Origin of the sequence: Salinivibrio sp. MA607 (assembly GCF_001996245.1) — a bacterium.
GTDB lineage: Bacteria > Pseudomonadota > Gammaproteobacteria > Enterobacterales > Vibrionaceae > Salinivibrio > Salinivibrio costicola.
In genome coordinates this window covers 1-57,671 of record NZ_MUFJ01000024.1, presented here as the reverse complement: position 1 = coordinate 57,671, position 57,671 = coordinate 1, and the positions used below count along the sequence as shown (strand labels likewise).

Here is a 57,671-nt window from a genome sequence, read left to right as displayed (position 1 = left end):
AGTTCTTTGTCTTCGTCATCCATGAACGCTTCATGAGGGCGTGTGGCAAACTTAGACATAATGCCAAGCTGATTGATATTTGCCAATGTGGTGCTGTAGTCGCCTTCAACAACGGCGTCCTGCATTAGGACTTTTTCTTCTTCGATAAGGTCCTTGGCCTCTTGTGTCACTGCGTACCAGCATTTTTCGCCCGTCTTAGGATGCGCTGGCACATATAGGATGTCGACAAAATCAGCGATTTGACACTCTTGTTCCGTGGCAGGCGCTTCTGGTGCCTTTTTAAACGATTCGCGAGAGGCCTCCGTATTGGCAGGTTCCGGCAGCTCTATCTTTAGCGTATCTCCAGCATAGATAAAGTCGGGATCTTTGATTTGCGTACTGTTCAGCTTGAGAAGCTCCTCTTCGGAGACGTCAAACTTTTCAGCAATCAGACTTAAGCAGTCACCTTTCGTTATTTTGTATTCTTTCATGTCACACCCACTGCTTAAAAACGGAATCTTGTTGTTCGCCCTCCACGGGCGTAAATGGATTTGGCTTGTATAGGCACACAGGCACATCGTCTGAGTTAAACCAAAACACCCCTTTGCTAGGCCCTAAGCACTGCGAGATATCGTCTGTATTGGCTTGTGTTAAAACGGCATCCCAAAATCGTTGGCTTTGAAAGCGCAAACATAAAACTTGACCAGCAACTTCTATCTTCAACATCGCTTGTAAGTGCGTAATAAAATCATCTGCACAGATGTTGTCATCCACTGCAAATATTACCGAGCTGGTATCAAAATAAGGCAGTGTGCGCCATGTCTCGACGTTAGCGATATCCGATCCCATATTCACTAAATAAGGGCTTTGCTCAAGCAGATAATCAAAGGGAGTGCCTGCATATAAGGGCAGTATTTGCACGACACTAAAGYGTTCTTGAATCAGTTGCGCGGCATCACTGATCCTGACTGCATCAACGAGAAGCCAATAATGCGTTGCCATACTCTTATCCCTCCTCCTGCAAACACGGACAATCTTGACGAGGGCATGAACCATCGAATTGTCGTTGACACAATTTCAGCACAGGAAGGTTTGACACCGATGCCACTTTTAAGGTCGCTGGCGAAAGCTGCAGGGGTAAAGGATCAGGACTCTCTGGCGACTCCACCCCAAACGGGAGAGCAGCGACTTTACCGGCATAGCCACTGCCTGCACCGGGGCTGCCGCCTGAGTTGAGGTTAATCGCGGGGCCCACAAGGTGGACACCACCGCCATCAATGCTGACAAAGCTGCCGCCGGCTTTGACGGTGATGCTACTCCCTGCCTCAATCACCGCTTTTTGACCGGCTTTGATATGAATTTCGTTACTGGCGTCATTCACCCACACTTGGCCGGCTTTGACATGCAGCGAGCCATCGACAATCAGGGTTTGGTCTTGTTGGGTGTACTGGCGACTCTCTCCCTCCACGGTATGATGCGCATTGCCCATCACACGATGAAATTGGTCGTTGTGTACCTGATGGTGGTTGTCATGACCTACCTCGGTCACACGGTCGTTTTCTACCTCGGTGTGCCAATCTTTTTGTGCGTGTAAATACACTTGCTCACTGCCCGATTGGTCTTCGAACGTGAGCTCGTTGTAGCCCTCGCCTTGGTGGCTTTCACTGCGCCAAACCGTCTTGGTTTTGTGTGCCGGTAAAGTATAAGGCGGCACATTGGTCGCATGATAGGTGCGCCCGGTGATAATCGGTTGGTCCGGGTCACCGTGCAAGAAAGACACAATCACTTCATGGCCAATGCGGGGAATCGCCATCATGCCGTATTGGCTGCCTGCCCAGCCTTGCGCCACCCGTATCCAGCAGCTGCTTTTGTCATCACCGTTGGAATAACGGTCCCACGGGAAGTGGACTTTCACTCGCCCGTGTTCATCACAAAAGATTTCTTCGCCATCCGGTCCCACCACGGTGCCTATCATGGGGCCATCCACTTGAGGTTTGGGTGTGGGGGTTGCACGCCACGGGATGGTGGCAGGAATAAGCATAAACTGGTTGTTGTAGGTGGTGGCGCCTTGGCCGCCCTCTTCTTCCATCGCTTGTGGTTGGCTGCCTTGGTGATGCACCCGCACCACTTGCCACGCTTGGTTGACGCCCTCATCCAGATGGTCGCTGATGGTAAAGCGATAGCCGGCCCGTAATGCCGGCTCATTGCTTTGGCCGTTGGCATGCTCGGCCTCACGGCGTAAGTACTCTAAGCGGGTTTGGTTAAACGCCTGACCAGTGGCGTCGTCTTTAAAGCGGCCCGGAAAGTCAAAGTGCTCGTAGCTGTCGGTGCGCTGGTAATCAATGCCATCGGCTTGCGCCGCTTGTTGGAAGCTGTAGCGCGGTTTTTTGAAGCTGTAGTCTTTTAATGCCGTGTGGCTAGGCTGCGCCGCAGTGTGGCGTGTCAGTCCATAGATATAAGGCGTGTCGGTGCGTCCGCCGCTTAAGGCGTTATAGGGCACAGGGCGCTCAAGCTGGGGCAAGCTGTCAGGCGCATCGGTCACCACCAGGGTATGGGTGGTGGCGTCGTGCTCATGGTGATACACCAAGCCTTCTTCTGCCGCTAAGCGGTGGAAGAACGCCAAGTCACTTTCACGGTACTGCACACAGTACTCGCGCTCGGCATAGTCGCGAGTGAGCGAGAAGCTCACCTCCGTGACGCCCATTTCTGTGAGCAGGGTTTCTAGAATAGTCGGCACGGTTTGGTGCTGGAAGGTACGACTGTTTTGGCGAAGCGACAGACGATACAGGGCGGGCACCAAGGTTAAGCGGTAGCGGGTAAAGTGATGACCAATGTCACCTTGGCTAAAGGCACTGGCGATGCCCTGTACCCGTTTGACCAACTCACCGTTGCGCCACAGCGTCAGCTGCACGGGCTTGTCGACCACTTGCTCTGGCGTGATGTCGGTATGGCGGCTCGCCAAGGCCACCTCATACTGGAACCCATACACCGGGTTGCCATTTAGGCCAGCTTGGTGAGAGAGGCACTCGTCCCCTTGGTAGTCCACCACCACGAACGGTTGCGGGTCGAGCCCCGCCACGGTTAACGCTATTTGCAATGTCGCCATCTGTGTATCCTTCGCCCTGCTTGTTTACCCTGATACGTTGAGCCAGACCCTGCCGTCTGGCTCAACGCACCACAGCCCGCCCGTAAAGGCAGGCTGTTTGCGTCTTCATGTCGCCATGAAATATTAGGCTTCGATTGGCTTGCGCCAGTCGTCCGAGCCTGAGGTGCCTGCGTTGACGTGGTCCCACGTCACTTTGCGGTAAGACATCGACACGGTCAGGTTTTGGGTGAAGTCTGACTTCGCCGGGTCTTGGCAATGGGGCATCTCGCAGTGAATGTCCACAATCGAGGCACTTTCCAGCTTGGTGGTAAAGAAGTTTTCTTGTTTCCCTTCAATCGAGGTGCGGTACCACTTCAGCTCGACCGTTGACATCTTCTCACCCGACGCCAGTGCGTTATAAAGCAATGGCACCGCTTTGTTGAGTGCGACGGTGAATTGGAAAGGCTTGTGCACACGTTGGCCGGAGGGCTGACCAGATTGTGGGTCCGTCGGCACGGTCACATTGTGGTCAAACTGCTGCACCAGCATTTCGTCTTCGTGGCCTTCGACAAAAGAATCACCGATAGAATCCGCGGTGCAGGCACCGGCAGTAATCAAACCCTGAGTTTCGCCTTCAATCGAGATATAACATGGCGTTGGCATAATCGCTCCTTTGTATGTCATGGAAGACACATCGCCACCGTGGCGGTGTGCCTGTTCGCTCTCTTATCAAGCGAAATGCATGCCAAGTTTTTTACCATTATAAATCAGCATCTTAGTGTGTGGCTGACCAATTTTTTGCACGTGCCAAGCAACTTCTTGCCAAGCCAAGCAAAAAGTTGCTCAGCCAGCAGGCTAACGAGTTGGTGTTTGTGTTGTCATTTTCAGCGCCGTTTTTTTGAACCCACTTTGCATTATTGGTGGGTCGTCGCACACTCATTACTTCGTTACGATCGCTGTTTGCGTGCCCAGTGGATGTAGTCTTGGATCACAGGCTCAGCGAGTAAAAGGTCGAGGCTGTGTAATGCGCGACCCAGGTGTTTTTCACTGAATTGGCGATGAATAAAGGCGTGGCAAGGCCGGCATACCCAAATACCGTGTTCGCGCATGTAGGGTCGGGAAAAGCGCTTGGTGAACCATTTGTTGTTATGACAAGTTTTGGGGATCAAGTGATGGAAGGTCAGCGGCCTTGAGTGCTGACACAGTGCACAGGGCGTTGAAGAAGGCGGAGAGGCAGGCATACAGATAATAATACTTAAAAAGAGGGTCGCATCGATAACTGCGACCCTCGTAACCAGTATCTGGTTCAATTACGCGAAGTTGTCACGCAAGTATTCAATAATGTCGTCCGATTCATACATCCACTGGGTTTCGCCGCCTTGGTCAATACGCAGACAAGGCACCATCCCTTTGCCGCCTTCGGTCTGTAGGCGTTGCCATTCTTCGGCGTTAGCGTTCATATCCACCAGCGGAATATCTAACTTAAGCTCTGTCATGACTGCACGCACTTTATGGCAAAATGGGCAGTGCTCTTTGTGGTACAAACTTAGTCCGTTCAAATCAGCCATTATGTTTCCTTCTTGGTCATCAGGCGGCTCTTCAAATACCACCAATTGTGTAAATTCACTCCACGTAATGATGGCATTGAACTTGGTCCCAACGCTAGTCGTTAGCCTGTTTTATTGGCACCAAATGAGCAACCGAGTGCATAATGGAGATTAACCCATCACCTCAAGGTCGCTTGCTCATCACTCAAACACTGGATAATGTGTTCCGGTAACAAAGACAGTCAATCACTTCGCCAGCCACGTGTGCCACGTTGAATTTTTTATCGCATAGGTTAAACCCATTCCGCTCTAACACCGTTTGTGATGCAATGTTGGTCGTAGACGCCATGGCGTTGAGTGTCACAAGTCCGTGCTCGCGCGCGATCTCTAACGCATACTTTACCGCTCTAGAGGCAACCCCCTTCCCGGTATGTTGCTCTGCAATGCGATACCCTAACGAACCTGATGCAGATACCGCATCAATTTGACTGATATTAACGCGCCCCAAAAGTTGCCCCTCGGCATCCGTAATCAACATAGGTACGTGTTGTCCTTTCTGATGTAAGGCAAGTAATTCGCAGATGTGATCATAAACGCCTGCTCGGCAATAAAACGCCTCACCACGCGATTCAATATAGGTTTCAAAATAAGCACGGTTTTGTTGCTCAAAATGGGACAACAAGTCCGTATCAGCCAGGATAAGAGGGCGGATCAGTAACTGCATAACACGACCGAATTAATCCGGCCCATGTTCAAACTGTTTTAATGACTTATTAGGGGTGTGTTTTAAACCACCACATAAGCAGCTAGCAGAGAGAGTGGACATGAGCATACCTCTATCTAAAGTATCAGACGCTATTGTCTGCTCTTGCCTAACAAAAAACAATTAAAATGTTTAATTTCATAGTCATAGCTATCTATTAATCTTTCCCAGAGAAATTGTCTTATCTCGTCGTCGTACTACTATTTACAGTGTAAATWTATTGACAACGCGTCGATCTAACCAGGCACCTAACGAATAAATGCTCACAATCCTGACGCACTCCTGAACATATAGTGACATTGATCACATAAATTATTGCAGTTTAATGAAGCCCACCGTACTCTCGATCCAAATGACATTTTTGGGACAAGGGTCACACATAGGGTGGTGACACCTGCTACGGACGGGCAGATCGTTTTATCGAATTGAGGATAATATGACATTACCACGATCTTCATGTGCTGCACGTACGGTGCTTAAAGGCGCCGGACAATTTTTTGCAATCGCCCTTTACTTCGCAGGTATTGCAGGCATTGTTCATTACAGTGTCGCGTCGCACAACGTTGCTTCCGAATCATCATTGATTGAGCTTTCCCAACTGGGGCTACTCGCCGCGACGGTATTTGCGTTTCGTCGTGTCGCTAAGTTCAGTCAATCCCTTCACCACGCAGCTGGGCTAATGAGTGCCTTTTTTTTGGTATTAATGATCCGAGAGCTGGATGCCACACTTGATATGGTGATGCATGGTTTTTGGAAAGTGCCGGCATTAATTGTAACGGGGCTCGCCATTTGGCCCGCATTGAAACACTGGCGTGAAACCCTCACTAGCCTTGCGCACGCAATCCATTCAAGACACAGCACGGTTTTAATGATCGCATTAGCGCTGTTACTCGTGTATTCGCGTTTGTTTGGTATGGGCGAGTTATGGGAACAAGCGATGGGTGCCAACTACGTGCGAGATGTGAAAAATATCGCTGAAGAAAGTACTGAGTTAGTCGCTTATTCACTCATTTTGCTTTCGGCTCTCGGGTATCTTGTTGAGGCAAAGAAGTTGAGTTTCGTACCAAAAACTCGGCCAAGCTCAACGACAATCGAAAGTGATATCTCAGTCTAATCACCCTCTTCCCCAAATACTTATCTTGTTTTGACGTCGCCAGTGGGCGACGTCGCTGCTTAATGCTAAGATTGAAACAAATAGCATAGGAAGCCGAAAGCATGATGAGAACATTTGCGGTTTTTATTCTCCTTATGAGTGTCTTCGCTCACGCCAATACAGAGGATAAACCAAAAGCCGAACAGCTGGTGACAGGAAAGAACGAGGCTATTTGCAAATCGACGTTTGGACAAGCAATGATCAGCCAGCAAATGACATTCAGCAACCAAACGAACACGCAAAATATCCGTCGGATTGCCGAACGCAAGATTGCCGCAGCACGCAAAACATTTGCTGACACCGGTAGCTATTGTGATGCCGCACACGTGTTGTTGACATTCGAGCCAGAGTCTCTGTCCGGTAAAGATGGCGACGCGCAATTTCGTGATAACTGATGTGCCATAAATGTGGCACTCAGCTTCTCGTTTTGATAGCCAATTAGCTCCCCCCTTATCTACTACGCCGGCGATAAACGCTGATTGATACCCCATACCTAGTATTGGCTGTGGTACACTTCGACCACAACTTAACAAGGGGTATAACGATGAGAAAAACGCTATTGATTTTGGCTTTAACGGCGACACTAGTCGGTTGTGAAAACGATGAAGTGGGCGATGTCAGCTTAGGCATGTTCACCATGAAAGACATTAAACTCAATCACCTTGTCGATCCTGTGGTCAGTGGCGTCACATGCCATATTGCGTCTGTTGAGGCTGATTTGAGCTTTTCTGATCCAAGCGACAGCGCGATTTCATGCCGACAAACTGGCGAGATTACGCCCGAGATGCTTGCCAATATCGATAAAAGTACATCCGGCGAAATAGTATTTAGAAAGTCGAAAAGTATATTTTTTAAGTCAATGAAAATTCGTCGTATTTTCGATGCTAAAAATCAAACGCTTATGTATTTGTCGTACTCGACCAAAGAAACGTCAGGCAGCTTTAAACATAGTCTTTCGACGGTTCCGCTATGGGGAACCAAAGCCTACCAATCTCAGCCACAAAAACACTAATAACCCAAGACGTAGTCGTTATCTGCTAATACGCCACTCCTATGAGCGATCTTTTATGAATACGGTACAAACACAAATGGATGCATGGCTCGATGATGTCGTGATTGGACTAAATCTCTGTCCATTCGCCGCCAAGCCCCGTCGCAACCAACAAATTCGGCTAGATATCTGTTATGCAACGGAAGATGACGCCATCCTCGAAGCGATTTATCACGAATTTGTGCATCTGACGCAGACAGACGCCACCATCACAGATACAACCGTGGTCGTCGTACCCGATGCACTAGCAGACTTTGATCACTACCTTGCACTGGTTGAAGCCACCGATGCGCTGATTGATCATTATGGTTGGCGTGGCCGGTTCCAGGTCGCGAGTTTTCATCCTGAATACTGTTTTGACGGCTGCGCCCCAGAAGATAACGAAAACCTTACCAATCGCTCTCCTTATCCATGCTTCCATTTAATTCGAGAAGCAAGCATGTCGCGTGCGCTTGAGCATTATGGTCAAGATCCCGCACTTATCCCGGAGCGCAACGTTGCCTGCGTTGAAGCGCTGACACCCTCTCAACGTCAAACACTGTTCCCTTGGATAAACGATGATCAAAATTAAATGATGACCTGCGTTTGATTGAAGTGCCTACCTTTAATTGAAGTGTCAGCGGTGATCATCCATCGCCAATATTGGGTATGGCAAAAGTCGATCCCTGACTAACTTTGATAACGAAACAGGCAAGAATGTAAGACACAGTTGGCATTTCCGATGTCATCGACTTGTTGATTGACCGTGCGCATCTAAGGATACAAGGAGAGGAACAAGGGAGTGACTATGTCTTACAACAGATTTGAGGCCCCAGTTGGCTGCGTCATATTCGATTGCGACGGCACGCTGGTTGACTCAGAGAAACTATCGCATAAAGCCTTGGTGGAAACTTTCGCGACATTTGGCGTCGTGATTAGCTTACAAGAATCTCTTGATCACTTCGAAGGTGGAAAGCTCTCAGATGTACTGCAAAGCACTTGTGAGCGAAGCGGCGCACATATCCCTATCGACCAGCTCGAGCCGCGTTTTCGTGATTTATGCCATCAGTACTTTGAAGCGGAGCTGCAACCAATTAAAGGCATAGAAACGCTAATCAAGACGCTTAATCAGCAAGGTATTGATACCTGTGTCGCCTCCAATGGCCCTGTTGAAAAAATGGAACACGCATTAGCACTCACCAAGCTGCTGCCTTATTTCCAACATCGCTTGTTCAGTGCTTTTGACACCAACAGCTGGAAGCCTGCCCCTGATCTCCTTCACTATGCCGCAATGAATATGGCCTGCCCCACAGAGCAATGCATCTTTATCGACGATACCAACAAAGGGATCCAAGCAGGGATTAACGCACACATGCGTACTGTCCATTTTAACGCTAACCCCAATGTGCGGACGACTGATCATCCTTTAGTGACGCGCGCATTCAGTATTGAAGACCTAATCGACCTGTTGTGCTGATCCGCTCTTCTGGTTGGTGGATCGTCCACACAACACGACTGCATGTTGCCGCCACCATTCTTGATCAATACGCACGGTTTGCCACGTGTCTGCTTGCGGTATCCGCCAATAGCGTGTCAACATCAATGCCGGTGTGCCTGGCGCGACCTCTAAGCCACCACTTTGCGACGAGGCGAGCGCCTCCCAAGCACTTGACCAACTGACCTCAGCCATTGCAAGCGCCCGGTTAGTGCGTATCGTATGATCTAGCCTCGCCTTGTCACCAGTCTCCCACACAGCGGGGAAGAAATCAGGGTGCAGAAACGTCCGTATCCACCCCACCGGTAATTGCTCGATACATACACGCCCCTCGCCTTCATACACTTGACCGAAAGGAGGAAGTAACATGTGATCGCTGATCGCAGCATCAGCCATCTTCTTGGTTTGAGCATGCCAAACAAACTGGCCACCATACGGTCCAAAATACTCCTGCCAATCGCTTAACTGAGTCGGATCATAAGGACACGGCGTGGGTGCGACAAACCAACCTCGACGATCTCGCCGATACAAGCGCCCCTCTGCTTCTAATACAGCAAGCGCTTCGCGCAAGGTCACGCGCGTAGTCGAAAACGTCTCCGCGAGTTGTCGCTCCCCCGGTAACTTTTTCCCCGGAGCCAGTAGCCCGCGATCGATTTGTGTTAATAATTGCTGGCGAATCGCCATAAACTGCATCATCAAAGGTCACATCTGCTTGATGTTCATATTTTTGGTGTGATCTCTCTCAACTTGCTGTTAAAACCTGACCACAATGTCCAAGAATCAATCAGTGATTAAGATAGAATCGCCAGTCTACTTGCAATCGGAGCAAAGAACAAAAGATGCATCCAAGGAACGTACAAAAACTTTTCCCCACACGACTAGCCCAACGTCTTGTATGCACTGTACTTTTTTACTGGCTTGGTTTTACACCGTTAGGCTATGCGGATGATAACCCGCTTTCTGACTATTTTATTGAAACATGGACAACGGCCAACGGATTGCCGCATAACAGCATCAATGCCATTGAGCAAACCTCTGATGGCTACTTGTGGTTTGCAACGTGGGAAGGCGTCGCACGCTACAACGGACTCGAATTTGTCCTGTTTGATCGCGGCCCGAACACGCACATGCAAGACTCCGGTACCCGTGCACTCGCCACTGGACCTGATAACCAATTATACGCAGGGGGCGCTCGCGGCAGCCTAGTGATGCGCAGCGGCTTTTCTTGGCAGAACTTACCGGTGGCACCAAGCTTAATTAACGATGCGCTGCATGACCAGTCTGGAGGATTGTGGCTTGCCATAGAGGGGATGGGCGTGCTCTATTACACGTCCAAACAGCTGAGGCAGCCAAGCCCCGACCCTCAGCATTTTATTAAGACGACCAGTAGTTACCACTTAGCACAAACCGATCAAGGCCATGTTTATGCCGCCACTGAGGACGGTGTTTACCAGCTTTCCAAACACGCCGGCGCCGCTCATCTTTCGTTTCATAACCTTTTTACCAAAGCATTTTATGTTTCCAGCAGTCAAGATGGCGCATTGTTAGTGGGATCTGAAAGCGGTGCATGGCGCTATAAAAACGAACGTTGGACGCCACTGGCAAGCGCATTGCTCAACCAAGCGATCACCATGGTCGAACAAGACAGCCGCGGGACCTATTGGTTTGGCACACTCAACCGTGGGATCGCACACCTGCGTGACAATCATCTCGACTTCCTGGATGGTCATCGAGGACTCCCGAATAATCGTATTCTTTCATGGTTTGAGGATAATGAGGGCAGTATCTGGATAGGCACTAACGGCGGAGCAATGCGGCTTCGTTACGCCCCTTTTGTCACCTTAACCAAAGACAATGGACTCGCAGGTAACTACGTGCGCACCGTACTGGGAGGTGACGGCGATACTGTTTGGGCGGGTTCCAGCGAAGGATTGAGTCAGATTAATACGATAGCGGGCAACGCACGCGTACTCGCCGATAATATTTCAGTCCTTAGTCTTGCGCATCGACAGCAAGGCGGACTATGGGTAGGGACTTATCAAAAAGGGCTCTACTACTGGCACCAAGGCTCACTCACGGCGGCCAACACCATCAATGACCAATTGCCAGATAGCGAAATACGAGCAGTTGTCGAACGTAATGGCGTCTTATGGGTGGGAACACCACGTGGCTTAGTCGAGTTTGATCAACACCAAAGCAAATCACCAACCGCAGCATCAGTGCCTTATCAAAAACAGGCTCTCTATCATAGCCAAAACAGTGCGTTACCTGGCAGCTACATTATGTCGCTGGCATTTGATGACACCGATAAGCTATGGATTGGCACCGGACGCGGTGCCAGCTATCTGTTAGAAAAGACAATCACTACGCTCGATTTTTCTGCACAAGAGCAGGCTCAATATGTTTTTGGCTTTTTCCACGAGCCGGGGTACGTTTGGATGGCCACCGATCGCGGTATTGTGCGCTATCGACAAGCTGACGGCCACCAAGCTTTAGTCGGCAGACCGCAGGGCCTACCAATTGATAAGTTCTTTCAAATTGTGAAAGGTGATGATCAAAGCTTTTGGCTATCCAGTAACCGAGGTATCTGGCGTATCAATTATGATCACGCCCATCAAGTTGCAGATAAAACACGCTCGCGTATCGACTTTGAACATTACGATCAAAGTGACGGCATGCTGAACAGCCAAGCTAACGGTGGCTCAAACCCTGCGGCAACCAAAACATCACGTGGAGACATTATTTTTGCCACTGCCAAAGGCGTTACTAGCGTTAATCCGACTCGGTTATCCCAACTACTGAGTCACCCTTTACCCATTGTCATGCAAAGCGTGCGGTTCGATAGCAAAGAGATTAACCCTGAAACGACGGGAAAGGTACCAGCGAGGACCAACCGTATCTTGTTTTCCTATGCCGCCCTCGGGTATACCATGCCGGAGCAAATCCAATATCGAACGCAGTTAGAAGGGTTCGAATCTGATTGGGCATACCGCCATGAAAACCATATTGCCGAATATACGAACCTACCACCAGGTGATTACACCTTTAAAGTAAGTGCTCGCTATCCTTATAGCGACTGGAGTGATGATGTGCTCAGTTATCACTTCAGCGTTATGCCATCACTGTGGCAACGCGCTGATGTGCGAGCGCTAGGCTTTTTGCTGACTGTGCTTGCGGCCTACGCCGCGTTTATGTGGCGTATTCGACACATGAAGAAAAAAGCTATCCAACTCGAAGCGTTAGTCGAAGAGAAAACCCAGGCCTTACAAGCCCAAGCCGATGACTTCGAACGAATGTCTAAAGAAGACGCCCTCACTGGACTGGCCAATCGACGAGCCTTTGATGAATATTGGCATCAGGTATTCGAAGAATCGCGCCAATCCGGGACAGATTTGCAAGTCGCGATCTTAGACATTGATCATTTTAAACGCATTAATGATCACTATTCTCACCTGGTGGGGGATCAAATTATTCAGCGAGTCGGTAGCTTACTTCTTCGCGAGCAGACACATTTGCGTCATATCGCTCGTTGGGGCGGTGAAGAATTTACGCTTTTATTAGCGGGAACGCCTGCAGACGGTTATCGCTATTTTGACGGCTTAAGACGCCGAATTGCGGCGTTAGATCTAAACGATATTGCTCCCTCGCTTAGTATTACCGTCAGTATTGGCGTGGCAAGTAACCACCAGGCATCAGACTATGTCGATGGGTTAAAGAAAGCCGATCAAGCCTTATACCGGGCCAAACGCGATGGACGTAACTGTGTTCGCCAAAGCAATGATACTGCGTGATGATGATGTAAAAAGGGAGCGTTAAACGCTCCCTGATAAGTTTCACATGCAGGATAAACCAATGGGCTTATACGCTCATTGCGTTTAAGGCATAGTCTTTAAGCTCTTTTCATATGATTCATATTGTTTAGTAACAGAATCAGTTGGCCCGCCCGTCAACTTACTTACGATAATGGCACTCAAGCCCGCAAACAAGAAGCCAGGGACGATTTCATACAAATCGAAGATACCGCCAGGTATTTGTTTCCAAACCACCACGGTAATCCCGCCCACAAGAATCGCAGCCAGCGCACCATTGCGGTTCATTTCACGCCAGAACAGGCTGAGCAACAAGGCAGGACCAAATGCGGCACCAAAGCCAGCCCAAGCATAAGACACCAGACCCAGAACAGAGCTATCAGGGTCCATGGCTAAGCCAAGCGCAATCGCAGACAGCAAGATAACCGCACCACGACCGACCATGACCACTTCTTGGGTCGATGCGTCCGGACGGAAAACTTGCTTGTAAAAATCTTCCGCGAGCGCAGACGACGATACCAATAGTTGAGAATCTGCTGTACTCATAATCGCCGCTAAAATTGCCGCCAACAGGATACCTGCAATTACTGGATGGAATGCCGCATTGACCAACAACATGAAGATTTTTTCACCGTCAGCCAGGGTGCCTGACATATCATTCTGCACGTACAAAATACCCACTAAACCGATCAAGACCGCACCGACCATGGATAATGCAGACCAACCCACTGCGATACGACGCGCCGTGGTAATGTCTTTATTGGAGCGAGTCGCTTGGAAACGCGCCAAGATATGTGGCTGGCCAAAGTAACCTAAGCCCCAGGCCGCCAAAGAGACGATACTGATCCAAGTGAGTGGCTCACCATCTACATCACGCCATAACGTCATCAGCTCAGGATTGATTGCGGCAACATCACGGCCCAATTTGAAAATGCTGCCGTCCATAATAACAAATGGCACGATCAACAAGGCCGCGGCCATCAACAGTCCTTGCACCAAGTCAGTCCAAGATACCGCCAAGAAGCCACCAAACAAGGTGTATGACACAACACAAATCGTGCCAATCACCACCGCGGTTGTGTAATCAAACCCAAATACCGTGGTGAACAGTTTACCCCCTGCAACCAAGCCTGAGCTGGTGTAGAAAAGGAAGAAAAGCAAAATGAAGAAAGCAGAGATGGTTTGCAGCAATTTTGATTTATCCTCAAAACGGCGAGCAAAAAATTCCGGTAACGTCAGCGCGTTATCTGCTTCAATACTGTAAGTCCGCAGGCGTTTGGCACAAATTAACCAGTTAAGATAAGTGCCCAACAACAAACCGCCCGCAAGCCAAAGTGATTCCATTCCCGCAGCGTAGGCATAGCCAGGAAGCCCAAGCAGCAACCACCCACTCATGTCTGATGCCCCTGCTGACAACGCAGCGGGCCATGGGCCTAACGACCGGCCACCGAGGAAATAATCTTCGGAGTTAGAAGTCCGTTTGTAGGCATACACACCAATGGCAAGCATCATGATGAGATATGCCAGAAAGGTTGCACTGATGGCATAGCTATTGTCTATCATATGTGTCCCTCAATTGCATGGCCCCAATTGGGGCCATTTCTGGAAAGTTAATGTTCACCACTACCGAGTTCCAGAAGCGTGGCATTACCACCTACAGCAGTGATATTTATGGTTCGGGTGCATTCGGTCACGAAACGCAACACATAGTCAGGGCTACCAATCACTGAATACTGCTCAGTGTCGGTTTCCGCAACCAGTGTCGCAATCACACCCTGTCGTTGTGCGAGCTGACGATTGACGTCTCGCACATGTTCTTTGGTTCCAGTCGTCGCTACGCCAACGACCTGCGGATGCTTGAATAGATCACTGCACACCTCAAGATCGACACGTACAGCAACTCTATCTGGACATCCAGCTTTAACAAGATCCGCCATGACCGCGTCGGCATTGTCCGCATGCGAACCTTCCACGCTCACGACGACACAGTTACCCGCCACCAACGCAGCCGCTAACTGACCACACAAAGCAATAGACGTCAGCGACGCATCACCTGTCATGGCGATAGTCCCTCTTCCTGCCGTATACAGCTCGTTCGTTTCACCTGTCGGGCCAGGCAATTCGTGAACCTTATCGAGCAAGCGCTGAGCGTTCTCACACTGAAAACGAATCATCTTCGCTGCGTGGGCAAAGTCATCGCCGCGAGCGGCGACCGTGTCAGACCACCGTTGCAATAACGCAATGCGACCGGCGACAGTTTGATCATTCCAGTCTTCCCAAACCGCTTCACACTGCTCTAAAACGCTATTTAATTGATGCATGACGCTTCTCCTGATCCTGATATCAACCGACTTGTTGCACGTTTACTGATGCTTGCGTAAAGCGATACAGATAGTGTGGTCCACCCGCTTTAGGCCCAGTTCCCGATAAGCCGCGACCGCCAAAGGGTTGAACGCCAACGACAGCGCCGACCTGATCACGGTTGACATAACAGTTACCTACTCGAGCACGATGCTCAATATGGGCGCAGGTCGTTTCATTGCGGCTATGCACCCCCATGGTTAAGCCAAAACCTGTTTGGTTGATATCATCAATCACCTTATCGAGCGCATCCGCGCGATAGCGAACAATATGTAGAATGGGACCAAAATGCTCCTCACTCAGTTGATCAATACTGCGGATTTCAAACGCCGTTGGTGGCACAAACGTTCCTTTATCACAATCTGCAGAGAGTGGCACCTGCGTGACCAACTTACCGCTGCGCTTCATCTGTTCTATGTGAGCAAGAAGCTTGTCTTTCGCCGTTTGATCAATCACCGGCCCCACATCGGTTGATAGCCGCTCAGGGCGTCCCACAGACAGCTCCGCCATCGCCCCTTTTATTAAGCCAATCACGCGGTCAGCAATGTCTTCTTGAATATAAAGCACACGCAACGCTGAACAGCGCTGACCCGCAGAGGCGAAAGCAGAACGCAATACATCGCGCACCACCTGCTCGGGCAATGCCGTACTGTCCACCAGCATTGCATTCTGCCCCCCGGTTTCCGCGATAACTGGCACAGGATCGGCATCGCGCTCTGCCAAGGTGCGGGTAATACGCTGTGCTGTTGGTGTGGATCCGGTAAATGCGACCCCTGCAATACGCGTATCCTCGGTTAGAGGCGCTCCCACCACAGGGCCACTGCCAGGTAATAGCTGAATCACCCCAGCAGGGATCCCAGTGTCTAACAGCAACTCAATCGCGCGATAAGCAATAATAGATGTCTGTTCGGCCGGCTTGGCCACGACAGTATTACCGGCCACAAGCGCCGCGCCAACTTGGCCGAGGAAAATCGCTAATGGGAAGTTCCAAGGGCTGATACATGTAAAGACACCGCGTCCTTGATAGGTCACCGATTGTGCTTGTCCATCGAAGCCTTGATAGGCCAGTGGCTCCGTTTGCAACGCTTTAGCCTGCTCGGGGTAATAACGTAAAAAATCGACGGCCTCTCGGACTTCATCAATGCTATCGTGGATAGTTTTACCCGCCTCACGATGACAGATCGCCACCAGCTCACCCAGATTTGCTTCTAGTTTATCAGCAAGGTCAAGTAAGTACTTACCACGCTGGCTAACCTCGGTATCTCGCCATGTCGGATAAGCCTGTGCCGCAATATCGAGGGCGTTATTCACCTGTTCAGCCGTTGCCCAATCAACGTGACCTACGGACTCATTACGATCATAGGGCGCGGTTATCTCATGCGTATCGCCTTTCAGACGCTGACCGTTAACAATGGGGCCAGCCTGCCATTGGTACTCGCCCATGAAGGGAACAACACTGTCCTGGAAGGGTTGCCATTCTGATTCGATATCCGTCGCGACACCTTGCGAGTTTTTACGGGCGGGCCCAAAAATATCTTGCGGCATAGGAATGCGATCGTTGTGCAAGGTGTGATTAGCACACAAAGTATCAACCGGATCGGCAATCAAATCGTCAATCGGGCAACGTGCATCAACCAAACGATGTACAAACGAACTATTGGCACCGTTCTCTAACAAACGGCGAACCAGATAAGGCAACAAATCTTTATGGCTGCCGACTGGCGCATAAATACGCACTTCGGTGTTGAACAAGGCTTTGGCGTGATTGTAAAGCGCATCGCCCATGCCATGTAGGCGCTGGAACTCAAAGTCATTATGTGTCGCCATAGACGCAATCGCCGCAATCGTGTGGGCATTATGGCTGGCAAATTGCGGATAAATCAGACCGCGTATATGCTCGCTAAGTAGGAAGCGTGCACAGGCTAGGTAAGAAACGTCTGTCCCTTCTTTGCGGGTAAATACCGGATAACCGTGATGCCCAGTTTGCTGACACAGTTTAATTTCACTGTCCCAATAAGCGCCTTTTACTAACCGCATTGGGATCACATCACCTTGTTCTTTTGCTAAAGCCGCTAACCAAGTGATCACAGGTAGCGCGCGTTTAGAGTAGGCTTGCACCACTAAACCAAACTTACCCCAACCTTTCACCACAGGGTCGCGATATAGCTTTTCAAACAGCGCAAGCGAAAGCTCCAATCTATCCGCTTCTTCTGCATCAATGGTGATCGCAACATCTTTTTCACGCGCACGTTTCAGCAAAACCAGAACCGTCTCAAACATCTCTGTCATCATGCGATCTTGATTCGCCGCTTCATAACGTGGATGCAAGGCAGACAACTTGATTGAGACGGATGGTGACGGTCCTTGATAACTGGCTTTCGCCTCGCCGACGGACTCAATCGCCTGTAAGTAATCGTTGAGATAGGCTTTGGCATCATCTTGAGTTAATGCCGCTTCACCGAGCATGTCGAACGAGTACGTAAAGCCATTCGTGCGCGGGCCTTCGCCGTTTTTCTGCGCCTCATCAATGTCACGCCCAAGCACAAACTGATGACCCATGATTTTCATCGCTTGATGCATCGCTTGGCGAATCACAGGCTCTGACATTTTATTCACAAGGCGATTGATCACTGACGCCGGTTTGCCTTCGGTGCTCTCATCTAAGGTCACCACTTTACCTGTTAGCATTAACCCCCAGGTGGAAGCGTTGACAAACAAGGAATCAGAGTGGCGCAAATGTGCTTTCCAGTCAGCAACACTGAGTTTGTCACGAATAAGCGCATCAGCAGTATGCGCGTCGGGGACCCGCATCAGAGCTTCGGCAAGACACATCAACAGAATGCCTTCCCGTGTGTCTAAACTGTATTCCAACAACAGCGCATCAATCATTTGTACGGCTTTTTTATCAGCACGTACCCGCTCAATTAACTGAGTCGCTTGACGACGTGTTTGCTCTCGCTCATTTTCTGAAGCTTGCGCAAGCGGAATGAGTTCTTTCAGCCACTCACTTTCGTCAACACAATAAAGCGGAGAGATTTCAGACCAAATCTTCGCTAATGGGCGCTCGATAAACGAGGGCTGCATAGCATCGATGGCTTTAAACATAGCGGTATCCTCACTCACGTCCTCCCAAACTCGGGCAGGAAAATGTTACGTCATTGTTACTCTGCGATCGATTCTATGCGTGGTCTATCAGTAAGGTCTTACAAAAAACACCGGCATTATTGCAAAATCCTCCGATGATTAACAAATAAAGCCGCCGATCGCTATAGAGGCGTAACAAATGATCGGCAGCTGAGTCGATGTGGTGCAACGTAATGCTGAGTAAATTGCGATAATCTTTGGCTTAAGGTGTGCATTTAAACCTGGCGGGCGACAGACCAAAATAGCGTGAAAACGCATTAGTAAATCCACTTTGACTAGAAAAACCACAACTGTCTGCAATTTGAGCCATGGTCAGATCACTGTCTTTGATAAGCTGCTTTGCCAATGCAAAGCGTTTATCCAGTACATATTGATGCGGAGTGGTCCCGACTTGTTGTTTAAATAATTGATGAAACTGGCTTTCTGCCAAGAAAACACTGCCCGCTAATTGCGCAACTGTGATCTTACGGCTGATATGCTGATGAATATAGCGATCGATAATATCCATATTTAATCGATGGCCATCGCGACGAGGAGAGACATGATCCCGGAAGTGACGGTGCAACACACACATTAACGTATCGGCACAGGCACGACTGAGCAAAGGATCGGAGGGATTGGCAATCATCTCTGCCGATAATGCTTTGATCAGTATTTGTGCGTGAGTATCTAATTGAAAATACGGCTCACGAGCAAATAAGCGCGCAATATTTTCATGCATTAACGCTTGCTCTGACCATTCTTGCGAAGGAAGGTTAATCACTAAAATTTCGTTTCGTCCCACGCCAGTAAAAGCATGTTCTTGAGATTCCGCGACTAAACAGCCCTGTCCTGGACCAATAAGACTTCCTCGTCCACCAACATCAAACTCCGTTTGCCCCTGCAGCCCAATGACCACTTGTTTGTAGTCATGACTGTGGTGCCGTGGCTGTCTGGGTAAGGCAATGACTTCTGAAACCTTCGGTGATGCAGCCATTATGCTCCTCCCTTATTCACGATCTTTGGCTCATCGTCTGTTAACCCTTCTTTATTCTGGCACGCTTTCTTCCCATTCGCGAATGCTTCTCTGTTCTCAGCTAACCATTGTTCTCAGCTAACTATTGTTCTCAGCTAACTATTGTTCTCGGATAACTAATAGCTAAAACGACCAATCACACAGGATGTGGTTTCCATCATGGCAATTTTTCGGAACTATGATCAAGTACCGCATTTTTTACGGCGAATGTCATTTTGACCTTGAAAATGCGAAGGATCCCTCATGTTTTTACGATTGATCATCGAAAAGGCAAGACTAACAAGATGAAAAAAGACGATATAAATCTAACTAAACAATTTAATATCAAGGCGTTAGTCAAGGTTCGATGGGGACAAGCCTCTCTTGATCATCGTTTCGGTGCGATCGCGGGCGATCAACCCCTTGATCATTCTTCCGATTTAATCCGTCATCATGCAATCTTATTTGAAGCATGGGACCGCTTAAGGTAATCTTCCATAAACCTAAAACCATGAGCACAGTTGCACCGATCACGTCGCAGAATGCTGACTGCCGTCAAATAATTAACACGGTTTGCGTGGCAACACGGGTTTCCGTGATAGTCTACTTTTTGGACATAGGTATTATTATTGCGACATGCGTAAGCAAGGGAACTATGACAACGAAATATTTAAAAGCGTTATGCTTAGCGCTCCCTCCCCTACTGCTAACCGAGTTGGCGTTCGCTGAAAACGCGTCTTCCGCTGATAATCTCGATCCGGTCAGTGAGTTGGTAGAGAAACTCCGTGATAAAGAAGATTCACTGGAGTCTCGAAACGATGAACTGGCTCTGCAGCAGGCGAAGTTGGATGACCTTCTGGTTAAGCGCGCGACGTTAGAAGATGAGCTGAGCAACCTGAAGCGCAAACGCAGCAATGCAAAAGCAGAGCTCGATGCAAAATTTCAGGATTTAATTGCCGATCCGAGCACAGATATTAGCCCGTATCAGCAGGCCTACCAACAAACATGGCAGAAGGTGAATGATCAGCAGCGCGAACAGGCTGCCAACGAAACCGCGATTATTGAGCAGAAAAAACATCTGGCACAACTCGAGCGTGAGCAAGCATTGCTGGCAACGACGTTAGAAAACTTGCATGAAGCGATGCGCGAAGCCCGTGCAGAGCGTCTGCGCAAAGAGCTAACGCAGAAAGACACCATTGAGGTTGTCCATAGCCTGACTTGTTCGCCAAACATGACATTGTCTTCCTGTGCAAATCAAGGCAAGACCTTGACCATGCAGAAAGCCATTCGAGAGTTCCGTGGTCAGGTAACCAACTTTGTTACCGAATCAGACGCTGTGAAACAAAATATTGATAACGTGGCGTTCAATATTCACGTGACCAACAGCGAGATCATGGACGCGGGCTTTACCGGTGGCACGGATTACACTACTCGGATAAAAGCAGAGCTGGTGAGCCGTCCGGATAAGACAGCCTCATGCCGTTTGCTTGATTTGGAAGACAGATACTGTGTTGAGACGACACAAGCACAGAAACAAGCACAGCGTAAGCAGCAGGCAAAACGTTGGGTAAACGTGACTGTCCGCTCTAACCGTTATGATGACAACGTAACCATCAACGATGTGACTTATGGCAGTACACCAGTCGAGCTGATGTTACCGGTTGGTAATCACGATCTGACGGTGACCAAACCCGGCTTTATTCCCTATGATCGAGAAATTTATCTAGGTAAAGATCAAGTGGTATGGGCCAAGCTTAGAGAGCAGCCAAACCAGCCGCCCAGTCCAGGCAAAAAGTTTACTGATCCCGTTGCAAAAAATCTGGAAGCACCGCAAATGGTGGTCATTGGCGCCGGTGAGTACAAAGTGGGCCCTGATGCGCGCGAAAACGTGGCAATTCAGCAATCATTCGCGATAGGCGCCACACCTGTCACCGTCGAGCAGTTTGATGCCTTTGTCACTGCGTCTGGGTATGTCACTGCCGCGGAACAAGGCAATGGCTGTAATACGCTGGTAAACGGTGAAATCAGTCAAAGTTTAGAATCAGATTGGCGTCAGCCAGGCTTTGATCAAGCGGCTGATTCGCCCGTTGTGTGTGTTAACCAAGACGACGCCAACGCCTATATTGATTGGCTCAGCCAGCAAACTGGGCAACATTATGCACTTCCTAACGACGTTGAATGGGAAGTCGCGGCACGCGGCGGCACAGAAAGTGACTATTGGTGGGGCAATGACATTGGCGTGGGAAATGCGAATACCGGTTGGAGCGGCACAGTCTGGTCTAACGATCGTACCTCCCCCGTGAAAAGCTTTCCGCCTAATCCATTCGGTGTTTATGACACCGCGGGTAACGTCTGGGAGTGGGTTGGCAGTGACACGCCACTTGCACGTGGTGGCGCTTGGAACTTCTCTCCTCAGCGTTCACGTGCCTCTGAGCGTCTAGAGTTGGGTGAGAACACCAGTGCTAATTACCTTGGTTTTCGAGTTATCAGACACATTAAAACTCGCTAAATTAAGCATTCACCCACATATAAAACAAACGCCGCTAAAAAAGCGGCGTTTTTTATATCGGACGTTTCTTACTTACGCTTACTACGTTTACCCACCCAAAGTTAACTCGCCTATTACCGGCTCTGCCATCTTGCAGCATAACAATCTTGATATTAAGTTGCTTTATCCTGTGTCAATAGGTCAAAGCCCCCCTACCCAACGTCTAATCTTCTAGATATAGTAAAGTCTGTAAACGCAATTTGTCCCGATAGACGCGTTTGCAGTTCCTAACACTGTTAGGTGCAGTCAGATAAGGAGCTTATATCAACTACCCTCATGGTATGAGTGAATTATCTAGACAACCTCTTCTACACGTCGTACAGGATAACTCCCTTCGGGGAAATCTTGTCTTTGCCGGCTTTATGCCGGCTTTTTTTTATGCTCCAATAGCTTGTCGACTTTTCACTATCGACCCAGAATCGTTACTCTCAAAACAATAATAACGCGTCGGTAAGCTATATGAATCACCCGCTCTCTCCCTCCCCTGTGCCTCCAGCTTTGTCTATGCTTGAGCAGCTCCCCGGTTGTTGGGGCTGTAAAGACACGCATTCAGTGTTTGTTTATGCCAACACTGAATATTGCCGGCTCATCGGCCTCGAACAGCCACAAGACTGTATCGGTAAAACTGACTACGATATGCCTAGCCCTACCACACGGTTTGCGCGTCAATTTCAGGCACAGGATCATTACGTGATGGAAACGGGTAAGCGTCTTCGTGTACTCGACATTCATCCTTACGCGAACGGCCGCTGGTACGCGCACTTATTTACAAAAACGCCTTGGTATAATGACAAGGGTGAAGTGTGCGGTGTGATGTTTTGTGGCCAAGAGCTGAGTGATACCGCTATTTTAGAAGTGGGTCACTGGATATGTCATGCGGTGACACATCCGGAAGAAGCGCAAACGGATCATCACCACCACCAATCACATATCCATCTCACTGCGCGTGAGCAGGAAGTTCTATTCCTTCATTTACACGGCAAAAAGCCGCAGAGCATTGCAAACACCTTATCCGTTTCCGTCAAAACCATCGAAAACCACTTTGCGCACTTACGCGAGAAGTTCGAGGCTGACTCCAAAGCGGCGCTACTTGAACGCGCACTCGCACAAGGGTTTGGTTCTGCAATACCAGAAAGCCTGTTAACCCAACAGCTCTCTATCGTGCTTCGAGATTAATGACACAAAACGACAAACAAAGAGGCCAATATATCGCTATATTGGCCTCTTCCGCAGGTTTACGGTGCTAAGCGCTCAATGTCCCAGCTTTCATCTTTTTGCCGTTGATACAAGAATCGATCATGCAAACGATGCGCACCGCCTTGCCAAAACTCAATGCTCTTAGGTATCACACGATAACCGCCCCAAAAAGTGGGGACCGGCACTTCACCTTTCTCAAACTGCTTTTTCAGCTCTAAAAATTTTCCCTCTAGCGCCGATCGCGCAGACAATCGTTCACTCTGCTTACTCGCCCACGCCGCAATTTGGCTCTCCTTTGGACGAGACGTAAAATATTTAAAAACGTCTTTTTTACTCAAAGGCACGGCTTCACCCATAATGTGGACTTGCCGCTCGATAAAGTGCCAGGGAAAATGCAAACTAATTTGGCTATTTTCCTTGAGGTGTAGCGCTTTGCGACTGCCTAGATTGGTATAAAATACAAAGCCATCTTGGTTAAAATCTTTCAATAACACGATGCGTTGAAAAGGCTGCCCATGCTCATCAACAGTCGCAATCGTCATCGCGGTCGGATCGGGCACCTGAGTATCAATCGCTTGCTGCAGCCAGTGCTCAAACAGATCCATTGGCGTACTCGGCAAATCGTCGCGACGCAATCCCCCTTTTGTATATTCTCGTCGAATATCGGACAAATCCATTGCTCTCTCCCATTCATTTACTTTCCACTATTTTGCGCAGGAAAACGCTGATTAACAAGTTGATTTTCATCTATACATGGTGCCTACCAGGCGACTTTTTATGGTTTAACCAAAGTCACCCTGTTCCTAGCAATACGGTGAAAAGTGACTCGCTCATCTAAACTTGAAGGTACCCACACTGATACGAGGAAAAGGCCATCGAGGCGCAGTATTTTCGACATTATTTTGATATCAGTAAGTTGCGTTTTTAGAAAGCCATCTTGCACTGCTATGACTCATGTTTAAGGTATGGCAAACTGAGTAGACCTTGGTCAAATTAAACTATGTTTGGACATAACGACGCATCAAGCGATGTCACTAAGTCCTTAGAAGAGAGAGACAATCAGTAATGAAGCGATGGCACATCATTGTCCTGATCCTGTTTATCTCATTTGGGACGGTTGGACTGACGACAAAGGAAGCACACTGGGTCGATAAAGTCGCTAACTTTTACGGTGATCGTGCAGGTAAACGCGTTACCGCATGGCGGAATATGGTCGAAAATAGTCAAGATGTATCAGAGCTCGATAAGCTCGACCGCGTCAATGATTTTTTCAACCAACTGTATTTTGTTGATGATATCGACTTGTGGGGCCAAAAAGACTACTGGGCAACGCCGCTTGAATTTCTTGGTGCTGCTGCTGGCGATTGTGAAGATTTTAGTATCGCTAAGTATTTTTCGCTACGAGAATTAGGAATCGATGATAAAAAGTTGCGGCTTGTTTACGTCAAAGCCATCCGCCTTGACCAATTCCATATGGTCGTCGCTTATTACCCAACCCCTTCTTCCGAGCCGGTGCTATTAGACAACTTAGACCCAGAGATTAAACGCGCGTCATTACGCCGCGATCTGTTACCTATCTATAGTTTTAATGGTAGCCGATTATGGTTAATGAAAGAGCGTGGACAAGGTGAACTAGCGGGCAACGCCTCAAGGCTTGGCCTTTGGAATGATTTGCGCACTCGTGTCGAGTCGCTAGAAATGCAAAAACCGATTAGACAATACGATAGGTAAACACCGATGACGTTATTCAATCAAATATTTACGTGGATGCTGGTGATTTTCTTCTGCATAGTGCTGGGCGTCTTCGGTATAGAACTCAACACCACGCGGAATTTTTTACTCAGTCAACAAACCTCTGATGTCAACAATACCGTGAACTCAATGGGGCTAGCGCTCGCACCCTACCTTGAATCGGATGATAAGGTGGCAGCCGAATCAGTGATAAACGCTTTTTTTGATGGAGGATTCTATCGTGAAGTTAATCTTACCTTGTTGTCTGATAACAGTGAGATTACGCGAGAATATTCTGTCCAAATCCAAGGTGTGCCGCAGTGGTTTATCAATCTAGATATTTTCCCCGTCATCACTGAAAAGCAAACCATCACCAGCGGCTGGATGCAACTTGCTGAAGTAGAAGTCGTTGCCCATCCTGGCTACGCCTACAAACAACTATGGAAGTCCTTTGTTCAACTCGGCACAATCATGGCAATCATCTTTGTTATTGCTTCATTAATAATCGGCTGGCAACTGCAACGTTCCCTAAGACCTCTTGCTCGTATTACCGCAAAAGCAGGCGAGATTGCGAAAAACAAATTTGGCGATCCCATTCCTCTGCCACCAACGACCGATCTCAAAACGGTCGTTAATGCGATCAATGTCATGACAGACCAACTTAAGCGTTATTTTGAACAACAAGCAAAAGAGGCAGACCGCCTGCGAAAAGCCGCTTATCGTGACCCAGTATCAGGCCTTGGAAACCGTAGCTTTTATGTCGCTCAACTTAATTCTTGGTTAACAGAGTCTGGCATTGGTGGAATGGCGCTCATCAAAGTAGACCTTATCAGCGACGCATATGAAAACCAGGGGTTTGAAGCCGGCGATCTTGTCGTAGAGCAGTTCGCCAACCACTTAACAACCACCATTATCAGCGACGATAACATGACAGCGGCAAGGTTGAGCAAAGACGAGTTTGTCGTATTGGCACCCAACACCGATTCTGAGGATTTGCTTGTATTAGGCGAACGCGTCATTGCCATAGTCGTCGACATGCAAGCGGATCCATCAGAGCTGATACAACCCAAGGTTGCTGTCGGGTTAGCGGTCAATGGCGGCGGCAACCAAAAGGCCAGTGTATTGCTGTCACAAGCTGACAACGCACTCTCACAGGCACGAAATACGCCTGAGCACCCTTTGACCTTAATCGACCATTCTATTGGTGATGCGGCGATGGGCAAACAGCAATGGAAAGCACTGCTTCATGAGGCCGTCGCGAAAGAACTCTTTGTGTTCAAATATCAGTCAGCCACTGACAGTCAGTCCAACCGCCTCCATCAGGAAGTGTTCTCAGCAATTGAAAAAGATGGCAACTATTATGGCGCCGGTCATTTCTTAGGGGCGGTAGAACAACTTCAAATGGGCGAGATTCTAGATAAACACGTCGTTTCACATGTGCTTAAAACACTAGACCAAGATCCAAGTGTTGGCCCTCTCGCCGTGAACTTGACCTTGAGTAGTATAACCAACGCATCCTTTATTCGCTGGTTGGGGACAATCTTGAGTCAACACCGTAGACTTGCCGGCCAACTACTTTTTGAAATTCCAGAGGGGGCATTTGTTCGCTATGCCGATCATACGGGTCTGCTCACGGATCAAATTCGCCAAGCCGGCTTCCAATTCGGGGTCGATAATTACGGCCGTAATTTTCAATCGCTTGATTATCTGCAACGCTTTAAGCCCGATTACGTTAAAATTGATTTCGCGTATACAAGCCATATTGAGGACGATGCGCAAGACAATGTCCTGGCCTCCATTTGTCGTACAGCGCACAATCTAAATATCACGACCATTGCCACACGGGTTGAGACAGAAGCGCAGCTCGCTCATCTTTCTGAACTGTTCGTTAATGGCTTCCAAGGGTATATCTTCAGTAATACGGACAAAGAGAACTAAAGGGTTAGACGCTTGCGAAGCGTTCAAATCAAAAATCGCGTTACCTTAGTAACGCGATTTTTTTGTGCAACGATACGTCGCCGAAGATAAAACATTTACACTGTAAATTGCGTTTACACTGTAAATCAACGCTAGCTATTTTGCTGGTAGGGTTTCAGCTCTATCGCTGCATTATCATAAAACAAAACCGAAGGGCCATGCTCAGAGTTTATACTGTGTTTTTCTTCTCCAATGGTGCAGTGTACACGATTTAGCAGTGATTTAGTGGCGGTGATACTGGCTGCACGATAGGACGCTTCTATCGTGGTATCTGTTTCCTCTATCGCCTTCTCAATTTCATCAAGCGCTTCAAATAAGTTATCTCTTGTTGAGGTAATGCGCTCGACCATCGCCGCATCACGTTTGGCGGGTGGTAACGCTTCTAGCTTCGCTTCCGCCGCTTTTACTTTATCGAGTTGCGCCGTTTTGTCTTCCCAATCTTTATTCAGTTCAACCATTTGCCGCTTGAGAAGAGGTAACCTCGGAAAACAATGGATATAGGTATGTGCCCCCGCACTGGCCCCCACAATGACCGCCTGAAGCTTTTCACCGACTTCATGTTTCCCACCTGCAAGTGTACCTTTACGCTTAGTGGTGTCACTTATCGTAAGCGACTGCCCCACTTGCGTATTACAATGCATCGCATGCAAGGTCAGCTCGACGTTTTTGTTTGCGCACAAGGTCGCGTATTGAGCAAATTTCGCCACTATGTTGCCATCAGCCACTAAGATGCAGTTGATGTCTGAGTCCGCAGCAACTTGTCGACCAATAATACCGTTCTGAACAATAATATCAGCCCCCGCGGTAATCGTGGCAGACTCAACCACACCGCCGACCGTCACCGTCCCCGACGCTGTCACTTTCATGCCGACTTCAACATCGCCTTTAATGACGACGCTGCCTTCAAAATTGACATGACCGGTGCCTACATCGACAACATCTAAACTCAGCGCATCATCAACTGCAACGCCGTCATTTTGCAAACGCGGGATACCTGCCATGGTCGCAATAAGAATATTAGGATCTTTATTACTGAATGCGCTGCCCTCGTGGGCCGCTAATGTCATCGGTTTACCTGATGACGTTGAGAGCACTGAACCGGTTACGGTAAAGCCTTCATAGCCTGCCGTTTCGGGCACGAGTTTTGCGAGAGGTTGACCTTGCTTCACCATGACCATTTCACCGAGGTCGCGCATGTCTACCGTCCCATCTTCTCGCTCTCTTGGACGACGAACGCGATCGGCGGGGTCTTCTATTAAGTAGACAATGTGCGCATCTTCTCCTGCCACTGGCTGTCGACCAAAGGCTACGGGCACATCCAGATATTCACCGGGTTTTAATCGTCCAGAAGCAGACAACAGTTTTTGTAAGGTTGGTTTTTTGATACCACGAACAATATTTGCTTCACGCAGTGTCGACAGAATATCATCACCTTTAAGACCTCGCCCACCACACGCCCCATTAACGATAAGATAGGCCGTCATCTTATCATCTGCGATACGGGCTTCTATTGTGGCATCGCGTCGCTCGGCGATAATAAAGTCTTCTGACTCGCTATCATCGTTGGACGTATTCAGCTTGGTTAAAGCCGACTCTATCGTATCGTCGAAACAAAAGAAGGCGTCGGCCTGGTGATGCACCAACCAATCCTTAATTTGTTTTTTCTCTATCGGTTGATCACTCGTGTGCTGAGTATTACCGGCCGATAAATACACACGTTGCCCATCCTGAGAAACTCGGAGGATATCGTCTAGCATGTCGCTCCCTGCCAAAAACGCCTTACGGCTTTATCGATATGATGATCCAACCGTATGACATTGTTTTCGTCTCGTCATAAAACGAAACGCCACGCCTCACCACAACCTTAACAACGATTAGGTTAGCCTACGTCGTAGATCGCTGAGGGCAAATGTCTCATTTGTAATAAATTATACAGGTTTAGTCATTTTGGGAGCAGGATCTCTAGTAAAAACGTGAGCACGATAGGATTTATTTGATCACTACTTAGTAAGTTTCTCAGTTTCTATGATGGACGATTTACACTGTAAATCTCATCCGAGCCTCGTTTCATTGGCGGCTATGTTTGCATTTAGCGCGGCATTTACATGGAGCACTGCATTTACATGGAGCGTGGTATTTACATGGAGTGTGGTATTTACGTGGAGCGTGGTATTTGTAGTGAAAGCTATGTTGGCATTAACAGGTATGTTTCTATTAACAGCCTTATGTGAATTTACAGTGTAAATTGATACGTTTGGCGCTTCCTTATCTTTACACTGTAAATTGAACCAATAGCTCTATCAAAACGGCCTGACTCACTCACTGACGTCATGGCGCATAACATAGTCACGGATCATCGCTTCAGCTTGTTTTTTACCCGTCAGTCCGTACCGCGCACATACCGTAGACCACGAATGGCCAAGAATAATCCGACTGATCAATACATAGAGCGCATTATCGTCTGGATGCGAAGGTAAGGCTTTAACGTGCTGACGTAACCACATTTGTAGGCTTGCCAATGACGCATCAACGCCAACGCCCCCGGCAATAAATCCTTTAATCTGTTGGTCTATACAGCCTGCCAGTGGCTTATCAGATAAGAAGCACATCATAGCGCCAACAATATCAACCTCCATGGCCTGATGAGTTGTCATCCATTGGATTGGTAAGCTATGACGAAACAAGGCGACACCGTCTTGCAACCACGCTAGCCGTTTGATTGGCTTTACCATTTGTAAAGAATAACAACCACTGGCTTGATCGCGCTTCAAGCCAAGTTTTATTGGTTCAAACCCCTGCTTCAACCAGAATCGACTAAGACGAGCCGTCGCACCAAAACTCACCCCGAGACACGACATCTCAAGCTTGCTTGCCTCCTGAGCCACAGCAGTAATAAGCTGCTGACCTAACCCTTGATATCGGTAAGATTCGGCTACCGCGATTCGTTCAACTCGCCAAAGGCTCTGGTGCAAAATCGCTGGATCGCCGAGATGGGCAGCGAGCGACTGGCTGAGAAGATGGCCTTTAAGGCGACGTTGCCCCGCAACTACCGCCCGGCTCAAGTCGGCACTAAGACGGCATTCCTCATTGATCACACACGCAGAGACCAACTCGCCCGCGACGCTTCCCACCCAAACAATGATTGAATCGTCATCAAGTAACCGTGCTAAATCATTCGGCGACGTTTGATAATGCGCAGCCAGCAACAAAGCAAATAATGAACGCAGTAAGGCTTCATCACTCAATAGCTGTGCGGGAGATAAACGCTGAACAACGATATTATCCAACTTAACGGGTTGGCTTTGGTCATCACTGATCAGTAACTCAGGCGGATCGACATCGAGCAAGAATAATGCATTTAGCACACGTTCAACCGGATCGTTATCCGCCCATCGCATTGGCGCAGTTAATCTCAATGGTCGCCATTGTGGTTGCTCTGCATCCAGTAATTGTTTCAGCCTTATCGTAAAAGCACGTCCGGTTCCTTCATAACCATGCTCTGTGGTTGCAATGGCCACGCGACTATATTGATGTAAGCATTGGCTCAACATCGGCAATGGGATTGCCGCCGCTTCATCAATCAAAAGAAGGTCCGCCAACGGCGTTTCTTGTAACAAGGTATCGGGGGCAATATAGCGGATATCGCTGCCTTGATAGTCAATTACCTGACCTTGGGTCTCTATACCCAAACTTGACTTAATATGACTAAACAAGGTTGCGGCATGCGCGGGCGTCGGTGCACTGACCAAAATTTTTCGTGGTTTGTTCATGACTAACTGTGCCACTGCGATTCCCAACGCTGCCGATTTTCCACGACCACGATCGGCCGTTAACAACAAGGGACGACGCCGGTGACCCGTGGCCACTTTCTTGACCGCCTCAATCGCATTCTCTTGTCTCACCTCATGTTGGCCAGGCAAAGGCAACACCTCCGCGGGCCTGCGCACCTGATGACGTAGAAAGAAGGCGACCGATTCATTAAGCTCTAGCTGTTTGACTAAACGTCGCACAGAAGGCGGCAATGCCTCCTTTGGCGCCGCTAGTCGTAAAAGAATTAATGATCCCGCCCGACAGCAGCCTGCAATAGCGCAAAACGCTTCGGCATTAAAATCGGCGCCCACCTCAACCACGATATGCCCGCACTCTTGCCCCAGCTTTTGACGCGCTTGACGCCAACTTAATCCTTCATCAGCATGACCGATAACCAGCGGGGTAGCGGCCTCGTCAAAGGCTGCCACGATAAAATCGAGAGGATAATCGATACACACCAATTGTCGATGAGCACGCAATGTGGCGGAATGAATTAAATCTGCAAAAAACTGTTGCAGAGTTGATGAGGTCGTTGATGTCCCCATAGGACGCGTTCCGTTTTGTCGATTTAGCAGATAAAGAAGATGATACCATGCAAAAAAAAACGACACGCAAAGGCGTGCCGTTTTTTATTCGATTTGAACGCGTTAACCGTTAAAGTGTTCCTTTATCAGCGCCAAGATCTGCTCAGCATCTTGATCACTCACTTTTTTCAAATTGATACTCAAATTATTGCCTTTACGACGATAAGACGCGCGTCCTTCTAACAAGGTTTGAGCTTGTTCTTTTTCACTCGGCTGCGGCGCCACAAGCTCATCTTTATATTGCTCAATTCGCTGGGTCACTTCGCGCGTAATGCGTGTCACGCCTTGGGCATCAACTTGTTGCCATAATGGTGTCTCACCTAGCATGGCCACCAACTGCGCTTGCGATTGGCTATCAAGGCTAAAATACAAACGGTGGAGTTTGACGATAGTCGGGCGCCCCAATTCAGAGACACTGGGGTAAGCTTGCAAAAGTGGCAAGGGCAGGGCAGCTGCCTTTAATGCACCACTGACTAATGCTTCACTACACTGACATGCGCTCGCCAGTGCCTTTTGATCACTGACGTCACCGCTGTCTAACATGGCTTGCATTTCTTTACCGCGTTCATACAAGGATAAAGGTTTGTGCGCATTCGCGACATCCGACAAAAACTTAGCATGACGCGTGCTGATCCCTTTTGCGACGTATACCAGAAAGTCCTGCTCTGCAATAATACAAGACATACGGCGCCGGCTGCCATCGAGGACCTCGATACGACCGTCATCAAGCCACCGCCCAACAGCCGGGTATTGTTGTCCGTGCTCTTTTAAAGTGGTCAGAATATCTGATAATGCCAATTCGTTAAGAAACGACTGCTCACGCGCATTTTTATCAAATACTGTTGTTTTATCTCGGATCGTTAACGCTGGGACTTTAACAAGTTCAAACTCGACGGTACGCTCACCCGCCACAGCTAACTCGATCACTGCCGCTCTCTCGCTCGCCGCGCTCTGCGCTTCTTGTGATGTTGTTGCTCGGCGTTTATCCGCCTTTGCAAACAAGCGCGCATTTAAATCAGAGGTTTTAATTGCCATTTTTCTTTTTTACTCCTGATTGAGCTGAGACCAGTAGCTATGCAGCACACGTTCGAGTTCGAGTCCGACTCGATGCACCGCATCTTGCGCCGTTGATAACGTTTTTTTACCGCCCTCAAAATCTTGTGACGTCAAATCAAATACCGTGCTATACGTATCGGCACAGGTCTCAAAAGCCCGACTTCGAGGAATCGTCGCCATCATGACCTGCTCACCTAAAAGATAATTCATTTCAGTTAAGACAGAAATCTGTTTTTTATTATCATCTTCAAACATGGTTGGCATTAAACGCACAAATTCTAATCCGTGCCAGTCTTCCGGAAACATCTCATACACTTGGGGAAGATGTTGGAAAAAGTTCACCGTCGATGCCCAATCCAGTCGCTTCGCGGCGCAGGGGATCACTAAAGAGTTAGACGCATACATCGCATTCCAAACCAGTGGATCGATATGAGGTCCCGTATCAATCATAATGATGTCGAACTCATCACTGATTGGATCAATCACCTTCTCTTGCAATAACTCCACCACATTCAGCGACTGGCTGGTTGCTAACGCTTGCCATGCCTCCGCATTAAACATGGCGTCTTCAGGAAAGGCAGCCATGGTTTTCAAATTAGGATATTGTGTCGGCAGCAAGACATTACGCATCATGAAATCTTTGTCAGCAGCCTGGGGCGTATTGTCCAACATCACATCAACGGCAGAATAAATCCCTTCTTGTTCCGTCAAACTGATTTGTGGGTTAAGGAATAATCGCAGCGAGCCTTGCGGATCTAAGTCAATCAAGCAAATGCGATAACGTTTCTCAAGATTCAGCGCCATACAAGCCGCTAAGTGCACCGCACTCATAGACTTGCCGGTGCCCCCTTTTTGGTTTTGAATGTTCACAACCCAAGGTTTGTGCGTCTTGCCTTTACGTTCATGAAACGTCGGAACATTCGCGGCGTCCATAATTTGATGCGCTTCATCCAGGGTAATGGAGTAATGATTGGCATTATTTTTGGTAAATTGATGCCCGTCTTGCTCCATGCGAGAGATCGCTTCATCAAGCTTGCGCCGCGTAAGCCCTGAACGTGTTTCCATTAACGCTTTCGACATGGGCGGAAAGAGCTGATCGTGTCGCTCTTCCATGACAATCTCCACACGATCAGACTGCACTTGTTTTGTCTGCGCCGCGATATTGCGGAGGTTCTCAATCGTCTTTTCCCTATCCATATTCTTTTTCGCCATCACGAGAAATAATTGTCGATTGTACAGCATAATCCATCCAAGACAATAAAAAGGTGAACAAATGCCAATCAAATACAGATCCTGCTCACAATTGTAATTATAGGGTGGGGCTGAATATCATCACCATTGATGTCAAATTCAACCAATATTATCAGAGCCAATCATAGTAAGATTTAAAATGTCACAGTGTCACTTATTTACAATGTAAATAGCGAATAAATACGGAAGCTTGTATTTGGTTGGCTAATTTACGGTTGTCGATATTTCAACATTAAACTGACCATTTTTCATCGATATCATCAGTAGGATCGACCCTTTATTACACATTTTGGCGATGTGCGATGAACATTGATGCCATTTGATCCTATTTCCCGAAAGCATGATCAAGGAAAATAAAGCGATGGATTCAATAGCCTTGATCATGCTTTCGTTGATAACATGGGTAGATAGGAAGCATGATCAAGTACGTATTGCGATGAAATCACCAGCAAATTCAACCGCAATGTCTCAATAAGCCTGGGAACGATGATCAAGTTATATTTCTGATTGAATAGTGCCAGTATCTTAACCGGAACGATATATCCAAACCGCTAATTTACGGACAATGTCAGGCGTACCAAGGGATCCAGGACGATCCGTCGCGATTTTCTTCTCCGATCGTACGACTGATGAGAAATAGGCTGACTCTCGAACAACAAGATCATCATACATGATCATTGTTCCGCATCCGGACACATGCTGACTGATGGCGATTATACTGTTAATGTCATTTCAACTTGAGCAGGCGAGACACGACTTTCTCACCACATTGCTCACAACATAGGCAGCATTCCGTCTGATTGACCAAAATTCGCATCACTTGATCATTGTTCCATAATGAAAACACGGCCGTTTGGCTCTGATAACATCATCCAAATAAATAAAAGCGTTCCGAGGTTGTGGATAACGTGTGGAATACACTTGATCATTGATGCAGTAACTGTTTGATCATTGATGCGATACGCTGATGATCATTGGTTCAGGCCTTACTTGATCATCGTTGGTGAAGTATGTTGATCATGCCTCCAATGCTTTGTTGATCATGCTTTCGAGAAGGGTTATTTTATAATCCATACAAATCAGTTACCTACGGTTTTTTCATCGCCCGGATCATAAGATCAGATCATCAAATTAGATCAGAATAATCATAAAGATCAGTTAAAAGATGCAATAAAAAAGATCTTTCTTTTTGGATCTATTTTTATTAGGATTTCCCTGGAAGTGTGATCGATTTACGGCTTTCGTCACCTCAACATTAAAGAATAATGCGCTTTGAGTACGCCTGCTATGAAGGATCTTAACTGACATGAGTGCCAGTAAACCGGAAAAAATATTAATAAAAGCACCTCGTTCCCACAAAGACGGGCATCTCTTCGAAGTGCATGGACAACTGGTCGACTGGCTTGCGCAGTATGAGCATTTTAAAGGGGTGACCAAAAGCATCTTAGAACTGCTCAATTTGATTTCAGTGCGCGGGTTTTCATCTCAAGATGGCTATGTCTCTACCACAGAGCTTGTTGACGCGACCGACGGTCAATTAACACGTGCTGCCATTCAGCAACGATTACGTGCGGCGGTGCAATTAGGCCTTTTTCTTCAGCAGCCGGTTCGTTTTGAAGAAGGGCTGGCAGGTAAAACGATGCTCCATCGCTTTGTCAATCCAAGCCGTCTCATTTCATCACTTGGCAGTGCGGGATTGATGACAGAAAAAAGCCGAGATGAAGTCAAACAAAAACGCTCTAAAGCGCTGGCACAAACGCAAGTAAACCGCCAACTTCTGAGCGAGCACGGACTGGGAACGCCCCCAATGATGCCTGGCGAAAAAGATCAGATTTTGGTTTCTCCAACAAGCTGGGCGGGGATCATTGATCAAGCTTTGGCGCCGCCACGGACAAAAAAAGCCTATCAAAAATCAATGGTTGCGATCAGCGGGACCAAAGCCATTATTGAGACACGATCAGCCAAGTCGATCATGACGGTGGATGATCTGATGACGTTATTCGCATTATTTACGTTAACCGTGCAATACCATGATCACCACTTACCGAATTACGAGCTACAAACCCAATCGATTGGCAATAAAACCCCCATTTACATCACTGATATTTTGCAACTACGGGGTAAAAAAGACAGTGGACCGGCACGTGATGCAATCCGAGAAAGCATCGATAGAATCGAGTTTACGGATTTTCAACTCCACGAATTGACCGGCCGTTGGCTGAGTGAAAACATGCCTGAAGGGTTTAAAAGTGATCGCTTCCGCTTTTTAGCTCGGACCATTACCGCATCAGAGGAAGCACCAAAAGAAGGTGAAGATGGGGAAGTTAAAATTAAACCCAATCTGTATATCCTGGTGTGGGAGCCGTCGTTTTTTGAAGAATTGATGACGCGTGATTACTTCTTCTTGTTCCCGCCTGAAATTTTGCGTCAGCATACACTGGTATTCCAGCTCTATTCGCTCTTCAGAAGCCGTATGTCACGTCGTTTGGAAGATTCGATGCTACTGAGCGAGTTAAACCAAAAAATGGCGCGTAACATTGAATGGCGACGTTTTTCGAGTGATTTGATTAGAGAGCTTCGAAAACTGGCAGAAGGCAAAGTCACTGAATCGATTTTTGCGGTAAACCTTTGGGGATATCACCTAACGCTGACACGCGAAGACGATGAAAAAAAATATCCGGATTACCGGATGGATATTAAATGTAATGTCGATGAAGTGATCCGTTACTCCCGCGCTAAAATGTATAACGAAGGTAAACGCTCGCTAGCGCCAACCATGCCAAACCCATTGCGCAACGAGATCTTACCCAGCCAAGACCTTGATCAACTGTCCGGGATCATCGATGGCGAGTTTGAGCCTATCCAACGCAAAGAGAAAACCAGCGGCCGTTTGGGACGCCGTGTTAAGCAACGCAAGCATCTGGTTGAGATCAATGCTGACGAGCTGACCATCGTTCTCTCTAAATATACCTCAGAAGAGGCGTTACAACGCAGTATCACCGCGCTCTCAGCAATGACAGGGCATCCGTCTTCAGTGATCACTGAAGAGTGTCAAGGTTATCTAGAAAAGCTTGATTGGTTACGCGTTGGTGATCAAGTGGTGCCTTATGAAACACTTAGCCGTACAATTGAATTTTTTAATCAGCAACAGCAGGAACGTCACCTATCTATTGAGAAATTAATCTCAGGGTTAGCGGTGCGCCGTAAAGTGTGTCAACGCGTGTTTGACGGCCACCTGGATGGGCAAGTGCTTAGAGCGTTAGATGACATTGCAATGAGTGGCTAACAACCGCGTTATTTTGCACAGGCTTGACGCATAACTGACATGAATTCACGGATTGGCGTTAATATAGATCCCGATAGATACCTTTGTCCTATTTGATGTCTTTATGACATCGTTTGGCTAAATGCTTGCCGAGCGGGCCCTTGCCCGCTTTTTTTCCGATTGTTTTTTCGCGTAGTTTTACCTTGCGTTGCTTGCACAACCCGTTCGACATGGTCGCCTATCATAGTCCCCCCCTAACTGTTTCTATCGACTTGGTTTCATTCTTCTATTTACACTGTAAACTGCCTGTTTTAATTACACGCGATTCGCGTTTAAATGAGGCAGTTATGCCGGTTCTGTTGCCATTTGCCGCGGTTTTTATTTGGTCGGTGAATACCATCGTAAACAAAATGTCAGTGGCGGTCATTGCACCTGGTGCGATGGCCTTTTACCGTTGGTTCTTTGCCATCTTGGTGCTTACTCCCTTTTGCCTACCTACCCTTTGGCGTCAGCGGCGTGCGGTGATAACCTACGCGCCGCGGCTTGCCTTACTCGCCTTACTTGGCATGGTCACAAACCAGTCTGTCGCCTATTTTGCTGCGCAAACCACCACAGCGACGAATATGGCATTGATCATGTCTTTGGTCCCAATGCTCAGTCTCTTTATGAGCATTCAACTACTGTCTCAGCCACTTACAGTGCGAGCCATTGTCGGTGCAGGGTTATCTATCTCTGGGCTGATTTATATGCTGACAATGGGAAAACCGCTAACGTTGTTGACCAGTGGGGCAACCATTGGCGATGGGCTCATGTTAATTTGTGCCTCGTCGTATGCACTGTATTGTGTGTTATTGAAACGATGGTCAATGGCGATTTCTAATTGGGTCTCCGTTTATGTGCAGGCCTTATTCGCGGTAATCATGCTGATCCCCGTGCTTTTGGCGGCACCCAGCCAAAATATTGCGACTGAAGCCTACCCATTAGTGGGATTCGCCGCCTTAGGCGCATCGGTGCTGGCACCGGCAATCTGGCTACAGGCGATCGCGCTCAATGGGGCCAGTCGTACCGCAATGTATATGAATCTATTACCGGTGATGACGGCAATAATCGCCGTCATCTGGCTAGGAGAAGTCTTAACGCCATATCATATTATCGGGGGAGGATTTGTTTTATTGGGCGTTGGGCTGTCTCAGCAATCGACGCGCCAAACTGTCCGTCAACGCTGATAAGCGTCTACACTTTTAAAAAGAAAGTGAGACGGAGGTAGCCAATGTGGTGGTTAATTGAGTTAAACTGGATGCCTTTATGGGTAACCCCCACCATGCGTCGCTCTGACGTGTCAGAGCCGTCGCCGATCGTATGGTAACAAGGAGCAGGAGAGCAATAAGCCTACATGGACGTCGACTTATCCCATCACGCTGCGGTGAGTATTCGCGCAGCGCAGCGTCAAGAAGCGCGCTATTTTTGGCATAATATCTACCATTCCCGTGCGTGGAAGCAATACGACGCGCCTTACAGTCCTATTGAGCCGGTATCCTATTGGTCGTTTCGGTTTGGCCTTTTCCGGCGTTTTCTCGCAGGAGATACCGCTCAAGTTATCTGCGTTGATAACAAGCCCGTCGGTTACGTCACTTATTATTGGGAAGACAAGCGCACGCGATGGCTTGAAGTGGGGATCACCATCTTTGATCCCGCATGTTGGGGAAAAGGAACAGGGCGGCAAGCGCTGACACTATGGATAGACCAACTGTTTGCCCGCCACGCGGTGAATCGCATAGGCTTAACGACTTGGTCCGGGAATATTGGCATGATGCGGTGCGCCAGAGCGTTAGGCATGCGCGAAGAAGGGCGTTTACGCGCTGTCCGCTACTATCAAGGTGAATATTACGATTCACTGCGCTATGGCGTTTTACGTGAAGAATGGCTGCAAAGCCAGATCCCCGTTGCGCAACAAAAAACGGCAGCCCAAACAGCTTCTCTCCAATCGGCCGCATCAGTTGCGTACCAGCCGAATACATGAATTTAGATTGGGCGAAATCCAAGTTTCAATTGCCTGGCGTTCAATAGGGCGGGATAACACATAGCCTTGGAGGTAGTCGCATTGATGCTCGCGTAGCCAACAGAGTTGCTGTTTGGTTTCTACTCCTTCTGCGACAACAGTCAGTCCCACCGCGTGAGCCATCGCAATCATTCCTCGACATAAAGGCGCCGCTTTTCCATGGGGTTGGTCAATGCCCATAATAAAACTGCGATCCATTTTGATGACATTAAACGGATATTGTCTTAGCAAAGAAAGTGATGAATAGCCGGTGCCGAAGTCATCTAGATATAACGAAATCCCAAGTGCATGAATACGTTTCAAATTACGCTGCACGTTGTCAGAATGTTCAAGCAATGCAGTCTCGGTCATCTCGAGCCCAAGGCAATGTGGATCAAAGCGATGGGCGGCAATTAACGCGGCAATATCGTCTGCAAAAGTCGGAGATTGACACTGTTTGGCCGAGACATTCACAGTAATCGATGGGCTTTGCCCGGGGGATAAGCGCAAGTGCCAATTCTCTAACACCTCAGCGACTTGCTCCAATACCCATTGACCTAATTCATTGATATAACACGTTTCTTCGGCTATTGGAATAAACTCCGCCGGTGATATTGTGCCCAGCGTGGGATGCTCCCATCGCAGTAGTGCTTCTGCATGACTCAATTGTTCGCTATGGCTATCAAAAATGGGTTGATATACAAGATGAAATTGATGATGTTCGAGCCCTTTCTTTAAGTCTTGCTCCAAAATAAAGCGTTGTTGGACCTTTGCGAGCATCGCCGGTTGAAAAATAGCCACGCGTTCACGGGTTTGTTTTGCGTGATACATGGCAATATCGGCTTGTTGGATAATATCAGTCACCGATTTATTTGATTGGCCGACTGAAGCGATACCGATACTGGCAGATATATTTATCACATGATTTTCGATGTAATAGGGGGTACTTAGCGTTTGAACCAGTTGTTTAGCTTTGGTTTGCGCCAAGGCCAAGGAGCTATCAGCGTGGAGCAGTACAACAAACTCATCACCACCAAACCGATAAACACGATCGTCTGTTACTGCTTTCTGAAGCCGTTTACCCAACTTTTTGAGTAAGGTGTCGCCAGTTACATGACCGAGTGAGTCGTTGACGACTTTAAAATTGTCCAGATCAATAAATAATAATGTGATGCTATCTGAAGGTTCCGCACTGATTGAATGTACGGCTCTCTTTAGTGCTTTATCCAGTGCAGTGCGATTAGCAAGTCCAGTCAAGCTATCATGATGGGCTTGATGGGTTAACTGTTGCGTTTGTTGACTCACTATCTGTTTTGCCAGTAAAAGGCGATTGGCATAGGACCAAAAACTAGCAAGAATCGATAGCCCGAGAGATAAAACAAGTACACCAACCACACCGGCATAAATCAGATCCGTGTGTAACTCCCTAATATCGGTAAAGGTGACGAGTAATCCCTCCTCACTACCGGCAATAGGAATCGATATTGCCGACGAATGGCTGTTGTACCATTGATTGAGCGTGCTTGATGAATGCGTACTAAAGACAGATTGATGACCAAATGCCTCCTGAGCGACCATTCCGACACTAGGCCCAGGCGTCTTGCTTTGCCACAACGCGGGTAAAAATCTATCAAAATATAGGGTGGTAGAAAGAAAACCGAGTAGCTTTCCATCCCGTTCAGTAATTGGTGCAAACCACCGTATGCCGTGGCCTTGCTCGTCATGAAAAAGCCGCGCCTCAGGGTGACGATTAAAATATGCCCGCTCCATGGTTTGGGTATTGTCACACTGAGAATCTGCTCGCCAGCCTAAATAGCCCTCCTCAGCGGCTTGTGGTGACACATACAAAGCGGGAAACGTATCGCTACGCATGACCCACCGACAGACCTGCTCGTTTAAAGGAGGGAAGGGATGATACTGATCTTGTTGGGCCGCAAATTGTGCTAACTCAGCGCGATTAACTCGAGGGAGCCACATGACGCTGTTGAGTCCAGATTGCTTTTGGGTGTGATTATCGATGAAAGCGTGGAATTTTTCGCGTGTTGGCCCATTTTCTTGCTGCAAATACAATTGTGCTGACAACTGAAGTTCATAGAGCTGTGAAAAAGATTGACCTAATGAATAACGGTATTTTTCAACCTCGGCTGAGAAACGACTCTGCTGGCGTTGATTTTCTAGTGTGTAAACTGACCAGCTAGCGACGCTTGCCACGGCTAACACAAGGAGATAGCGCCACAAAGGCTGCTTAGGCAGATATCGCATAAAAATACATCGACTGTCACTACTGAGTGCCACACGATACGGCGCGATTATGACAATCACGACGCAAACGTATGTCACTTTTGTGAAAGCCATTAGGTAATAATACACCACACCCTTAAATAAAAAGTCAAAAATATGACGGTTTTTTATACAGGTTTAACGTCGGTATCATCGCCAATCAAGATCTAAAAGTGTGACTTTGATCACCATGATGTTAGTGGCTTGATTCAACACTGAAGTTTGTACTTTACCGGTCATTTATCCATTTTCTTTTCCATGATCCCAAATATTATCCGTCGTATTTTGATAGGACGACGCTAGCTTCTCTGCTAACGTTGAAACGTCGTTGGATTCGATTTCTGATCCAGTTCTATCTTTTTTAATTTTATTAAGATTATGAATAAAAAGGGGTTTTTATGGTTAAGTTAGAGAGCGTCTCTGCGGTATGCTTTGACTTAGACGGCACACTCGCAGACCCTTTTGACGATCTGTATGAGGCGGTTAGCGGTATGTTACGTGGCTTAAGCTTGCCTGATGAAGATCCCCATGCAATAAAAGATTGGATTGGTGATGGGGCGGATTTATTGATCCACCGCGTGTTAACTCGACACATCGACGGGCGCGTATCGACCCGCGTGTTAAACCAAGCGCGCGCACTCTTTTTGTCCTCATACCTAGGCAGTAAACCGCCAAAAACTCGACTGTACCCGGGCGTGCTTGCGTGCCTTGAAACCTTATTGCAGCGCCACATCCCGATGGTGTGCACCACAGATATGCAAACGGCGCATGCTAACAGCTTACTGCGAGCACTTGGCGTTGGGCATTTTTTCACCCGGATATTGGGTGCCGATGCAATGTCTGTTGGCAAGCCGGATCCGGACGGTATTTACGAAGCGGCCGCCATACTTGGCGTTTCACCCTTGGAACTGCTGGTGGTGGGGGATTCGGTCAGCGATGTGCATGCGGCTCGCGCCGCTGGCTCGCCAGTAATTTGTGTTAACTATGGCTATAATTACGGTACAGGGATCCAAAAGGCCTGTCCGGACACTACCCTTGATACATTGGCCAGTTTGCCCAATATCATTGCAAGGCCCAATCGTTTGGGTGTTCCGGGACAGGGTGTCACCGCCCCACCGGTATTAGCGGGCTCACTGCGTGGTCGTGCGATGCGACCTAAAGGGGGCGCACAATTTCGATAATATAGCCAGGAGGGAAGCGTGAAAAACGAACTCGATCCGACCCATCTGCTTCGCGCGTTTGAGATAGTCACGGAGTTTGGTGAGAAAATAGAAGATGGACACCGCTTGGATGGCATTGACGCTTTCTCAGATTATGACGGCTATACCATTTATTTAGCAGGAAATGGAGTACAGTTACGTGTGGGGTTTCACAATACGTATCATCTCGACTACGAGCATGAGAACCTTAAAGAGCAGTTCCTGAAAAAGGTTGATGCGTTAGTCAAAAACTATAAAAGATAGCGACGGATAGGCAATGCATGCCGGACCGTCACACGCCCCACAATGGGGCGTTTTTTATAGGTCAAAGGCAGGGAGCATGGACAGCGAACCGATCACCACAAACCGAACACGCGGGACCCAAGCCCATTATCAAGCGTTAGTCGACAGCGCGGCAGCCGCGATCTTGGTGATTGATGAACGCGGCATTATTTTAGATGCGAACCCGTTCACCCACCGATTATTGGGTTATCACCCGCAACAGCTAATCGGAAAGAATGTTGATTGTTTAATGCCGCCGGAGCACCAAGGGAAGCATGACCATTATTTACGGCAATATATAACAACAGGCCAGGCAAACATTATCGGTACCGGCCGGCGGGTTGAGGCACGGCATCAAGCGGGGCATGTGGTACCCATTCATCTGGCGGTCAGTGAAGTGTGGGTTGAAGACCGGCGAGAGTTTATTGGCATTATGTCTGATATGCGCGCGCTGACTCAGGCTCAGACGCGTATTAAACACGAACGCAATCAACTCAAAACCATTATTAATGCGATCGCCAATCCTGTTTTTGTCCGAGAGCTGGGCGGACAATATTCGCTTGCAAATTACGCCTGCCTACAAGCATTAAATGTCGAGCATGTTGAACAGCTTGCTGAGGCAATTCATGGTGCCTTGCCTGAGGGAATGCGCGAAACCCTCAATGCGCTTGATCACCAACTGACGCTCGATGGTGAACCCGTTCATGTAGATGTGACATTAAGAGATGGTCGGACTTTTAAGCTCGCTAAAACGCTTATTCGCCACGTAGAGGGAGAGCCTTACGCCATCGTGACTGTTGGGTATGATGCCACACCATTGCTGCAAGCGAAGCACGAGGCAGAACGCGCCAATCAAGCCAAAAGTGATTTTCTCTCTGCCATGAGTCATGAGCTGCGCACGCCTTTAAACAGTGTGCTCGGTTATGCGCAACTACTACAACGATCCTCTTCTCCTCGCTTGACGGAGACGCAACGGCAATATGTCGATCAAATTCACCAAAGTGGTCGCCACTTACTCACCTTAATTAATGATGTGCTGGATCTTGCCAAACTTGAGGCAGGAAAAACGGTGGTCAATGTCACCTGGTATCCGGTTCGCGCCCTTGTCAGTGATGCCGTTCGAACACTACTCCCGCTCGCACAGCAACAGCACGTTGAGTTAGATGAGTGCCTACCCGCGGATCTGAGTGGCGACCTATATGTGGATCCAACCCGTTTCAAACAAGTGTTGATCAATTTACTCAGCAACGCGATTAAATATAACCATCCTCAGGGGCGAGTATGGGTTGAAGCCAGTCAACCATCGTCAACCTTGACGATCTCTGTATCAGATACCGGGATCGGTATTGCTGAAAATCGGTTAAACCATCTTTTTGAGCCTTTTAACCGCTTGGCCGCCGAACAATCACAGATTGAAGGGGCAGGTGTGGGGTTAGCGGTGAGCCATCAATTGGTTGTGCAAATGCAAGGCGAGATGTCAGTAAAAAGCCAGCCAGGCAAGGGCAGTTGTTTTGCAGTAACGTTCCCTTACCGAGCGTCGACGCGACCTGACGATCAAGGTTGTACGTGTCTCCGCGTGAGCCAGCCGCATCGCGTGCTCTATATTGATAATAACAGTGCCCGCCAGCGCCTGATGACCGATTGCTTTGAAGATTGGCCAATGTTGACACTCTATCATGCGCATGGGCTGTCACTGGCTGAGGCTGTTGCGCTCGCGTCTCCGCCATCGTTAGTCATTATGGCGGCTGATAGCGTTGCGGCAACGTCCGAACAAATACAAGCACTATTTGGCGACAAACCACTCATTGTTCTGACTGACAACCCATGCGACGAACCGCATAACAAACCGACATTACGACGTTTATCGCTGCCGCTCTCGTCAGCGGACTTGGCTGAGGCCATACAATTATTATTAGAGGAGAGGCTATGACAAAGGATCCGTCACAAGCACATATATTGATCATTGATGATCGACCGGAAAACATTCACTTACTGTCTACCATGCTCAAGCAAGCCGGTTATCAACAGCTGAACGGACTCACCGATCCTCGCCTTGTTACCGATGCTCTCTCCCCCGTTCCCGACCTGATTTTACTCGATATGCGGATGCCGCAGCGCTCTGGCTTACTGGTGCTGGATGATCTTAATGACGCTTTAGATGAGCATTGCCCGCCCGTGATGGTACTCACCGCAGATAATGACCTGAATTTGCGTAACCAAGCGTTATGCCGTGGCGCGATTGATTACATCAGCAAACCCTTTGATCACGATGAGGTGTTGCAACGGATTCAAAACCTTTTGCATCTGCAATTGAAAACCCGTAAAGAGCGCGATCAAGCGGCACGGCTGCAAATGCTGGTTAACAAACAAACGGCGGCTTTACGCGCGCTTTCTTTGACCCATCCGTTAACCGGGCTACCAAATCGTCGCGCATTATTAGATGCCGCTGAGCGCCAGCTGAGCAAAGGGCCGGTGACTGTGATGATGATTGCCTTAGATGGCATGGAAGCGGTGACCAAACACCAAGGTCATTTAATGACAGAGGCACTATACAAACAAGTGGCTAATCTGCTAGCCAATAGTACAGTGGCGCGCCCACATCGCATTGGCGTTTGGGATAGCACACGACTGGTGATGCTGATTGAAGAACACGATAACCATGCCGTAGAAAAAGCCGCGCGCATCAATCGGTTGATCAGCGGACATCACACGCTCGATGGGCGTTTAATGTTTTTACGTTGCCACATTGGTATCAGCCGCACGGAGCTTGAGACACAAGATGTGGCGCAACTGTTTCGTCAAGCCATTTTAGCGATTCCGACGGATGACCAACTTATCGGCGAATATCAGCCTGAGCTTGACAGCCAAGCTCAGCGCGCGCATTTGATTCGCACCGAATTAGGGCCAGCACTGCAAAGCGGACAATTATCACTGGTGTATCAACCCAAATGGCGATTAGACGGCGGTTTGATGATAGGCGCGGAAGCGCTGTTGCGTTGGCAGCATCCGACCCTTGGGGCCATCAGTCCGGCGGAATTTATCCCCATCGCCGAACGCAGCGCAGACATGATCCAACTGGGCGACCACGTACTGGTGATGGCCTTAGCCGCGGTTGAATGTTGGCGAAAAAATAAACTGATCAACGATAGCTTTCACCTGTCAGTCAATGTTTCTGCCCAGCAGTTTCGCCCCGGCTTTGCTGACAGCGTCTTAGCTCGGTGCCAGGCAGTTGATGTCCCTTTGCATCTGATTCAATTAGAGGTGACAGAATCAGCACTGATCCAGCACATGTCGGTGGCACTGAAAGAGCTACAACAATTGCGAGATGCAGGCATGCATATCGCCCTCGATGACTTTGGCACCGGCTACAGCTCGCTCAGTTACCTTAAACAGTTACCGGTCGATTGGGTCAAACTTGATCGCAGCTTTATCCAAGACTTGGCTACCAACGCCAGTGATAAGCACTTGGTGGGTAGCGTGATTGATTTGGCCCATGGCTTTGGTCATGGTGTGGTCGCCGAGGGTGTTGAAAAAGAGGACCAGCAGTATGTGCTACAAACCATTGGCTGCGACCAAGTGCAGGGCTTTTTATACGCACGGCCGCTAATCCAAGAAGGATTTGAACAACTGCTTAAAACCGCCAATCAAGGCAACGCGACGATCAATAGCAATGCGACGATCAATAGCAATGCAACCAGCAATAATAATGAGATGGCCTAAACGCGCAATTAGCGCCATCATACTTGCGCTTTATCACTAAGGTTTATATTCTGACCGTGTTAGTCGGGGAGCAAGCAATTGCTGAGACTGCGAAAGCAGGACCCGTAGAACCTGATCCAGTTAGCACTGGCGGAGGGAACTGACGTGCTCAGCACACAAGGTCGCGCCATCGTGCGTGGTTTTGTCTCCTTCCGCCCCTCATGATTAAGGGGCCAATATGAACCAATCACCACCTGTTATTCTCACCATCGCCGGCTCAGACAGCGGTGGGGGAGCTGGTATTCAAGCCGATATTAAAGCGATTTCAGCCACGGGCGGCTATGCCTGCTCGGCGATCACCGCCTTAACTGCACAAAATACCTGTGGCGTTGAGGCCGTCTCGCCGGTCGACCCAGCGTTTGTTCGCGCGCAACTGAATGCTGTGTTATACGACATGCCGGTACGTGCCGTGAAAATCGGCATGCTCGCCAACCAAGCGATTATTCGCGAAGTAGCCGCTGTGCTCGCGCGTTCCCCGCACTTACCAGTCGTGCTCGATCCGGTCATGATCGCCACCAGCGGCGATCCGTTATTAGATGATGACGCCATGGATGCACTGATCAATACATTGATCCCGCGCGCGACCATTTTAACCCCCAACTTGCCAGAGGCCGCGCGTTTAACCGGGTGTCCTGTTCCGACAACCACCGAAGAGATGTACGCCTTAGTGCCGGCACTGCGCAAGCTCGGATGTCCGTATGTGATGCTAAAAGGTGGGCACTTGCATCATGCGCCAGAGAGTCTGGATGTGTGGATTAGCCGAGATACGTGTCAAACCCTGAGTGCGCGCCGCATTGAAACGCCTAACACCCATGGCACAGGCTGTTCACTGTCGGCGGCGATTGCCTCGTTTTATGCGCAGGGACTGACACCCATTGACGCCGGGCGAGCGGCTAAGCGTTATCTCACTGACGCCTTAGCGCATAGCCAACAGTTAATCGTTGGAAGAGGGGCAGGGCCGGTACATCATTTTTTCGCCTACCCCGCTGATGAAAGTGTTTATTTATCCAAGCATGCGTTGGTTGAATCGCACGCTCTCGTTAAATAATGCACTTTGATTAGATAGCGTGCTTACGCGGCGGACCAATGTGGCAAGCGCTGGGCGGCGATATAAAAAAGACGGTCGCCCGGCAATACTTTTGTCCCCACTGGCGGGTTCAAAACAATACCTTGGCCTTGGTCGATCCCAATTAAGGTGGCGTCATATTCTTGCTTGAGCTGACCAAAGAGATCGCCGGTATCGATTTCTGTTGCGTTACTCGGATAACGGGCACAGTATTGCGTCATCCCTTGTGACGTGCTCAAAAGCTCATGATGCAACTGACTTGAACCGGGATCCACCGCCGCTTTTGCTAGCATTTCGACCGACACCGACGGCACACATTCCGCATGCGGGTAGTGCTGTTTGAGGATTTGGCTTATCGCATCATCTTGAAAATACGCCAATAAATGCGCTGACGGATTTTTATGTGCGCAGAACAGAGCCGCTGACAAAGTAATATCATCTTCTGGGTTATCAATAATAATACTCGAGGCATGCTCGACCTTGGCGCGGGCAATGCCTTCAGCATCGGTAAAACTTGCCACGCGCACAAATTCCACTTCACCAGGCAGTGGGTTTTCGATTTCTGCGCGCGCACAAAGCACAATCGGGCGCTCACCGTGCACTCCGCTTTGCAATAAACGAATAAGCTGTATCGTACGTTGTCCGTTCCAGCCTAAGATAAGAAGATGATTTTTCACACTAATACTCCGTTTTCCTTGTAACCCGCGTCGCCAATAATCCACCAGTGATCCGGTGATATGCCCAATCACCACCGCAAACAACCCTAAGCCGCCGGGAATAATCCAAAAAGCCGTGATCCATTGCCCCCACTCAGTAACGGGGGAATAATCGCCGTAGCCAACGGTCGAGGCCGTCACAATCAAGTAATACACATAGCGGCTCAGCGATTGGGTCATCGCGGTCTCGCCCGCCCCATATAAAAGTAGCCAGCCAATCACGCCATAGGCGAGTACCACCAAGCCGAGCATACGCCCGTTCAAATGGGCGAAGCGACTGATAATCCAACGTTTAAAAAGCAACCAAAAGGTCATAAATTTTCGCTCATTCACTTCAGTGATCGCAGTATGAAGTGATTTGCGTCAGGTTTACAGTGTAAATCAGGCGCTTGGCGTCAATGCGATCACACTTTGCTTGGATAATCCTACAAAGCCAATTTAAAGTGTTAAAATATTATAAAAAGCTTAATTACATCATTAGGAGTCAGCGTGTTTATATCTCGGCGTCAACTTGAACAAGAGCAGCAAAAGCAGGTTGCTCTGCAGCAAAAAATTGAGCAAATTAATCATACCATCGACGCGCTGAATGCAGAGAAAGGCGCATTGCAGGCAGAGCTGGATACCGTCGCGAAAAAACGCCAAACCGGCAAAGCGATCGACGCCAACTTATGCCACTTCGGTGATTCGATCAACGCCACCCAATCCTCTCTGGCTACTTTGGCGGACACCATTAACGGTGAAAAAGAGCGTGTGACCGAAGTGAGCCACCAAGCGGCATCATGCGCCGAGCAAGTCAATGACCTTGCGCGCCATGTGCAGTCGTTATCTTCGCAATGTCAGCAATCGTCGGAAGCGATTCGTTCGCTCGATCAACACGCCCAAGAGGTGAGTGGCATTGTCAATTTGATTCGCGATGTCGCCGATCAAACCAACCTGCTGGCGTTAAACGCAGCCATTGAAGCGGCACGCGCCGGTGAGCAGGGCCGAGGGTTTGCGGTGGTCGCTGATGAAGTACGCAACCTTGCCGAGCGCACGTCCACTGCCACCCAAGATATTACCCAGCTGGTAGAAAAAATTCGTGCGGGCAGCAGCCATGCGTGCACGCTCACCGATACCCTTGCCACTGAAGCCATTCAATACAGCGAACAAGGCCAACAGGTTGCCGATGCCATGGCCACCCAAAGTGAGCAAGCACAGCACAGCCGCACCACCATTAAAGCCTCTGCACTGCGCGCCTTTTGTGAACTGGCCAAACTTGACCATATCAGCTTTAAATTTGCGATATACCGCGTGGTATTGGGCGAAGACAGCATGATGGCGGACGATGTCACCGATCACACCCAATGCCGACTCGGCCAGTGGTATAACCATGGTGAAGGGCAGCAATATTTTGGTCAGTTGCAAACGTTTAAAGCCATTTCCGGGCCTCACGAGCAAGTGCACACCCACGCCAAGGCTGCGGTGGCAGCGTTTCATGCTCAACAACCGGATCAAATGGTCACCGCATTAAAAGAGATGGAAAACGCCAGCATGACGGTGATCGATAAGCTTGAACATCTCGCAATAGAAGGGAGTGAAGAGGTGGCGTAACAACGGGGTGTTAAATCGACGAGCTCATGGTAATCTCAAGTCAAACCAAGGAAAGATGGCCGAAGGAGGCTGAAGTAACCATGACGTCGATTGCACTACTCGATGGTGGCCTAGGGCAAGAAATTTATCAACGTGGCCCCGATGTGAGCTCTAAGCTTTGGTCGGTCGCGGTGATGTTAAAACATGCCAATATTGTCAAAGACGTGCACAAAGATTTTATCCGTGCCGGCGCGAAAACACATACCCTAAATACCTATCCTGCGACACCCACACGTCTGGCCAAAGCGGGGTTGAGCGATAAAATCAACACCATTTATCAAAAAGCCTTCGAAGCGCTAGAGCAAGCCGTGGATGAGACAGGCGCCGATGTCGATATTGCCGGTTGTTTGCCACCGCTGGTGGGCAGCTACCTCGGCCAGCCGCAACGCAGCTTTGATGACATGAAAGCCGAGTTTTTGCACATTGCCCGCTTGCAGCCTCATGTGGATGTGTTTTTAATCGAAACCATGACCAACACCCTCGAAGCGCGCGCGGCCTGTGCTGCGGCCCAAGAGCAAGGCAAACCCTATGGCGTCGCGTTTCGGTTAGAGGCAGCAGGCACCTTGCGCTCGGGCGAGTCACTTGAACAAGCAATGCACGCCGTGGCCGAGTATGCCCCAACCGCGGTAATGCTAAACTGTTGCGATCCTGCCGTGCTGACCACCGCCATGCCGCAAATGGCGACCCAAGCCAACATTGTCGGTGGCTATGCCAACGCCTTTAAATCGGTAGAAGACATGGCCAAAGGCAGCAAAGCCGATGCCCTAGAAGCGCGTGAAGATCTCTCACCCTTAGTCCACACCGAACGTGTACAACAATGGATTGCCGACGGTGCCCTGGTGGTCGGCGGCTGCTGCGAAATCACCCCCGCGCACATCCAACACCTCGCGCAAACCCTTGAGCAGTCCCACGAGATCATCAAGTTTTCGCAGTTGAGGGGTTAAGGCTTTAACGCGTTCCCACGCGCCGGCGTGGGAGCGAACAAGCATGAGATCACAGCGGAACTCTAACAACTCACTCAATCAAGCTTATCCATCATTCTGCGGGCACGAAAACGGCTCCTCGCGTATAGCGTCAAGTATCCTGATACTGGGAGAGGAGGGACGAGTAAAGTTGAGGACTCTGAACTGCCAAGCAGATAGAAAATTACGACGATAAGGTTTATGATTATGACAAAGTGGTTTTTTTTATAAACCACCTCATTGCTTGAGAGGATGCCATGTTTGCAGAACGCCTAGAACGAGCTCGTAAGGCGGCCGGGCTATCAATGAGTGCATTAGCCAATGAGGTTGGCCTGTCCGCTAACGCTATTAAAAAGTACGAGCATGGCACGACAATGCCTTCATCTTCGAACCTACTGAAGTTGGCAAAAGCTCTCGCTGTGCGCTCAGAGTATTTCTTTCGCCCAACGAAGGTGAAACTAGAAGGTGTTGAGTACCGCAAGCGTGCGAGTACACCAAAGAAAATACTGGACCGAATCAATGGTGACGTTCTAGACCAAGCTGAACGTTGGCAAGAGCTATTAGCGTGTTATCCCGATTCGGTAAAACCCATTCCTGAGTTTGCGTTACCAGAAGCGCTTCCAGAGCAAGTTACTTGTTTAGAGCAAGTCGAAGCGTTAGCCATCCAAATGCGTCATGCCTGGGAACTTGGCTTAAATCCAATTCACGATATGATCGATACCCTCGAAGCCAAAGGGGTGATGATCATTACCACTGATGTCGAAACGAACAAAAAGTTTGATGGTTTAGCGGGGAAAATTGGCAACACCCCCGTCGTTGTTATCTCTACTGCTCAAAGTGGTGACCGTCAGCGTTTCACCTTAGCACATGAGCTAGGGCACTTAGTGGTACACGGGCGTTTAGCAGAAGGGATTGATGAAGAGAAAGCATGTAATACCTTTGCGGGGGCATTCCTTTTACCAGCACAAACGCTTATTGCGCATTTGGGTAAAAAACGCCGCCATATTGAACCGCGCGAATTGCTCATGCTAAAGCACGAATATGGTATCAGTATGCTGGCGGCACTGTTTCGAGCGCGTCAATGCGGCATTATTACGCCAGCGACGCAGAAGAATTTGTTTATGCTGTTCAGTAAAAATGGCTGGCGAACGCTAGAGCCAGGTAACGCCTATCCACAAGAAACCACTTATCTACATAAACAGTTGGTCTATCGCGCTTTGGGTGAAGAGTACATTGGAGAAGCTAAAGCCGCTGAACTTCTAGGAATGTCACTGTCCGGCTTTCATAAAGAGCGTAAGTTGGAGATGCCTATTAACGAGCAAGTCGCTCAGGAAGGGTAATGTGCAGCAACTTCTAATTAGCGATGCCAATATTCTAATTGACATGGAAGAAGGCGGTTTATTGGAAGCAATGTTTCAGCTGCCCTACGGCTTTGCAACGCCAGATATCCTGTTTTATGAAGAGCTCGAAGAAGAGCATGCTCACTTACCTGGCTTAGGATTAGCGCTAAAAGAGGTTTCTTCCGAATCAATGATGTATGCCATGAAGCTAACAGGGACCTATACCAAAGCTAGCAGAAACGATTGTTTCGCGCTTGCGTTGGCCAAACAAGAGCAATGTCCGTTACTGACCGGCGATATGGCGCTCAGAGTCGCCGCAGAAAAAGAGGCTGCCATTGTCAAAGGCACTATCTGGTTGGTGGGCCAGCTGGTGGTTCATCAGCAAATCAATATAGAAAAAGCGCGAGATGCTTATAGGCAGATGCAAGCCAACGGCAGGCGCTTACCATGGGCACTGGCGGAGCAAGCCCTAGCGGAACTAAAGCAAGAACAGTAAAAGTGTGTTTACTCGTTCTCACGCTCCCGCGTGGGAATGCATGCGGTGTTTGAACCATAATCGCGTGGAGTTTTTTTAGTTATACTTCTATGGTTAGCGTAATAAAGCCGTCGAGAAGTCAAGAATATATTTAAATGTGGCCCTGATCACATCGTGACGCTTAACCTAAGACAGAATACTTCATATTTTGGGTTGTAATTAGTATATATTTTTATTACCGTTAACTCGTTGTCTGATGTTAATCAAACATCGCTACCACTCAGCTAGTATCGGAATCTTTCGATTTAGCGCCCAAAGTCTGCCTGAAAAGGCGTAATAAGGAGTTATACCAATGCCAACGCAAGTTAAGCATCCCACTAATATCACTCAATCAATTAATAGTCATGACGGCGAGTCTATCGTTCGGTTTTTGGTTGTGAAATCAAGTCCGATGAACAAGGCCGTGCAAGCACTATTCGTGACCCCATTCGCATTCCCAAACTTAAGTTTCTCCATTCTGAGTGACTTTTACGAGAGTCACTCAGAACGGACATACCCGTTGTAAAACATTAACAAGGAGCAAGAAATGGATATGAAACATACTGTAATGATCTACGCATCGCCAGAATTGATTCGTCAAGAGGGGGCTTTAACAGAAGCTGATGTCCTGTGGACGGTCGATTTTAACCGCGATCTTGATATGTTCTTCAACAAACGTAAATACAAGCATGATTTTGACCAGTTTAAAACCGGGGTAGGACGACTACGAGTAACATTCGATTACGATAATAAGCATTCAATGGAAGACAACTTAGCATTTGTCGAAGCGATAGCGGCTAAGCATATCGTGGCTAATTCAGGGCTGAATGCGTTTGGATTTACTGACGACAAAATGAGTATTCGTCGTGACCAACTACATATCGTATTTAGTCAGGCAGATGCCGCCCCTCTTATAGAGAGGAACCTTGGAGATTCTGGGTTCTTCGGACAAAAGGGTGTACTGGCCGCTAAAAGCGCACCCGCGGCGGGTTATCTTTACGGCGCAACAACGGAAGTGGCGACGGATATCGCATGGGTCAGCCCATACCTAGAGCCGAATGCTGAATTTGATATGCATGATCGGATTGTCGAAAACGATGTTCGTCTTAACGATTACGTGTATACGTCGATGGGCTATATGATCATTGACTACCGAACGGTGGAGGAGTTTATGTCCTTGCCTGTCACTTTATATGAACAAGAAGTGCTGAAACAGGTATACACACGCCCCTTTGAAGCTGTGAAAGAGATAGTCAACAAGGCTAAGGACGTTATAGATAAAGACAACCGATACCTGGATAAAATCAAATCAAAATTTGGTGATGACGCGTTACTGATTGATAACAATGAAGATAAAGCATGGTTACCGATCATTCCATTAAAGAACGCAGAAAATGACTTTTATTTAGTTCTTGGTATGAGCAGGCATTGCAGCCCATTGCGGCTACAAGAAATGCACAGCCATGGGTATGGAAAAGACATTCCTCAGCGACTCAGCGACGAAGAGCTTCAGGAAGCAAGCCAATACAGAAAGGAAAAATACGGTCGCTAAATGAAGCAGTAACAGTAGTAGAAAAGAGCGCATTGCACAATGCCGCTCTTTTTTTAATTAATTGAACGATTCTCATCGGGTTTAATTGTCAGCTTCCATATTGTGAAAGCCGGTTTTTTCAATAGGCAGTGTGATTGTGCGGGAATGATGTCAGCAATAGCCTATTGAAACGCATCACTAAAATACAGTCTATCACTTGCTGTTTGAGTGCTTCCCCGGTGGTTATGGTTGTTCGATATCTTTTGATTAAGTGGCAAGTATGGGCTCTATTCTTACTTTAATTGTATTGCTTTTTATTTTTCGTTTGGCTTTTTCACTGATTGGGCGAGTGATTCATGAAATAATGAGCTTTAGACACCATCTCAATCAACATCTGTTGTACAAGCATGGTGTATATCCTATTAGCCAGCGTGAGTTTATGGTTTTCTGGGGCGCCCTAGATGTGTTATGGCTATTGCGCCTTATCTACCCGCACCAAATATTGGGCGAAGTGATTTCACCACTGTATGTCGTTTGTGCATTACTGTTGCTTCCGCCCATATATGCTATTTACTGGATATGTCGACGAGGTTTTTCTTGGGCAACCTTGCTGACTGCTTTATTGATGTTAATAGCGGCACCAGTCATTTTTGTTACCCAAGGTGTGTCGATTCTGCTGAATATTCTTATTGCATGGAGCACTCGTAACTACAAAGGGCAAATTAATTGGGTGCAAGTGTTTCCGTCTTAGCTGGGAAAGCATACTCGCTATCATGGCGGGAGCCAGGGAGAGATCGCGAACGCGATCACCGTGGCATTCAGTGATCAGCGCCGAACCTTCATGACGATGTTGTGTTTGAACAGCGTTGTTTCATGAATCCCAGCTTTTTAGAAAAGGTTTTAGCAGCAGGCATACCGGCAGAGGTTGAAAAATGAACACTCATGCGCTCGCCCTGCTACTCACCCCGTTTAAGGTAATGCTTGTAAGACATGGTGCCAGGTAGTGATACCAGCTTTGTGTATTCAAAGACACGGCCGTCTTTTAGCAAACCGATGGACAGTACTTGAAGTAATGGCGTTGATGGATCGATATCGAGGATCCGACGCATTGACTCGCTCGGAAGGATGGCTTCGAAATCTTGAGACGCGCCGTCGATATCAAGACCTAGTTCCTCTTCCAGGTAGCGATATTTTGAGCCTTCTAAAGACATCACATTCATTCGTGGATAGAGTGAGGCAGGCATGTAAGACTCTTCGTATACGGATGGCTTTCCGTTTAATAGCTTGAATCTTCGAATAAAATAGACTTTTTCGGTTTTCTCGACCTTTAAAAGCCGCACCAGCTCTTCGTCTGGATCAATGAGAGAGAACTCATCAATCTTGTATTCAAGCGTCGTGTTTGTACTTGAGAAGTATTCGTTGGTACTTTTCAGTGTTAGCAACGAGCCAACGACCGTTTTACCGATGATGCTTGTGCCAGCCCCTTGACGCTTTGCAACTAAGCCTAGTTCAACCAACTCATCGATAGCATTACGTATAGTCACTCGGCTAACGCCATAATGTTCGCTGAGTGCTTTTTCTGTGGGGAGGATATCACCAACCTCGAACTCGTCTGAATTGATGCGTGAGCGTAAATCTTGCATCACTTTTTTATACAGCATCTTTCACCTCTCTAGTACACCTGCCAGATAATACAAAAAAAAGACAAATTAAGCGACCCTCCGACCCTAAAACACTGGTTTGTCTGTTTATCAAGCAAAGAGATCAATGTTTAGTACGTTTTTTGCCCTGTTTTTAGCTTTGTTGTATTTATTTGTATCTTATCACGATTTACTTATATTTTATTTGTATTGTTTTTGGGGCGGGTATAGGTTGTAGTTGTCAGAAGACAACAAAGCCTAAAAAAACATTACCAAGGAAGCTGCTTATGTTAAGTGCAATACAACGATTAGGCGGAGCAATGTTCACCCCTGTACTGCTATTCCCGTTTGTTGGGATACTGATTGGGTTAAGTATTGTTCTGAAAAACCCAGTGTTTGTCGGCGATCTTGCAGATAAAGAGGGCCTTTATTACCAAATACTAAAAGTCATCGAAGAAGGAGGATGGACCATCTTCCGTAACATGGCGCTGCTTTTTGCTATCGGTTTACCCATAGGTCTTGCCAAAACAGCACATGCTCGAGCAGTGATGGTTGTGCTTGTGTCCTACCTGACGTTTAACTACTTCGTTAATGCAATGGGAGGCTTTTGGGGCGAGTTTTTTGGTGTTGATTTCTCACAGGCTATCGGCGGCACATCAGGACTCACAGAAGTGGCTGGTATCAAAACGCTCGATACCGGGATTTTTGGTGCCATCATTATCTCGTCTCTGATCACCTGGATCCACAACCGCACGTTTGAAAAAACATTGCCGGCCTATTTAGGTATCTTTCAAGGTGCGTCTTTTGTCGCCATGTTGTCATTTTTCGCGATGATCCCAGCAGCTTGGCTCACTCTTTATATTTGGCCTTCCATTCAGCAGGGCATCCTCAGTCTGCAAACATTCATGTTGGAGTCAGGGTCGTTTGGCGTATGGCTATACACTTTTCTCGAACGCATTTTAATCCCAACTGGCCTGCATCACTTCATCTATACGCCGTTTGTCTTCGGCAATATCGCGACACCAAATGGCATCACCGCTGATTGGTTTATGAATCTCGAGAGTTTTACTCAATCGTCAACGGCGATGAAAGATCTCTTTCCCGCGGGAGGCTTTGCCTTACACGGCAACTCGAAAGTCTTTGGTTGTGTTGGGATTGCCATGGCGATGTATGCCACTGCCAAAACCGAGAATCGTAAAAAGGTTGCTGCGCTTCTCATTCCCGCGACGCTCACGGCGATGCTAGTGGGTATCACTGAACCACTCGAATTTACGTTCCTTTTCATTGCACCTTGGCTGTTCGCCATTCATGCGCTCCTTGCTGGCACCATGGCGATGATGATGTATAGCTTCGGCGTGGTTGGAAACATGGGGGGAGGATTAATCGAGTTCGTCACAGGGAATTGGATACCGTTACTCGGCAACCACACCAGTATGGTCGTGACCCAAATTCTAATTGGTCTGGCATTCACGCTTATCTACTTTATCAGCTTTAAATTCTTAATTGAAAAATTTGATGTGCAAATTGCAGGCCGAGGCGATGCCGATCTCAAACTTCACACTAAAGATGACTTCAATAAAAAACACGGGATTACCGGCAAAGGTGGTCATACGGTCAGCCCCATGCAAGTACAAGCGGCTGAAACCTTGGATGGCCTAGGTGGAACTGAAAACATTATTGAGTTGAGTAACTGTGCAACACGTTTACGCGTGACGGTTGCCGACCCAAGTAAGGTTGCCTCTCGCGAGTTCTTTATGAATACCGGTGCGGTCAATGTGGTGACGAATGGCCAAGCTGTACAGGTCATTATTGGTCTAAACGTTCCCCAGCTTCGGGAGGAATGCGAAAAAATCGTCGCTGTGCACCGAGGTGAAAAACAAGCAAAAAGGGTAGAAGACGCAGACATTGCGCCAAACCCAGCCATTTAAGAGATATC

At 48.3% G+C, this 57,671-nt stretch carries 45 protein-coding genes and 1 riboswitch (1 of these 46 running past the window's edge); of the genes, 26 read left to right on the top strand and 19 right to left on the bottom strand.

Annotation, left to right across the window (positions count from 1 at the left end; all coding sequences use genetic code 11):
- From BZG81_RS11745 to BZG81_RS11720, 6 genes are all read right to left on the bottom strand, one after another.
- On the bottom strand, positions 1-470 hold the 5' end (the start) of the coding sequence (locus BZG81_RS11745) for a LysM peptidoglycan-binding domain-containing protein (protein ID WP_158011845.1). 3,139 nt of this gene lie to the left of the window's left edge; only the first 470 of its 3,609 coding nucleotides appear in the window; its start codon is at positions 468-470; its stop codon lies off the left edge, out of view.
- 1 nt (position 471) lies between these two features.
- Complete coding sequence (locus BZG81_RS11740; RefSeq protein ID WP_158011844.1) at positions 472-981, bottom strand: DUF4123 domain-containing protein; 510 nt, start codon at positions 979-981, stop codon at positions 472-474.
- 4 nt (positions 982-985) lie between these two features.
- Complete coding sequence (gene tssI / locus BZG81_RS11735; RefSeq protein WP_077677463.1) at positions 986-3,085, bottom strand: type VI secretion system Vgr family protein; 2,100 nt, start codon at positions 3,083-3,085, stop codon at positions 986-988.
- Between the two features lie 123 nt (positions 3,086-3,208).
- The gene (hcp-2, locus tag BZG81_RS11730; RefSeq protein ID WP_077677462.1) at positions 3,209-3,727 is read right to left on the bottom strand and encodes a type VI secretion system effector Hcp-2; all 519 of its coding nucleotides are present in this window, start codon (positions 3,725-3,727) and stop codon (positions 3,209-3,211) included.
- Positions 3,728-4,374: 647 nt separating this feature from the next.
- The gene (locus BZG81_RS11725) at positions 4,375-4,632 is read right to left on the bottom strand and encodes a glutathione S-transferase N-terminal domain-containing protein (protein WP_025744429.1); all 258 of its coding nucleotides are present in this window, start codon (positions 4,630-4,632) and stop codon (positions 4,375-4,377) included.
- Positions 4,633-4,816: 184 nt separating this feature from the next.
- On the bottom strand, positions 4,817-5,335 hold the full coding sequence (locus BZG81_RS11720) for a GNAT family N-acetyltransferase (protein WP_077677461.1): 519 nt from the start codon (positions 5,333-5,335) through the stop codon (positions 4,817-4,819).
- A 475-nt stretch (positions 5,336-5,810) separates the two neighbouring features.
- Here BZG81_RS11720 and BZG81_RS11715 point away from each other — a divergent pair, with 475 nt between their 5' ends.
- The 5 genes from BZG81_RS11715 (at position 5,811) to BZG81_RS11695 (ending at position 9,034) form a co-directional block, all read left to right on the top strand.
- Positions 5,811-6,488: a hypothetical protein gene (locus BZG81_RS11715; protein WP_077677460.1), complete on the top strand. Its 678-nt coding sequence runs from the start codon at positions 5,811-5,813 to the stop codon at positions 6,486-6,488.
- Positions 6,489-6,589: 101 nt separating this feature from the next.
- Positions 6,590-6,922 (top strand): hypothetical protein, encoded by a 333-nt coding sequence (locus BZG81_RS11710; protein WP_077677459.1) that lies wholly within the window; start codon positions 6,590-6,592, stop codon positions 6,920-6,922.
- Between the two features lie 149 nt (positions 6,923-7,071).
- Entirely contained in the window at positions 7,072-7,539 is a 468-nt protein-coding gene (locus BZG81_RS11705) for a CreA family protein (protein WP_077677458.1), read from the top strand.
- Positions 7,540-7,594: 55 nt separating this feature from the next.
- On the top strand, positions 7,595-8,149 hold the full coding sequence (locus tag BZG81_RS11700) for a DUF1415 domain-containing protein (RefSeq protein WP_077677457.1): 555 nt from the start codon (positions 7,595-7,597) through the stop codon (positions 8,147-8,149).
- Positions 8,150-8,365: 216 nt separating this feature from the next.
- Entirely contained in the window at positions 8,366-9,034 is a 669-nt protein-coding gene (locus BZG81_RS11695) for an HAD-IA family hydrolase (RefSeq protein ID WP_021024064.1), read from the top strand.
- Here the strand turns inward: BZG81_RS11695 and BZG81_RS11690 are convergent.
- The gene (locus BZG81_RS11690) at positions 9,014-9,748 is read right to left on the bottom strand and encodes a GntR family transcriptional regulator (protein WP_108743488.1); all 735 of its coding nucleotides are present in this window, start codon (positions 9,746-9,748) and stop codon (positions 9,014-9,016) included. The genes BZG81_RS11695 and BZG81_RS11690 overlap by 21 nt on opposite strands.
- 143 nt (positions 9,749-9,891) lie before the next feature.
- Here BZG81_RS11690 and BZG81_RS11685 point away from each other — a divergent pair, with 143 nt between their 5' ends.
- A complete protein-coding gene (locus BZG81_RS11685) occupies positions 9,892-12,843 on the top strand; it encodes a ligand-binding sensor domain-containing protein (protein WP_077677456.1) in 2,952 nt (983 codons plus the stop codon).
- A gap of 84 nt (positions 12,844-12,927) precedes the next feature.
- Here BZG81_RS11685 and putP read toward each other — a convergent pair whose 3' ends face one another.
- The 4 genes from putP to BZG81_RS11665 all read right to left on the bottom strand — a co-directional run bounded on the left by putP (position 12,928) and on the right by BZG81_RS11665 (position 19,342).
- Entirely contained in the window at positions 12,928-14,424 is a 1,497-nt protein-coding gene (gene putP / locus BZG81_RS11680; RefSeq protein ID WP_077669801.1) for a sodium/proline symporter PutP, read from the bottom strand.
- 47 nt (positions 14,425-14,471) lie between these two features.
- Positions 14,472-15,182 carry an aldehyde dehydrogenase family protein gene (locus BZG81_RS11675; protein ID WP_077660574.1) on the bottom strand — a complete coding sequence of 237 codons (711 nt, stop codon included), beginning with the start codon at positions 15,180-15,182 and terminating at the stop codon, positions 14,472-14,474.
- A 22-nt stretch (positions 15,183-15,204) separates the two neighbouring features.
- Positions 15,205-18,327, bottom strand: coding sequence for a bifunctional proline dehydrogenase/L-glutamate gamma-semialdehyde dehydrogenase PutA (gene putA / locus BZG81_RS11670; protein WP_077677455.1), 3,123 nt, complete (start codon positions 18,325-18,327; stop codon positions 15,205-15,207).
- A gap of 241 nt (positions 18,328-18,568) precedes the next feature.
- Positions 18,569-19,342, bottom strand: coding sequence for an AraC family transcriptional regulator (locus BZG81_RS11665; protein WP_077677454.1), 774 nt, complete (start codon positions 19,340-19,342; stop codon positions 18,569-18,571).
- A gap of 323 nt (positions 19,343-19,665) precedes the next feature.
- Between BZG81_RS11665 and BZG81_RS11660 the strand changes: the two genes are divergently transcribed.
- The 3 genes from BZG81_RS11660 to BZG81_RS11650 all read left to right on the top strand — a co-directional run bounded on the left by BZG81_RS11660 (position 19,666) and on the right by BZG81_RS11650 (position 23,084).
- Positions 19,666-19,851, top strand: coding sequence for a hypothetical protein (locus BZG81_RS11660; protein ID WP_077669804.1), 186 nt, complete (start codon positions 19,666-19,668; stop codon positions 19,849-19,851).
- Positions 19,852-20,015: 164 nt separating this feature from the next.
- A complete protein-coding gene (locus BZG81_RS11655; RefSeq protein WP_077677453.1) occupies positions 20,016-21,869 on the top strand; it encodes an SUMF1/EgtB/PvdO family nonheme iron enzyme in 1,854 nt (617 codons plus the stop codon).
- Positions 21,870-22,367: 498 nt separating this feature from the next.
- On the top strand, positions 22,368-23,084 hold the full coding sequence (locus BZG81_RS11650) for a helix-turn-helix transcriptional regulator (protein ID WP_077460814.1): 717 nt from the start codon (positions 22,368-22,370) through the stop codon (positions 23,082-23,084).
- A gap of 59 nt (positions 23,085-23,143) precedes the next feature.
- On the opposite strand, the gene pdxH is transcribed toward BZG81_RS11650, so the two are convergent.
- Entirely contained in the window at positions 23,144-23,782 is a 639-nt protein-coding gene (gene pdxH, locus BZG81_RS11645; RefSeq protein ID WP_021024053.1) for a pyridoxamine 5'-phosphate oxidase, read from the bottom strand.
- Between the two features lie 388 nt (positions 23,783-24,170).
- Here pdxH and BZG81_RS11640 point away from each other — a divergent pair, with 388 nt between their 5' ends.
- On the top strand, positions 24,171-24,836 hold the full coding sequence (locus BZG81_RS11640; protein ID WP_077677452.1) for a transglutaminase-like cysteine peptidase: 666 nt from the start codon (positions 24,171-24,173) through the stop codon (positions 24,834-24,836).
- A gap of 6 nt (positions 24,837-24,842) precedes the next feature.
- On the top strand, positions 24,843-26,774 hold the full coding sequence (locus tag BZG81_RS11635) for a bifunctional diguanylate cyclase/phosphodiesterase (RefSeq protein ID WP_077677451.1): 1,932 nt from the start codon (positions 24,843-24,845) through the stop codon (positions 26,772-26,774).
- 131 nt (positions 26,775-26,905) lie between these two features.
- Here BZG81_RS11635 and BZG81_RS11630 read toward each other — a convergent pair whose 3' ends face one another.
- The 4 genes from BZG81_RS11630 to BZG81_RS11615 all read right to left on the bottom strand — a co-directional run bounded on the left by BZG81_RS11630 (position 26,906) and on the right by BZG81_RS11615 (position 33,460).
- A complete protein-coding gene (locus BZG81_RS11630) occupies positions 26,906-28,570 on the bottom strand; it encodes a DUF342 domain-containing protein (protein ID WP_077460818.1) in 1,665 nt (554 codons plus the stop codon).
- Between the two features lie 558 nt (positions 28,571-29,128).
- The gene (locus BZG81_RS11625; protein ID WP_077677450.1) at positions 29,129-31,168 is read right to left on the bottom strand and encodes a GNAT family N-acetyltransferase; all 2,040 of its coding nucleotides are present in this window, start codon (positions 31,166-31,168) and stop codon (positions 29,129-29,131) included.
- 102 nt (positions 31,169-31,270) lie between these two features.
- Positions 31,271-32,242, bottom strand: a complete 972-nt coding sequence (locus tag BZG81_RS11620; RefSeq protein WP_077460820.1) for a ParB/RepB/Spo0J family partition protein — start codon at positions 32,240-32,242, stop codon at positions 31,271-31,273.
- A 9-nt stretch (positions 32,243-32,251) separates the two neighbouring features.
- Complete coding sequence (locus BZG81_RS11615) at positions 32,252-33,460, bottom strand: ParA family protein (protein WP_077460967.1); 1,209 nt, start codon at positions 33,458-33,460, stop codon at positions 32,252-32,254.
- Positions 33,461-34,820: 1,360 nt separating this feature from the next.
- Between BZG81_RS11615 and BZG81_RS11610 the strand changes: the two genes are divergently transcribed.
- The 3 genes from BZG81_RS11610 (at position 34,821) to BZG81_RS11600 (ending at position 38,799) form a co-directional block, all read left to right on the top strand.
- Complete coding sequence (locus BZG81_RS11610) at positions 34,821-36,800, top strand: replication initiator protein RctB domain-containing protein (protein ID WP_021024047.1); 1,980 nt, start codon at positions 34,821-34,823, stop codon at positions 36,798-36,800.
- A gap of 326 nt (positions 36,801-37,126) precedes the next feature.
- Positions 37,127-38,005, top strand: coding sequence for a DMT family transporter (locus BZG81_RS11605; protein ID WP_077460821.1), 879 nt, complete (start codon positions 37,127-37,129; stop codon positions 38,003-38,005).
- Between the two features lie 167 nt (positions 38,006-38,172).
- A complete protein-coding gene (locus BZG81_RS11600) occupies positions 38,173-38,799 on the top strand; it encodes a GNAT family N-acetyltransferase (RefSeq protein WP_077660580.1) in 627 nt (208 codons plus the stop codon).
- On the opposite strand, the gene BZG81_RS11595 is transcribed toward BZG81_RS11600, so the two are convergent.
- Positions 38,773-41,079 (bottom strand): bifunctional diguanylate cyclase/phosphodiesterase, encoded by a 2,307-nt coding sequence (locus BZG81_RS11595; protein WP_198533653.1) that lies wholly within the window; start codon positions 41,077-41,079, stop codon positions 38,773-38,775. The two genes, BZG81_RS11600 and BZG81_RS11595, sit on opposite strands and share 27 nt — an antisense overlap.
- A 416-nt stretch (positions 41,080-41,495) precedes the next feature.
- On the opposite strand from BZG81_RS11595, the gene BZG81_RS11590 reads away from it, so the two are divergent.
- The 5 genes from BZG81_RS11590 (at position 41,496) to thiD (ending at position 47,385) form a co-directional block, all read left to right on the top strand.
- A complete protein-coding gene (locus BZG81_RS11590; protein WP_077677448.1) occupies positions 41,496-42,278 on the top strand; it encodes an HAD-IA family hydrolase in 783 nt (260 codons plus the stop codon).
- 18 nt (positions 42,279-42,296) lie between these two features.
- Entirely contained in the window at positions 42,297-42,560 is a 264-nt protein-coding gene (locus BZG81_RS11585; protein ID WP_025674936.1) for a DUF3081 domain-containing protein, read from the top strand.
- 76 nt (positions 42,561-42,636) lie between these two features.
- Positions 42,637-44,508, top strand: coding sequence for a sensor histidine kinase (locus BZG81_RS11580; protein WP_198533652.1), 1,872 nt, complete (start codon positions 42,637-42,639; stop codon positions 44,506-44,508).
- Complete coding sequence (locus BZG81_RS11575) at positions 44,505-46,298, top strand: putative bifunctional diguanylate cyclase/phosphodiesterase (protein ID WP_077677446.1); 1,794 nt, start codon at positions 44,505-44,507, stop codon at positions 46,296-46,298. The genes BZG81_RS11580 and BZG81_RS11575 overlap by 4 nt, the downstream gene beginning before the upstream one ends.
- Before the next feature lie 54 nt (positions 46,299-46,352).
- Positions 46,353-46,453: riboswitch (TPP riboswitch) on the top strand.
- Between the two features lie 62 nt (positions 46,454-46,515).
- Positions 46,516-47,385, top strand: a complete 870-nt coding sequence (gene thiD / locus BZG81_RS11570; RefSeq protein ID WP_077660584.1) for a bifunctional hydroxymethylpyrimidine kinase/phosphomethylpyrimidine kinase — start codon at positions 46,516-46,518, stop codon at positions 47,383-47,385.
- A gap of 23 nt (positions 47,386-47,408) precedes the next feature.
- Here the strand turns inward: thiD and BZG81_RS11565 are convergent, their stop codons facing one another.
- A complete protein-coding gene (locus BZG81_RS11565; protein WP_077677445.1) occupies positions 47,409-48,434 on the bottom strand; it encodes an ion channel in 1,026 nt (341 codons plus the stop codon).
- Between the two features lie 174 nt (positions 48,435-48,608).
- On the opposite strand from BZG81_RS11565, the gene BZG81_RS15865 reads away from it, so the two are divergent.
- From BZG81_RS15865 to BZG81_RS11530, 6 genes are all read left to right on the top strand, one after another.
- Entirely contained in the window at positions 48,609-49,709 is a 1,101-nt protein-coding gene (locus BZG81_RS15865) for a methyl-accepting chemotaxis protein (protein ID WP_077677444.1), read from the top strand.
- Positions 49,710-49,789: 80 nt separating this feature from the next.
- Positions 49,790-50,692: a homocysteine S-methyltransferase family protein gene (locus BZG81_RS11555; protein WP_077677443.1), complete on the top strand. Its 903-nt coding sequence runs from the start codon at positions 49,790-49,792 to the stop codon at positions 50,690-50,692.
- 275 nt (positions 50,693-50,967) lie between these two features.
- Positions 50,968-52,050 (top strand): helix-turn-helix domain-containing protein, encoded by a 1,083-nt coding sequence (locus BZG81_RS11550; protein WP_077677442.1) that lies wholly within the window; start codon positions 50,968-50,970, stop codon positions 52,048-52,050.
- Between the two features lies 1 nt (position 52,051).
- On the top strand, positions 52,052-52,546 hold the full coding sequence (locus BZG81_RS11545) for a PIN domain-containing protein (protein WP_077677441.1): 495 nt from the start codon (positions 52,052-52,054) through the stop codon (positions 52,544-52,546).
- Between the two features lie 565 nt (positions 52,547-53,111).
- The gene (locus BZG81_RS11535) at positions 53,112-54,116 is read left to right on the top strand and encodes a hypothetical protein (protein WP_077677439.1); all 1,005 of its coding nucleotides are present in this window, start codon (positions 53,112-53,114) and stop codon (positions 54,114-54,116) included.
- Between the two features lie 343 nt (positions 54,117-54,459).
- A complete protein-coding gene (locus BZG81_RS11530; protein ID WP_131826434.1) occupies positions 54,460-54,846 on the top strand; it encodes a hypothetical protein in 387 nt (128 codons plus the stop codon).
- Positions 54,847-55,051: 205 nt separating this feature from the next.
- On the opposite strand, the gene BZG81_RS11525 is transcribed toward BZG81_RS11530, so the two are convergent.
- Entirely contained in the window at positions 55,052-55,756 is a 705-nt protein-coding gene (locus tag BZG81_RS11525) for a GntR family transcriptional regulator (RefSeq protein WP_077677437.1), read from the bottom strand.
- 266 nt (positions 55,757-56,022) lie between these two features.
- On the opposite strand from BZG81_RS11525, the gene BZG81_RS11520 reads away from it, so the two are divergent.
- Positions 56,023-57,663 (top strand): alpha-glucoside-specific PTS transporter subunit IIBC, encoded by a 1,641-nt coding sequence (locus BZG81_RS11520; protein ID WP_077677436.1) that lies wholly within the window; start codon positions 56,023-56,025, stop codon positions 57,661-57,663.
- The last annotated feature ends 8 nt before the right edge of the window (positions 57,664-57,671 follow it).

Coding starts and splice junctions, on each gene's coding strand:
- BZG81_RS11635 (WP_077677451.1), top strand. CDS start 24,843: ATGACGTTATTCAATCAAATATTTACGTGGATGCTGGTGATTTTCTTC.
- BZG81_RS11695 (WP_021024064.1), top strand. CDS start 8,366: ATGTCTTACAACAGATTTGAGGCCCCAGTTGGCTGCGTCATATTCGAT.
- BZG81_RS11610 (WP_021024047.1), top strand. CDS start 34,821: ATGAGTGCCAGTAAACCGGAAAAAATATTAATAAAAGCACCTCGTTCC.
- BZG81_RS11705 (WP_077677458.1), top strand. CDS start 7,072: ATGAGAAAAACGCTATTGATTTTGGCTTTAACGGCGACACTAGTCGGT.
- BZG81_RS11550 (WP_077677442.1), top strand. CDS start 50,968: ATGTTTGCAGAACGCCTAGAACGAGCTCGTAAGGCGGCCGGGCTATCA.
- BZG81_RS11685 (WP_077677456.1), top strand. CDS start 9,892: ATGCATCCAAGGAACGTACAAAAACTTTTCCCCACACGACTAGCCCAA.
- BZG81_RS11575 (WP_077677446.1), top strand. CDS start 44,505: ATGACAAAGGATCCGTCACAAGCACATATATTGATCATTGATGATCGA.
- putA (WP_077677455.1), bottom strand. CDS start 18,327: ATGTTTAAAGCCATCGATGCTATGCAGCCCTCGTTTATCGAGCGCCCA.
- BZG81_RS11720 (WP_077677461.1), bottom strand. CDS start 5,335: ATGCAGTTACTGATCCGCCCTCTTATCCTGGCTGATACGGACTTGTTG.
- BZG81_RS11710 (WP_077677459.1), top strand. CDS start 6,590: ATGATGAGAACATTTGCGGTTTTTATTCTCCTTATGAGTGTCTTCGCT.
- BZG81_RS11700 (WP_077677457.1), top strand. CDS start 7,595: ATGAATACGGTACAAACACAAATGGATGCATGGCTCGATGATGTCGTG.
- BZG81_RS11660 (WP_077669804.1), top strand. CDS start 19,666: ATGAAAAAAGACGATATAAATCTAACTAAACAATTTAATATCAAGGCG.
- BZG81_RS11650 (WP_077460814.1), top strand. CDS start 22,368: ATGAATCACCCGCTCTCTCCCTCCCCTGTGCCTCCAGCTTTGTCTATG.
- BZG81_RS11525 (WP_077677437.1), bottom strand. CDS start 55,756: ATGCTGTATAAAAAAGTGATGCAAGATTTACGCTCACGCATCAATTCA.
- BZG81_RS11600 (WP_077660580.1), top strand. CDS start 38,173: ATGGACGTCGACTTATCCCATCACGCTGCGGTGAGTATTCGCGCAGCG.
- BZG81_RS11535 (WP_077677439.1), top strand. CDS start 53,112: ATGGATATGAAACATACTGTAATGATCTACGCATCGCCAGAATTGATT.
- BZG81_RS11715 (WP_077677460.1), top strand. CDS start 5,811: ATGACATTACCACGATCTTCATGTGCTGCACGTACGGTGCTTAAAGGC.
- BZG81_RS11530 (WP_131826434.1), top strand. CDS start 54,460: ATGAGCTTTAGACACCATCTCAATCAACATCTGTTGTACAAGCATGGT.
- BZG81_RS11665 (WP_077677454.1), bottom strand. CDS start 19,342: ATGGCTGCATCACCGAAGGTTTCAGAAGTCATTGCCTTACCCAGACAG.
- BZG81_RS11655 (WP_077677453.1), top strand. CDS start 20,016: ATGACAACGAAATATTTAAAAGCGTTATGCTTAGCGCTCCCTCCCCTA.
- BZG81_RS11640 (WP_077677452.1), top strand. CDS start 24,171: ATGAAGCGATGGCACATCATTGTCCTGATCCTGTTTATCTCATTTGGG.
- BZG81_RS11620 (WP_077460820.1), bottom strand. CDS start 32,242: ATGGCAATTAAAACCTCTGATTTAAATGCGCGCTTGTTTGCAAAGGCG.
- BZG81_RS11615 (WP_077460967.1), bottom strand. CDS start 33,460: ATGGATAGGGAAAAGACGATTGAGAACCTCCGCAATATCGCGGCGCAG.
- BZG81_RS11520 (WP_077677436.1), top strand. CDS start 56,023: ATGTTAAGTGCAATACAACGATTAGGCGGAGCAATGTTCACCCCTGTA.
- BZG81_RS11630 (WP_077460818.1), bottom strand. CDS start 28,570: ATGCTAGACGATATCCTCCGAGTTTCTCAGGATGGGCAACGTGTGTAT.
- hcp-2 (WP_077677462.1), bottom strand. CDS start 3,727: ATGCCAACGCCATGTTATATCTCGATTGAAGGCGAAACTCAGGGTTTG.
- BZG81_RS11580 (WP_198533652.1), top strand. CDS start 42,637: ATGGACAGCGAACCGATCACCACAAACCGAACACGCGGGACCCAAGCC.
- BZG81_RS11690 (WP_108743488.1), bottom strand. CDS start 9,748: ATGATGCAGTTTATGGCGATTCGCCAGCAATTATTAACACAAATCGAT.
- BZG81_RS11555 (WP_077677443.1), top strand. CDS start 49,790: ATGACGTCGATTGCACTACTCGATGGTGGCCTAGGGCAAGAAATTTAT.
- tssI (WP_077677463.1), bottom strand. CDS start 3,085: ATGGCGACATTGCAAATAGCGTTAACCGTGGCGGGGCTCGACCCGCAA.
- putP (WP_077669801.1), bottom strand. CDS start 14,424: ATGATAGACAATAGCTATGCCATCAGTGCAACCTTTCTGGCATATCTC.
- BZG81_RS11605 (WP_077460821.1), top strand. CDS start 37,127: ATGCCGGTTCTGTTGCCATTTGCCGCGGTTTTTATTTGGTCGGTGAAT.
- BZG81_RS11565 (WP_077677445.1), bottom strand. CDS start 48,434: ATGACCTTTTGGTTGCTTTTTAAACGTTGGATTATCAGTCGCTTCGCC.
- pdxH (WP_021024053.1), bottom strand. CDS start 23,782: ATGGATTTGTCCGATATTCGACGAGAATATACAAAAGGGGGATTGCGT.
- BZG81_RS11675 (WP_077660574.1), bottom strand. CDS start 15,182: ATGCATCAATTAAATAGCGTTTTAGAGCAGTGTGAAGCGGTTTGGGAA.
- thiD (WP_077660584.1), top strand. CDS start 46,516: ATGAACCAATCACCACCTGTTATTCTCACCATCGCCGGCTCAGACAGC.
- BZG81_RS11725 (WP_025744429.1), bottom strand. CDS start 4,632: ATGGCTGATTTGAACGGACTAAGTTTGTACCACAAAGAGCACTGCCCA.
- BZG81_RS11590 (WP_077677448.1), top strand. CDS start 41,496: ATGGTTAAGTTAGAGAGCGTCTCTGCGGTATGCTTTGACTTAGACGGC.
- BZG81_RS11625 (WP_077677450.1), bottom strand. CDS start 31,168: ATGGGGACATCAACGACCTCATCAACTCTGCAACAGTTTTTTGCAGAT.
- BZG81_RS11595 (WP_198533653.1), bottom strand. CDS start 41,079: ATGCGATATCTGCCTAAGCAGCCTTTGTGGCGCTATCTCCTTGTGTTA.